At 71.0% G+C, this 54,797-nt stretch carries 58 protein-coding genes and 1 pseudogene (2 of these 59 cut by a window edge); 21 read left to right on the forward strand and 38 right to left on the reverse strand.

Translation table 11 applies throughout. The annotated features are described in order from the left end of the window. Positions 1 to 369 carry the 5' portion of a tellurite resistance TerB family protein gene (locus ACIREI_RS28330; protein ID WP_403338437.1) on the reverse strand. Its footprint begins 189 nt before the window's first position, so only the first 369 of its 558 coding nucleotides appear in the window; the start codon lies at positions 367 to 369; its stop codon lies off the left edge, out of view. Between the two features lie 286 nt (positions 370 to 655). Here ACIREI_RS28330 and ACIREI_RS28335 point away from each other — a divergent pair, with 286 nt between their 5' ends. Beyond that, the gene (locus tag ACIREI_RS28335; RefSeq protein ID WP_403338439.1) at positions 656 to 2,167 is read left to right on the forward strand and encodes an SDR family oxidoreductase; all 1,512 of its coding nucleotides are present in this window, start codon (positions 656 to 658) and stop codon (positions 2,165 to 2,167) included. Positions 2,168 to 2,245: 78 nt separating this feature from the next. Beyond that, positions 2,246 to 2,827: pseudogene (locus ACIREI_RS28340) on the forward strand (FAD-binding domain-containing protein); the annotation flags it as partial. A 9-nt stretch (positions 2,828 to 2,836) separates the two neighbouring features. Here the strand turns inward: ACIREI_RS28340 and ACIREI_RS28345 are convergent. Next, complete coding sequence (locus ACIREI_RS28345) at positions 2,837 to 3,829, reverse strand: LacI family DNA-binding transcriptional regulator (RefSeq protein WP_403338752.1); 993 nt, start codon at positions 3,827 to 3,829, stop codon at positions 2,837 to 2,839. A gap of 247 nt (positions 3,830 to 4,076) precedes the next feature. On the opposite strand from ACIREI_RS28345, the gene ACIREI_RS28350 reads away from it, so the two are divergent. Further along, positions 4,077 to 6,116, forward strand: coding sequence for a glycoside hydrolase (locus ACIREI_RS28350; RefSeq protein WP_403338442.1), 2,040 nt, complete (start codon positions 4,077 to 4,079; stop codon positions 6,114 to 6,116). A 92-nt stretch (positions 6,117 to 6,208) separates the two neighbouring features. Here the strand turns inward: ACIREI_RS28350 and ACIREI_RS28355 are convergent, their stop codons facing one another. From ACIREI_RS28355 to ACIREI_RS28395, 9 genes are all read right to left on the reverse strand, one after another. Continuing rightward, on the reverse strand, positions 6,209 to 6,589 hold the full coding sequence (locus ACIREI_RS28355) for a hypothetical protein (protein WP_403338444.1): 381 nt from the start codon (positions 6,587 to 6,589) through the stop codon (positions 6,209 to 6,211). Between the two features lie 54 nt (positions 6,590 to 6,643). Further along, on the reverse strand, positions 6,644 to 6,931 hold the full coding sequence (locus tag ACIREI_RS28360; RefSeq protein WP_403338446.1) for an SCO5918 family protein: 288 nt from the start codon (positions 6,929 to 6,931) through the stop codon (positions 6,644 to 6,646). A gap of 57 nt (positions 6,932 to 6,988) precedes the next feature. After that, positions 6,989 to 7,324 (reverse strand): CBS domain-containing protein, encoded by a 336-nt coding sequence (locus tag ACIREI_RS28365; RefSeq protein ID WP_403338755.1) that lies wholly within the window; start codon positions 7,322 to 7,324, stop codon positions 6,989 to 6,991. A 152-nt stretch (positions 7,325 to 7,476) separates the two neighbouring features. Then, positions 7,477 to 9,009, reverse strand: a complete 1,533-nt coding sequence (locus ACIREI_RS28370; RefSeq protein WP_403338449.1) for a DEAD/DEAH box helicase — start codon at positions 9,007 to 9,009, stop codon at positions 7,477 to 7,479. Positions 9,010 to 9,264: 255 nt separating this feature from the next. Beyond that, complete coding sequence (locus tag ACIREI_RS28375) at positions 9,265 to 9,468, reverse strand: cold-shock protein (protein ID WP_007383480.1); 204 nt, start codon at positions 9,466 to 9,468, stop codon at positions 9,265 to 9,267. 232 nt (positions 9,469 to 9,700) lie between these two features. After that, complete coding sequence (locus ACIREI_RS28380; protein ID WP_403338451.1) at positions 9,701 to 10,039, reverse strand: MerR family transcriptional regulator; 339 nt, start codon at positions 10,037 to 10,039, stop codon at positions 9,701 to 9,703. A gap of 107 nt (positions 10,040 to 10,146) precedes the next feature. Beyond that, the gene (locus ACIREI_RS28385; protein ID WP_403338454.1) at positions 10,147 to 10,320 is read right to left on the reverse strand and encodes a hypothetical protein; all 174 of its coding nucleotides are present in this window, start codon (positions 10,318 to 10,320) and stop codon (positions 10,147 to 10,149) included. A gap of 21 nt (positions 10,321 to 10,341) precedes the next feature. After that, entirely contained in the window at positions 10,342 to 10,698 is a 357-nt protein-coding gene (locus ACIREI_RS28390) for a PRC-barrel domain-containing protein (protein ID WP_403338456.1), read from the reverse strand. Beyond that, the gene (locus tag ACIREI_RS28395) at positions 10,695 to 11,204 is read right to left on the reverse strand and encodes a DUF5994 family protein (RefSeq protein WP_403338758.1); all 510 of its coding nucleotides are present in this window, start codon (positions 11,202 to 11,204) and stop codon (positions 10,695 to 10,697) included. The genes ACIREI_RS28390 and ACIREI_RS28395 overlap by 4 nt, the downstream gene beginning before the upstream one ends. Positions 11,205 to 11,387: 183 nt before the next feature. Here ACIREI_RS28395 and ACIREI_RS28400 point away from each other — a divergent pair, with 183 nt between their 5' ends. Then, positions 11,388 to 12,020, forward strand: a complete 633-nt coding sequence (locus ACIREI_RS28400; protein ID WP_403338459.1) for a hypothetical protein — start codon at positions 11,388 to 11,390, stop codon at positions 12,018 to 12,020. A gap of 129 nt (positions 12,021 to 12,149) precedes the next feature. Next, on the forward strand, positions 12,150 to 13,691 hold the full coding sequence (locus ACIREI_RS28405; protein WP_403338462.1) for a serine/threonine-protein kinase: 1,542 nt from the start codon (positions 12,150 to 12,152) through the stop codon (positions 13,689 to 13,691). A gap of 21 nt (positions 13,692 to 13,712) precedes the next feature. Here ACIREI_RS28405 and ACIREI_RS28410 read toward each other — a convergent pair whose 3' ends face one another. The 6 genes from ACIREI_RS28410 to ACIREI_RS28435 all read right to left on the reverse strand — a co-directional run bounded on the left by ACIREI_RS28410 (position 13,713) and on the right by ACIREI_RS28435 (position 22,262). Beyond that, positions 13,713 to 14,630: a peptidoglycan-binding protein gene (locus tag ACIREI_RS28410; RefSeq protein ID WP_403338465.1), complete on the reverse strand. Its 918-nt coding sequence runs from the start codon at positions 14,628 to 14,630 to the stop codon at positions 13,713 to 13,715. After that, on the reverse strand, positions 14,630 to 16,654 hold the full coding sequence (locus tag ACIREI_RS28415; RefSeq protein ID WP_403338467.1) for a BTAD domain-containing putative transcriptional regulator: 2,025 nt from the start codon (positions 16,652 to 16,654) through the stop codon (positions 14,630 to 14,632). The genes ACIREI_RS28410 and ACIREI_RS28415 overlap by 1 nt, the downstream gene beginning before the upstream one ends. Positions 16,655 to 16,830: 176 nt before the next feature. After that, positions 16,831 to 19,344, reverse strand: a complete 2,514-nt coding sequence (locus tag ACIREI_RS28420) for an FtsX-like permease family protein (protein ID WP_403338470.1) — start codon at positions 19,342 to 19,344, stop codon at positions 16,831 to 16,833. Continuing rightward, entirely contained in the window at positions 19,341 to 20,114 is a 774-nt protein-coding gene (locus ACIREI_RS28425) for an ABC transporter ATP-binding protein (RefSeq protein ID WP_403338472.1), read from the reverse strand. Before ACIREI_RS28425 ends, ACIREI_RS28420 begins: the two co-directional genes overlap by 4 nt. A gap of 241 nt (positions 20,115 to 20,355) precedes the next feature. Further along, positions 20,356 to 21,030, reverse strand: a complete 675-nt coding sequence (locus ACIREI_RS28430; RefSeq protein WP_403338475.1) for a response regulator — start codon at positions 21,028 to 21,030, stop codon at positions 20,356 to 20,358. Continuing rightward, on the reverse strand, positions 21,027 to 22,262 hold the full coding sequence (locus ACIREI_RS28435) for a sensor histidine kinase (protein ID WP_403338478.1): 1,236 nt from the start codon (positions 22,260 to 22,262) through the stop codon (positions 21,027 to 21,029). Before ACIREI_RS28435 ends, ACIREI_RS28430 begins: the two co-directional genes overlap by 4 nt. Positions 22,263 to 22,413: 151 nt before the next feature. Here ACIREI_RS28435 and ACIREI_RS28440 point away from each other — a divergent pair, with 151 nt between their 5' ends. Further along, positions 22,414 to 23,220 (forward strand): SGNH/GDSL hydrolase family protein, encoded by an 807-nt coding sequence (locus ACIREI_RS28440; protein WP_403338481.1) that lies wholly within the window; start codon positions 22,414 to 22,416, stop codon positions 23,218 to 23,220. 34 nt (positions 23,221 to 23,254) lie between these two features. Here ACIREI_RS28440 and ACIREI_RS28445 read toward each other — a convergent pair whose 3' ends face one another. From ACIREI_RS28445 to ACIREI_RS28455, 3 genes are all read right to left on the reverse strand, one after another. Then, complete coding sequence (locus tag ACIREI_RS28445) at positions 23,255 to 24,121, reverse strand: GNAT family N-acetyltransferase (protein ID WP_403338484.1); 867 nt, start codon at positions 24,119 to 24,121, stop codon at positions 23,255 to 23,257. Between the two features lie 76 nt (positions 24,122 to 24,197). Continuing rightward, positions 24,198 to 24,752, reverse strand: coding sequence for a cysteine hydrolase family protein (locus ACIREI_RS28450; RefSeq protein WP_403338761.1), 555 nt, complete (start codon positions 24,750 to 24,752; stop codon positions 24,198 to 24,200). Between the two features lie 25 nt (positions 24,753 to 24,777). After that, the gene (locus ACIREI_RS28455) at positions 24,778 to 25,734 is read right to left on the reverse strand and encodes an LLM class F420-dependent oxidoreductase (protein ID WP_403338487.1); all 957 of its coding nucleotides are present in this window, start codon (positions 25,732 to 25,734) and stop codon (positions 24,778 to 24,780) included. 220 nt (positions 25,735 to 25,954) lie between these two features. On the opposite strand from ACIREI_RS28455, the gene ACIREI_RS28460 reads away from it, so the two are divergent. Then, on the forward strand, positions 25,955 to 26,551 hold the full coding sequence (locus ACIREI_RS28460) for a diguanylate cyclase (protein ID WP_403338489.1): 597 nt from the start codon (positions 25,955 to 25,957) through the stop codon (positions 26,549 to 26,551). A 54-nt stretch (positions 26,552 to 26,605) separates the two neighbouring features. Here the strand turns inward: ACIREI_RS28460 and ACIREI_RS28465 are convergent, their stop codons facing one another. Further along, a complete protein-coding gene (locus ACIREI_RS28465) occupies positions 26,606 to 28,078 on the reverse strand; it encodes an aminotransferase class I/II-fold pyridoxal phosphate-dependent enzyme (RefSeq protein WP_403338492.1) in 1,473 nt (490 codons plus the stop codon). 110 nt (positions 28,079 to 28,188) lie between these two features. Between ACIREI_RS28465 and ACIREI_RS28470 the strand changes: the two genes are divergently transcribed. Together ACIREI_RS28470 and ACIREI_RS28475 are read left to right on the forward strand one after the other, a co-directional pair. After that, a complete protein-coding gene (locus ACIREI_RS28470) occupies positions 28,189 to 28,380 on the forward strand; it encodes a hypothetical protein (protein WP_403338494.1) in 192 nt (63 codons plus the stop codon). Positions 28,381 to 28,556: 176 nt separating this feature from the next. Further along, entirely contained in the window at positions 28,557 to 29,033 is a 477-nt protein-coding gene (locus tag ACIREI_RS28475) for an SRPBCC family protein (RefSeq protein WP_403338497.1), read from the forward strand. Positions 29,034 to 29,116: 83 nt separating this feature from the next. Here the strand turns inward: ACIREI_RS28475 and ACIREI_RS28480 are convergent, their stop codons facing one another. The 12 genes from ACIREI_RS28480 to ACIREI_RS28535 all read right to left on the reverse strand — a co-directional run bounded on the left by ACIREI_RS28480 (position 29,117) and on the right by ACIREI_RS28535 (position 39,226). Further along, positions 29,117 to 30,223: a substrate-binding domain-containing protein gene (locus ACIREI_RS28480; protein WP_403338504.1), complete on the reverse strand. Its 1,107-nt coding sequence runs from the start codon at positions 30,221 to 30,223 to the stop codon at positions 29,117 to 29,119. A 228-nt stretch (positions 30,224 to 30,451) separates the two neighbouring features. Next, the gene (locus ACIREI_RS28485) at positions 30,452 to 30,925 is read right to left on the reverse strand and encodes a hypothetical protein (RefSeq protein ID WP_403338507.1); all 474 of its coding nucleotides are present in this window, start codon (positions 30,923 to 30,925) and stop codon (positions 30,452 to 30,454) included. Positions 30,926 to 30,948: 23 nt separating this feature from the next. Next, positions 30,949 to 31,299 (reverse strand): helix-turn-helix domain-containing protein, encoded by a 351-nt coding sequence (locus ACIREI_RS28490; RefSeq protein ID WP_274241274.1) that lies wholly within the window; start codon positions 31,297 to 31,299, stop codon positions 30,949 to 30,951. A 684-nt stretch (positions 31,300 to 31,983) separates the two neighbouring features. After that, positions 31,984 to 32,298 carry an SCO5918 family protein gene (locus ACIREI_RS28495; RefSeq protein ID WP_403338510.1) on the reverse strand — a complete coding sequence of 105 codons (315 nt, stop codon included), beginning with the start codon at positions 32,296 to 32,298 and terminating at the stop codon, positions 31,984 to 31,986. A gap of 82 nt (positions 32,299 to 32,380) precedes the next feature. Further along, positions 32,381 to 32,728, reverse strand: coding sequence for a CBS domain-containing protein (locus ACIREI_RS28500; protein WP_403338513.1), 348 nt, complete (start codon positions 32,726 to 32,728; stop codon positions 32,381 to 32,383). A 79-nt stretch (positions 32,729 to 32,807) separates the two neighbouring features. Further along, positions 32,808 to 34,319 carry a DEAD/DEAH box helicase gene (locus ACIREI_RS28505; RefSeq protein ID WP_403338516.1) on the reverse strand — a complete coding sequence of 504 codons (1,512 nt, stop codon included), beginning with the start codon at positions 34,317 to 34,319 and terminating at the stop codon, positions 32,808 to 32,810. Between the two features lie 187 nt (positions 34,320 to 34,506). After that, entirely contained in the window at positions 34,507 to 34,710 is a 204-nt protein-coding gene (locus ACIREI_RS28510) for a cold-shock protein (RefSeq protein ID WP_030648194.1), read from the reverse strand. A 400-nt stretch (positions 34,711 to 35,110) separates the two neighbouring features. Continuing rightward, positions 35,111 to 35,884, reverse strand: a complete 774-nt coding sequence (locus ACIREI_RS28515; RefSeq protein WP_403338763.1) for a polysaccharide deacetylase family protein — start codon at positions 35,882 to 35,884, stop codon at positions 35,111 to 35,113. A gap of 165 nt (positions 35,885 to 36,049) precedes the next feature. Beyond that, positions 36,050 to 36,649, reverse strand: a complete 600-nt coding sequence (locus ACIREI_RS28520) for a hypothetical protein (RefSeq protein ID WP_403338519.1) — start codon at positions 36,647 to 36,649, stop codon at positions 36,050 to 36,052. A 26-nt stretch (positions 36,650 to 36,675) separates the two neighbouring features. Continuing rightward, positions 36,676 to 37,389, reverse strand: coding sequence for a hypothetical protein (locus ACIREI_RS28525; RefSeq protein WP_403338522.1), 714 nt, complete (start codon positions 37,387 to 37,389; stop codon positions 36,676 to 36,678). Then, on the reverse strand, positions 37,386 to 38,669 hold the full coding sequence (locus tag ACIREI_RS28530; protein WP_403338525.1) for a putative T7SS-secreted protein: 1,284 nt from the start codon (positions 38,667 to 38,669) through the stop codon (positions 37,386 to 37,388). The genes ACIREI_RS28525 and ACIREI_RS28530 overlap by 4 nt, the downstream gene beginning before the upstream one ends. Further along, entirely contained in the window at positions 38,669 to 39,226 is a 558-nt protein-coding gene (locus ACIREI_RS28535) for a WXG100 family type VII secretion target (RefSeq protein ID WP_403338528.1), read from the reverse strand. Before ACIREI_RS28535 ends, ACIREI_RS28530 begins: the two co-directional genes overlap by 1 nt. Positions 39,227 to 39,343: 117 nt before the next feature. Between ACIREI_RS28535 and ACIREI_RS28540 the strand changes: the two genes are divergently transcribed. Further along, the gene (locus tag ACIREI_RS28540) at positions 39,344 to 39,790 is read left to right on the forward strand and encodes a hypothetical protein (RefSeq protein ID WP_403338531.1); all 447 of its coding nucleotides are present in this window, start codon (positions 39,344 to 39,346) and stop codon (positions 39,788 to 39,790) included. Between the two features lie 166 nt (positions 39,791 to 39,956). After that, on the forward strand, positions 39,957 to 40,550 hold the full coding sequence (locus ACIREI_RS28545; RefSeq protein WP_403338534.1) for a hypothetical protein: 594 nt from the start codon (positions 39,957 to 39,959) through the stop codon (positions 40,548 to 40,550). A 38-nt stretch (positions 40,551 to 40,588) separates the two neighbouring features. On the opposite strand, the gene ACIREI_RS28550 is transcribed toward ACIREI_RS28545, so the two are convergent. Continuing rightward, entirely contained in the window at positions 40,589 to 41,632 is a 1,044-nt protein-coding gene (locus ACIREI_RS28550; RefSeq protein WP_403338536.1) for an asparaginase, read from the reverse strand. Between the two features lie 233 nt (positions 41,633 to 41,865). Here ACIREI_RS28550 and ACIREI_RS28555 point away from each other — a divergent pair, with 233 nt between their 5' ends. From ACIREI_RS28555 to ACIREI_RS28565, 3 genes are all read left to right on the forward strand, one after another. Continuing rightward, positions 41,866 to 42,588 (forward strand): aspartate/glutamate racemase family protein, encoded by a 723-nt coding sequence (locus ACIREI_RS28555; RefSeq protein WP_403338539.1) that lies wholly within the window; start codon positions 41,866 to 41,868, stop codon positions 42,586 to 42,588. A 99-nt stretch (positions 42,589 to 42,687) separates the two neighbouring features. Beyond that, the gene (locus ACIREI_RS28560; RefSeq protein ID WP_403338542.1) at positions 42,688 to 43,365 is read left to right on the forward strand and encodes a GntR family transcriptional regulator; all 678 of its coding nucleotides are present in this window, start codon (positions 42,688 to 42,690) and stop codon (positions 43,363 to 43,365) included. Positions 43,366 to 43,561: 196 nt separating this feature from the next. Further along, positions 43,562 to 44,338: an Fpg/Nei family DNA glycosylase gene (locus tag ACIREI_RS28565; protein WP_403338545.1), complete on the forward strand. Its 777-nt coding sequence runs from the start codon at positions 43,562 to 43,564 to the stop codon at positions 44,336 to 44,338. An 82-nt stretch (positions 44,339 to 44,420) separates the two neighbouring features. On the opposite strand, the gene ACIREI_RS28570 is transcribed toward ACIREI_RS28565, so the two are convergent. Both ACIREI_RS28570 and ACIREI_RS28575 read right to left on the reverse strand, forming a co-directional pair. Beyond that, entirely contained in the window at positions 44,421 to 45,230 is an 810-nt protein-coding gene (locus tag ACIREI_RS28570) for a hypothetical protein (protein WP_403338548.1), read from the reverse strand. Between the two features lie 176 nt (positions 45,231 to 45,406). Continuing rightward, positions 45,407 to 45,976 carry a hypothetical protein gene (locus ACIREI_RS28575; protein ID WP_403338551.1) on the reverse strand — a complete coding sequence of 190 codons (570 nt, stop codon included), beginning with the start codon at positions 45,974 to 45,976 and terminating at the stop codon, positions 45,407 to 45,409. Positions 45,977 to 46,274: 298 nt separating this feature from the next. Here ACIREI_RS28575 and ACIREI_RS28580 point away from each other — a divergent pair, with 298 nt between their 5' ends. The 3 genes from ACIREI_RS28580 (at position 46,275) to ACIREI_RS28590 (ending at position 48,335) form a co-directional block, all read left to right on the forward strand. Further along, positions 46,275 to 47,024, forward strand: a complete 750-nt coding sequence (locus ACIREI_RS28580) for a DUF4232 domain-containing protein (RefSeq protein ID WP_403338554.1) — start codon at positions 46,275 to 46,277, stop codon at positions 47,022 to 47,024. A gap of 59 nt (positions 47,025 to 47,083) precedes the next feature. Further along, positions 47,084 to 47,221 carry a hypothetical protein gene (locus ACIREI_RS28585; protein ID WP_403338557.1) on the forward strand — a complete coding sequence of 46 codons (138 nt, stop codon included), beginning with the start codon at positions 47,084 to 47,086 and terminating at the stop codon, positions 47,219 to 47,221. 193 nt (positions 47,222 to 47,414) lie between these two features. After that, positions 47,415 to 48,335, forward strand: coding sequence for an SGNH/GDSL hydrolase family protein (locus tag ACIREI_RS28590; RefSeq protein WP_403338560.1), 921 nt, complete (start codon positions 47,415 to 47,417; stop codon positions 48,333 to 48,335). 23 nt (positions 48,336 to 48,358) lie between these two features. Here ACIREI_RS28590 and ACIREI_RS28595 read toward each other — a convergent pair whose 3' ends face one another. Continuing rightward, entirely contained in the window at positions 48,359 to 49,726 is a 1,368-nt protein-coding gene (locus ACIREI_RS28595) for a helix-turn-helix domain-containing protein (protein ID WP_403338563.1), read from the reverse strand. A 416-nt stretch (positions 49,727 to 50,142) separates the two neighbouring features. Between ACIREI_RS28595 and ACIREI_RS28600 the strand changes: the two genes are divergently transcribed. Next, entirely contained in the window at positions 50,143 to 51,435 is a 1,293-nt protein-coding gene (locus ACIREI_RS28600) for a hypothetical protein (protein WP_403338566.1), read from the forward strand. 75 nt (positions 51,436 to 51,510) lie between these two features. After that, positions 51,511 to 52,299 carry a calcium-binding protein gene (locus ACIREI_RS28605; protein ID WP_403338569.1) on the forward strand — a complete coding sequence of 263 codons (789 nt, stop codon included), beginning with the start codon at positions 51,511 to 51,513 and terminating at the stop codon, positions 52,297 to 52,299. 58 nt (positions 52,300 to 52,357) lie between these two features. On the opposite strand, the gene ACIREI_RS28610 is transcribed toward ACIREI_RS28605, so the two are convergent. Next, positions 52,358 to 53,251 carry a LysR family transcriptional regulator gene (locus ACIREI_RS28610; RefSeq protein ID WP_403338766.1) on the reverse strand — a complete coding sequence of 298 codons (894 nt, stop codon included), beginning with the start codon at positions 53,249 to 53,251 and terminating at the stop codon, positions 52,358 to 52,360. A 199-nt stretch (positions 53,252 to 53,450) separates the two neighbouring features. Here ACIREI_RS28610 and ACIREI_RS28615 point away from each other — a divergent pair, with 199 nt between their 5' ends. Next, complete coding sequence (locus ACIREI_RS28615; RefSeq protein WP_403338572.1) at positions 53,451 to 54,134, forward strand: type 1 glutamine amidotransferase domain-containing protein; 684 nt, start codon at positions 53,451 to 53,453, stop codon at positions 54,132 to 54,134. Positions 54,135 to 54,158: 24 nt separating this feature from the next. Further along, on the forward strand, positions 54,159 to 54,797 hold the 5' portion of the coding sequence (locus ACIREI_RS28620; protein ID WP_403338575.1) for a type 1 glutamine amidotransferase domain-containing protein. 57 nt of this gene lie beyond the right edge of the window; the window shows 639 of its 696 coding nt (coding positions 1-639); it begins with the start codon at positions 54,159 to 54,161; its stop codon lies beyond the right edge, outside the window.

Below are 54,797 nucleotides of genomic sequence, written 5' to 3' on the forward strand. Positions count from 1 at the left end.
GAAGTTGAACCCCATCTGGTCGACGTGCTTGTTGAAGCGCTGCCGCAGCTGTTCGGACGGGAAGTTCTGCAGGACGTCGTTGTTCAGGATCAGCGACTCCACATGCTGGCGCTCAGCCGGGTCGACCTGCCCGTCGGCCGCGGCGACCAGGGCGCACATGGCCATGCTGGCGTCCCGGTAGGCGCCGCTCTTCAGCTCCGTCTTCAGCGAGGTGAGCTGGGACTTGAGCGCGCTCACCAGCTGAGCCTTCGATCCCCCGGAGGACCCCGAACCCGGCCGGCCGTGTCCACCGGCGGACGCGCCCCGCGCCCCCTGTGCCTGCTGCTGCAGACCCTTCGCCTGGTCCTTGATCCGATCCCACATCGCCATTCCGTGCCACCTCGGCTTCAGCCCGTGTCGTTCCGGTCGTCCGCGTGAGTTCCGCGCGTCCTCCTGCCAACTCCCACGAGCCCGCCGAAGTTCCAGCCACCGATCACAATCACCGATCTCACCGATCACCGATCTCACCGATCACCGATCCCCGAGCAGACGATCCCCGATCGACGAGCGCCGGGCGGTGCGGTTGCGGTGATCGTGCCCCGAGCCAAGCATGGGGAGAGGACAGGTGAACGCGACAGAGCCATCGGGCGGGGCACGTCCCGGGGAGCAACGAGGCATGACCGACGACGACCGGCCGCTGCGTTGTCTGGTCACCGGCGCCACCGGCTACCTGGGCGGCAGACTGGTGCCGGAGCTGCTGGCCGCCGGGCATGCCGTGCGCTGTCTGGCCCGCTCGCCCGGCAGGCTGCGCGACCATCCGTGGGCCGGGCAGGCGCAGGCCGTACGCGGGGACGTCACGGACGAGGGGTCCGTGCGCGCGGCGATGGAGGGCATGGACGTCGCCTACTACCTGGTGCACGCGCTGGGCACGGGGCGGGACTTCGAGGAGACCGACCGGCGCGCGGCCAGGATCTTCGGTGAACAGGCGCGCGCCGCCGGGGTACGCCGGATCGTCTACCTCGGCGGGCTGACCCCGTACGGCGTACCCGAGCACGCGCTCTCGCCCCACCTGCGCTCCCGCGCCGAAGTGGGCCGCATCCTGCTGGCCTCGGGCGTGCCGACCGCCGTCCTGCGCGCGGCGGTGATCATCGGTTCGGGTTCGGCGTCCTTCGAGATGCTGCGGTACCTGACCGAGCGGCTGCCCGTGATGGTGACGCCCAGCTGGGTGCGCACCCGCATCCAGCCGATCGCCGTCCGCGACGTGCTCCGCCTGCTCGTCGGGTGCGCGCGGCTGCCGTACGACGTGAACCGCGCCTTCGACATCGGCGGGCCGGACATCCTCACGTACGAGGACATGATGCGGCGGTACGCCGCCGTCGCCGGGCTGCCCCGGCGTGTGATCCTCCCCGTGCCGCTGCTCACGCCCCGGCTGTCCAGCCTCTGGGTCGGCCTGATCACCCCGGTGCCGGGTGCCCTCGCTCGCCCGCTGGTCGAGTCGCTGAAGCACGAGGTGGTCTGCGCCGAGCGGGACATCGTCCACCACGTGCCGGACCCGCCGGAGGGCCCGGTCGGCCTGGACCGGGCGATCCGGCTGGCCCTGCGGCGCGTGCAGGACGCGGACGTCGCCACCAGGTGGTCCTCGGCCTCGACACCCCGCGCCCCCAGCGATCCGCTGCCGACCGACCCCGACTGGGCCGGCGGAAGCCTCTACACCGATCACCGCGAGCGCACGGTCGCCGCGTCGCCGCAGGAGCTGTGGCGGGTGGTCGAGGCGATCGGCGGCGAGAACGGCTGGTACTCCTCGCCCCTGGCCTGGTCCCTGCGGGGCTGGCTGGACACCCTGGTGGGCGGGGTCGGCCTGCGCCGGGGCCGCCGGGACGCGACCCGGCTCCGGGTCGGCGACAGCCTGGACTTCTGGCGGGTGGAGGAGATCGAGCCGGGCCGGCTGCTGCGGCTGCGCGCGGAGATGCGGCTGCCGGGCCTGGCCTGGCTGGAGATGACCGTGGACCGGGATCAGCGGGGACGGACGGTGTACCGGCAGCGGGCCCTGTTCCATCCGCACGGACTGGCCGGACACGCCTACTGGTGGGGCGTGGCCCCCTTCCACGCCGCGGTCTTCGGCGGCATGACCCGCAACATCGCCGCCGCGGCCGAGTCGGCCGCCCGGGAACCCGCCCGTACACACTGAGGGGAGGTCGAGGAACCGTGCGCGTCTCGGTCGCCCTGTTCACGGCGGACCTGCGGGTGCACGACAACCCGGTCCTGATTCGTCCGCCAGCTCGCCTGGCGGGAGTTCCACCACCAGGTCCTGGCGGCCCGCCCCGACGCCGCCGCTCACGACTACCGCCCCCGGCACGACCGCTGGCGCCGCGCCCCGAAGGAGACCGAGGCCTGGAAGCAGGGCCGCACGGGCTACCCCGTCGTCGACGCGGCCCTGCGGCAACTGGGCCACGAGGGCTGGATGCCGGGCCGCGCCCGCATGCTCGCGGCGAGCTTCCTCACCAAGACGCTGTACGTGGATTGGCGGGTGGGGGCCCGGCACTTCCTGGACCTCCTCGTGGACGGCGACCTCGCCAACAACCAGCTCAACTGGCAGTGGGTGGCCGGTACCGGCACGGACACCCGCCCGAACCGGGTCCTCAACCCCCTCGTCCAGGCCCGCCGCTTCGACCCCCGGGGGGAGTACGTACGGCGCTGGCTCCCCGAACTCCGAGGCCTCGACGCCGCGACGATCCACCGCCTCCCGGCCCTCGACGACGCCACCCGCGCCGACCTGGACTACCCCGCCCCGATCGTGGACCTCACGGAGGGCGCCGCCCGCTTCAGGCAGGGGCGGGCGGGACTGTGACGACAGGACCTAAGGGCCTGTCCGGCGCGGTGCCGTGCTCCGGCGTGGCACGAGGCGGGTCGGGACGAGGGTGGTGCCGTGTGCGGTGCCGGTGTGCCGCATCTTGGCGATGACGCCCTCGACGCAGAGCCGGCCCACTTCCGCGAAGTCCTGGTGGATGGTGGTGAGCGGGGGCAGGAAGGACGCGGACTCGGGGATGTCGTCGAAGCCGATGACGCTGACGTCGTCGGGCACCCTCAGGCCGCGTTCGTGCAGGGCACGCAGCAGGCCCAGCGCCATCTGGTCGTTGGCGGCGAACACGGCCGTGCAGTCCGGCTGTTCGGCCAGTCGCAGACCGGCCCGGTAACCGGATTCGGCCGACCAGTCGCCGCGCACCAGGGGCGGCGGGACCGCGCCCGCCTCCGTGAGGGTGGTGCGCCAGGCGTTGGCACGGCGCTGGGCGGCGAAGGAGCCCTCCGGCCCTGCCAGGTGCCACACCGTGTCGTGGCCGAGGTCCAGCAGATGCCGTACGGCGTCGCGGGCGCCGCCCGCCTGGTCGGTGTCGACGACGGTGTAGCGGTCGCCGGCGTCCGAGTCGGCCACCACGACCTGCACGCCGGGCGGCAGGGAGACCGTCGCCGCGTCGAGCAGGTGGATCTCCATGATGACGATGACCGCGTCCACGGCGAGTTCCCCGAGCCGGGAGAAGGCGCCGTTCACCTCGTCCTGGGTGGGGACGGCCACGGGCAGCAGCGTGACGGCGTAACCGTGCTGGGCGGCGGAGGTCGCGATCGCCTCCAGCGTGCGGATGTTGCCCATGGTGGACAGGGAGAAGGTGATCACGCCGAGGGTGCGGAACTCGCCGCGCTTGAGCGCCCGCGCGGCGCTGTTGGGCCGGTAGCCCAGCTCCCGCATCGCGGCCATGACCTGCTGCCGGGTCTCCTCGGTCACGCCCGGGAAACCGTTGGAGACACGGGAGACGGTCTGCGAGGAGACGCCGGCGAGGCGGGCGACGTCGGCCATGGAGGCGCCCTGGCGGGGGCGGGTGGCGCGCTTTCGCGTACGTCCTCCCGCGGTGCGTGCGTCCATCGACTACTCCTTGACCGCTGAGATTCGCACAGTGTAGACATCCCGCCAGCGGATGTTTACGTAAACATTACGAGCCGAAACCACACGAGAACGCACCGAACCGCACCGAACCGCACCCTGCGGTCCCGATCTCTGTGTCCCGCCGGGACGCGCGGCGCACGGAAGAGCTGGAGTACTCGAGATGGCACACCGCACCCGTAAGAGAAGCCTCCTGGGGATCGGCGTCACGGCCCTCGCGACCGGGACCGTTCTGGCCGCCACCTCCCTGCCGGCCGCGCCCGCGGACACGACCGCCACCGCCGCGGTCACCGTCCGGCCCGACCCCTCGTACAAGCACGAGAAGTTCGAGGGCTGGGGCACCAGCCTGGTCTGGTTCGCCAATGCCACCGGCGACTACCCGCCCGCGATACGCGAGAAGCTCGCCCAGCTCCTCTTCGGGGACGACGGCCTCGCGCTGAACATCGCCCGCTACAACATCGGCGGCGGCAACGCCCCCGACGTCAAGGACTACCTGCGCGCCGGCGGCGCGGTCGAGGGCTGGTGGAAGGCCCCGGCGGGCACCACCCGCGAGGACGTCGACTGGTGGGACGCCGAGGACCCCGCCGACTGGAACAACAAGGCCGACAAGACGCAGCGCTGGTGGGTCGACCGCATCAAGAAGGACATCACCCACTGGGAGACCTTCAGCAACTCCCCGCCCTGGTTCATGACCGAGAGCGGCTACGTCTCCGGCAACTTCGACGCGGGCAAGGACCAGCTCAAGACCGAGTCCGTCGACGACTTCGCCAAGTACCTGGTGGGCGCCACCGAACGCCTGGAGAAGGCGCACGGCATCAAGGTCGACACCCTGGACCCGTTCAACGAGCCGAACACCAACTACTGGGGCACCAAGCTCGGTGCGGACGGCGAGCCCGTCGGCGGCCGCCAGGAGGGCGCCCACATGGGCCCGGAACTCCAGCAGAAGGTGCTGCGCGCGCTGGCCCCGACCCTGGAGCAGTCGAAGACCGGCGCGGAGATCTCCGCCATGGACGAGACGAACCCCGGCACGTTCGCCACCAACTGGAACTCCTACCCGCAGGAGGTCCGCGACCTCGTCGGCCAGATGAACGTCCACACCTACGGTACCGGCCAGCGCACCACCGTGCGCGACCTGGCCAAGGCCGCCGACAAGCCGCTGTGGATGAGCGAGGTCGAGGGCGACTGGGGCGACGGCCAGAGCTTCACCGACATGCGGCCCGGCCTCGGCCTGGCCCAGCGCATCGTCGACGACCTGCGTGAACTGGAGCCCAAGGCCTGGGTGTTCTGGCAGCCCGTCGAGGACTACGACAACATGAAGCCGGGCGGCGAGTCCGCGAAGGGCGGCAACTGGGGCGAGATCCAGCTGTCGTTCAGCTGCACGTCGAAGGACACCCTGGAGTCCTGCCCGATCTACACCAACACGAAGTTCGACACGGCCCGCAACTTCACCCACTACATCAAGCCCGGCGACCGGCTGATCAAGACGAACGACACCTCCAGCACCGCGGCGGTCGCCAAGAAGGGCGACGCGGCGACCGTCGTCCACGTCAACAGCACCACCGAGGCGCGCGAGGTCACCCTCGACCTGTCGAAGTTCGGCCGGATCTCCCCCCGCGCCACCGTCACCCCGGTGGTGACCAGCGCCGACGGCAAGCTGGAGCGGCAGCAGGCGGTCCGGGTCACCGGCAAGCAGGCCACGCTCACCGTGCCCGCCCAGTCCGTGACGTCGTTCCTCGTCAAGGGCGTGTCCGGCGTCGCCGCGGACGCGGCCGAGCTGCAGCAGGGCCACACCTACCGGCTGACCGGCGCCCAGAGCGGCAAGGACCTCACCATCGCCGACAACGGCACCGGCCTGGTCATCAAGAGCGCGAACGCCGCCGACCCCAGCGGTCAGCAGTGGCGCCTGGAGCAGATCAGCGGCACCGACAACCGCAAGCGGTACGTCTTCACCGAGGCGACCGCGGGCAAGCGCCTGGCCGTGCGCGACGGCGCCCTGGTGGCCGAGCCCGACGAGGGCACCCGCGACAGCGCCGCCCAGTGGATCATGTCGACGACCGGCGACGGCACCTGGACCCTCGTCAACGCCGCCACCGGCCGCCTCGCGGACGTCTCCGGCCAGTCCACGAGCGACGGCGCCTCCGTCGGCGTATGGCTCGCGAACTCCGGTGCCAACCAGCGCTGGACGGTGACCGACGTGACGTGAGGGGTGACGACGCCGTACGAACCGAGCGGCGCGTCAGCCCCCGGCCCCTCCCCGCACACGGAAGGAGGAGCCGCGGGCTTCCTCACGGGCTCTCACTGGTCCGAATAGCCGATGTCCCCGATGGTCCAGGCGCTCACGTCCTCCAGCGCGACGCGGTACATGCCACCCGTGTCGGGGATGCCGAAGCTGCCCTGGAGAATCCGGGCGACGTGGAAGTGCAGATGGGTGGGCCGCCTGCCGTGCTCCGGCGGGTGGTCGCCGCCGGCCAGGGCCGAGGTGAACGCCGCGGCGAACTGCCCCAGGTGCGCGGAGTCCCGCAGGACTTCGGCCACCCGCTCCTTCCACAGGGCTTCCGGGGCCAGCCGTCCCGTGATGACGGCTCCCGGGATCACCACGGTCAGGGACATCTGGCTGCTGTGCCGCGACTCCACCATCGCGGCGATCGCGACGAGCAGGTCGTCAGGGTGCGTCATGCCTCAGGAGCCTAGCCCGACGACGGGTCACGCGGCGGGTCGGGACCCGGGACGTCACCAGCCGAGCGCACCTTCGTCAGCCTGAGCGGCCTGGGCCGGCCTGGTGGGAGCCGCCTCGTGGCAGGTGAAGCCGAGGCGGGTCAGCGCGCGGCGCATCTCGCCCGTGGTGAAGTCGCGGCGGTTCTGCCGGGTGATCACTTCCCCGACCTGCATCACGGGGTAGACGCGCTGCTCGATGGTCACGGCCACGCCGGTGACGGGTTCGGGCGTGACGCCGCTCATCGAGTGCTCGACCTCGCGCTTGGTCAGGTCGAAGGGGAAACGGGCGATGACACAACGCATGGATGCCTCCACAGAGTTGGGCGAGAAACGCCGTAGGGGTCGACCGCGCGAGGGCGGTCAGCAGATCCGAGCGAGGACGCCCAGGGCGTAGCCGTGCTCGTCGATCACGGGTGACACATCCAGGGTCCGCACCCGCATGGCGGCTTCCGCCTCGCTGAGCACGGCCACGGACGAGGTGAACGGTCCGCGGTCGAGCGGGATGTCCCGCAGCCGCGTCCGGTCGCCGTACCACGAACCACTGCGGTGCGCGGCGAGCTGGGCCCGGGTGACCAGGCCCGCGCACCGCCCGTCCTCGTCCTGGAGGAGCAGGTGCGGGACCCGGGCGCTGATCAGCACGGACAGGGCCACGTCGACGGTCATGTGGTCGTCCACCTGGGGCCCGGGCGCGTGCATGGCGTCAACGGCGGTCAGGCCGGTGCCGTCGGCGGGGCGGGCCTGCCGTGTGCGCGCAGTGGTCGGCGTCAAGGGCTTCTCCTCTTCTTCGGGGCGGGCAGGACGGGCGAAGGCCCGCCCCGGCCGCCGGGAGTTGAGTCCCGGCGCCTGGGCTACGGGTTGTTCCTCGGCGTGGAGCGACGGGGCCGGCCGGAACCCCGCCCGCCACCGCCACGCCCGGCGCTCCGCCCGCCTTCACCGCGGCCGGCGGCCTGACCCCTGCGCGAGCGGCCGGCGGACTTGGTGCGCTCGCTCTGCTCCGGGACCTGTGCGGGCAGGGTGACGGGCACACCGGAGGGGGTACGGGCGCCGGTGATGCGCTGCAGTTCGGCCTCGCCCGGGCGGACCCGGGCGGACCGCGGGGTGATGCCGGCGTCGGCCATCAGACGGTCCATCGCGCGCCGCTGGTGCGGCAGGACGAGGGTGACGACGGTGCCGGACTCACCGGCGCGGGCGGTACGGCCGCCGCGGTGGAGGTAGTCCTTGTGGTCGCCGGGCGGGTCGACGTTCACGACGAGGTCGAGGTCGTCGACGTGGATCCCGCGGGCGGCGACGTTGGTGGCCACCAGGACCGTGACGTGGCCGTCCTTGAACCGGGCGAGCGTCCGGTTGCGCTGCGGCTGGGACTTGCCGCCGTGCAGGGCCGAGGCGCGCACACCGACGGACAGCAGGTGCTTGGCCAGCCGGTCGGCCGCGTGCTTGGTGTCCAGGAACATGATCACCCGCCCGTCGCGGGCGGCGATCTCGGTCGCGGTGGCGTGCTTGTCGTCGTCGTGCACGTGCAGCAGATGGTGCTCCATGGTGCTGACCGCGCCGGCGGACGGGTCGACCGAGTGGACCACGGGGTCGTGGAGGTAGCGGCGTACCAGGAGGTCGATGTTGCGGTCCAGGGTGGCCGAGAACAGCAACCGCTGGCCGTCGGGACCGACTTGGTCGAGCAGCGCGGTGACCTGCGGCATGAAGCCCATGTCGGCCATCTGGTCGGCTTCGTCCAGGACGGTGACGGCGACCTGGTCCAGCCGGCAGTCGCCCCGTTCGATGAGGTCCTTGAGGCGGCCGGGCGTCGCCACGACGACCTCGGCGCCGCCGCGCAGCGCACTCGCCTGGCGGCCGATCGCCATGCCGCCCACCACGGTGGCGAGGCGCAGGCGCAGGGCGCGGGCGTAGGGGGTGAGCGCGTCGGTGACCTGCTGGGCCAGTTCCCGGGTGGGCACGAGGACCAGGGCGAGCGGCTGCCGGGGCTGGGCCCGCTGCCCCTGGAGCCGGGCCAGCACGGGCAGGCCGAAGGCGAGCGTCTTGCCCGAACCGGTGCGCCCTCGGCCGAGCACGTCCCGTCCGGCGAGCGCGTTCGGCAGCGTGGCCGCCTGGATCGGGAAGGGCACGGTCACGCCCTCGCCGTCGAGCGCGGCCAGCAGACGGGCGGGCAGTTCCAGTTCGGCGAACGTCTCGACCGCCGGGAGTGGCTCGGTGAGAGTGACCGGCAGGGTGAACTCCTGCGGCCGTGCGGCGGAGCGCGCGCGAGGGCTCTGCCGGCCGGTCTCCTGCGCGCGCGAGCGGCTGCCGCGGGCGCCGCCGGCCGAGCGGGTGGAGTTTCTGCCGCTACGGAAGCGACCTGCGCTGCCGCCGGTGCTACGGGTGCGGTTCATGAAGGAACCTTCCTCGATACGGCGTATCGAGGAAGTCCGACCGAGCGATGACGAGCCGCGCGCGGATTCACAAGAATGAGCCGAGGGAATGCGAAAGGCCGCTCGGCGCTGAAGCCGGGGCCGTCAATAATCCGGGAACTCCGGGTGCTCCGGGAGCCCACCCAGGAAGTTCGGATACTCCGGGGACTCCGGGATAGCAATGAGCTGGGGCCCGCACCCCAAGAGCGCGGGCCCCAGCCACAAGTCGCGTCAGCGTCAGGCGGGAACGATGTTCTCGGCCTGCGGGCCCTTCTGGCCCTGCGTGACGTCGAAGGTAACCTTCTGGCCTTCCTGAAGCTCGCGGAAGCCGGAGGTGGCGATGTTCGAGTAGTGGGCGAACACGTCAGCGCCGCCGCCGTCCTGCTCGATGAAGCCGAAGCCCTTTTCCGCGTTGAACCACTTCACGGTGCCAGATGCCATATTGAATCTCCCTTGGGGGGCAGTGCCGGATTCCGCACTTTACGGATCCGAGTCGCCGCGATGATCACCCCTCCGGAAAGATCCGGAAAGCTCTGCAAAGAAACAAGTCTCTGGCAACCAAAACTGCAACTGCTATCACGCTAACACAGGTCGGGTGGCAGCCGCCCGTGCGTTTTCGGACCGGGTCGGGAATTCTCCTCCGGCCGGGTCCCCTAATTCTGTACCGGCGGGACTAGATATCCGTGCCGCGCTCGTCCAGCCTCCGGCGCATTTCCCGGTTGCGGTGCAGGGCGTCGTCGAGCTGGTCCTCCAGGGAGACGATGCGGCACGCGGCCTCGACGGGGGTGCCCTGGTCGACGAGCTCTCGGGCGCGGGCGGCGATCCGCAACTGGCGGCGGGAGTACCGGCGGTGGCCGCCCTCCGAACGCAGGGGGGTGATCAGCTCGGCTTCCCCGAGGGCCCGGAGGAAGGCGGGGGTGGCGCCGAGGACGTCGGCGGCCCGTCCCATGGTGTAGGCGGGGTAGTCGTCGTCGTCGAGGTTCCCGGCGACGGAGGCGTTCTCAGCGGGCATGGCACCTTCGTTTCGCGGACGCGGCACAACCCTAACTCCGGCGGGCGGAGAATATGGTCCAGCCGCGACAGACTTTCTCCCGCCGCGCGGGCCGGGCCGCTCAAGGGTCAGCGCACCGGGCGCCGGCGGGCGCGCCGGGATCCCACCACTGCGAAGAACGCCACATCGGCCACGAAGATCACGACCCCGATGGCCAGCAGATAGCCCAGTCCGTCCGCCGCCGCACCGATGATGCCCAGGATCACGGCCACCAGCAGGAGCAGCAGAAACGACGTCACCATCGCCCGGTCACCTCCTGGCGGTCAGCGGCGCGCGAGTTGACGTTCGCCGTGGACCCCCGGCCGGTAGGCGATGTCGTAGTAGCGGAAGATCGTCTCCTCCTGCTCGGCGGGCAGCACGTCGTCCGTCCCGATCGAAGGCGCCTTCCGTACCGTCCCCTTGGTATGCGGGACCTTGATGTAGCCGGGCCCCAGGACCGCCTCGTCGAGCGGGACGAACACCAGACGCTGACGGGTGGGCAGCCCCGTACGGACCGTCGCCATGGACGGTTCGTCCGTGGCCGTGTCGACGTAGACGGCTTCGAGGGTGCCGATCTTGTGCCCCTTGGGGTCGACCACGTCGTGTTCGCGCCATTCCCGGACATCTGCCGCGTGGATCATGGCTGCTCCGTGTCCGTGCCGCCGGAGTGGGCCGAGAGGGGCTCGGCACCGGTGTCGACGAGGATCTGCCCGGCCCCTTTGAGGTTGTCGGCGCGCACCGCCTGGGCCATCGCCGCCCGCGCCGCGCCGGGCGGGCTGTCCGGCGGCACGACGAGCAGGGAGAAGAGATCCTGATCGCCACGGGTGACCAGGACGGTGTCGTCGCCCACGGACGAGGCGTCGAGGTGCACGACCCGGCCGTCGACGACCATGCGCGTCGGCAGTCCGTCCCAGGCGGCGGAGTCCAGGCCGATCCGGGTGATCGGCCCGAGGTGTTCGGTCAGCGCGCCGACCAGACCGGGCAGTTCGACCGCGATGTCACGGGAGCGCGGCCACCACGCGCCGTCGAGGACGCCTTGGCGGTCGCGTGTCGTCTCCAACCGGAGAAGCGCCGTCCCGGGACGTACGGACTCGTGGACGCCGTCCGCGAGCAGTCCCGTGGCGGGCGGGGGATCGGTACCGGGCACTGTGCTCACCTTGTCCTGGTCTTCTCGTCCCACGCTACTCCTGCGCCCGGCACCCGGCCCGGTGCGCGGGAGTACGGTGAAAGTGCCGAGGGCTCTTCGTGCGCCCGCTGCCGGGCGGTGCCGTTCTCGGTGAGCCACGACGCCGGGCCGGCACCTGTCCGGGCCCGGGGCAGGATCCGCCTCATGGCCGTCAACGTGCCTGACCGCGGGGGCCGGCAAGCTCCGTCGCCCCTGGAAGGGGAACGGATCCGCCCGCTGTCCCGGGGGCAGATCGAGGACCGGCGCAAGGAACTCGGCGACCTGTACGCGCAGACCTCCGGGGGCGATCCGCGGGCGTGGAACCTGGAGCGCGAGCTGTTCCTGCGGCGGCTCGCCGCCGAGGTGCAGCGACCGGGTTTCGCCCTGCTGGTCGCGGAGCGGGAAGGCGTCGTACTGACGGGGTGCGCGTACGGCTTTCCGGTGTCCGCGCACGGGCCCTGGTGGCGAGGCCTGGACGGATATCTCCCCAAGGATCTGCTCGGACTCGCCGCCTGCGGGAGGCTCTTCGCCGTCTCCGGGCTCCTGGTCGACTCACGGGTGCGCACCCAGCATCCGGGCCGTGACTGGAACCTCGCCCGGCGCCTGCAGCGGCGGTTGCTCGCCGACCGCGCCGCCGGGCTCGCCGGCCATCCCGCCGTGCTCGGCGTCACGCTGGTCGACCGCGGCGACACCGCGACCCTGCGGGCCCTGCGGTCCTGGGGCTGGCGCTCGGTGCGGGCCGACGCCCGGGACACGCCCCTGACGGCGCCGTGCCGCGCCCTGGTCGTCGGCCCGTGACGGCGTTCGCAGGCGACGCCCCCGTCGAAGGCCTGCGCTGCCGGACCGGCCTTCGGTCTCCCAACCAGGTCGGTTACTGTGCAGGGCGAAGTGACATGAAGGGGGCAGAGCAAGGCGGAGGGCAGGGCTGTGGCGGACGAGGGGCGGCTGGTCGCCGGGCGTTACCGGCTCGTCGAGCCCGTCGGCAGTGGCGGTATGGGCACCGTGTGGCTGGCCGAGGACGAGGTGCTCGCACGCCGGGTCGCGCTCAAGCGACTGCACACGCAGCCGCATCTGTCCGACGCCGAGGTCGACACGCTCTACGAGCGCACCCGCCGCGAGGCACGCAGCGCCGCCCGGGTGGTCCACCCCAACGTGGTCGTCGTGCACGACGTCGTCGAGGACGACGGCCGGCCCTGCATCGTCATGGAGTACGTCCCCGCGCCCACCCTCGGCGACGTCCTCAAGGGCGGACACACCCTGCCGCCCGAGGAGGCCGCCCGCATCGGCCTCGGCATGATCGCCGCCGTGCGGGCCGCGCACGCCGCCGGCGTCCTGCACCGCGACATCAAGCCCGGCAACGTCCTGCTCGGCGCCGGCGGCCGGGTCGTCCTGACCGACTTCGGTATCGCGCAGACCGCCGGCACCTCGACGCTCACGCAGACCGGGGAGATGGTCGGCTCCATCGACTTCATGGCCCCGGAGCGGATCCGCGGCCACAAGCCCGGCCCCTCCTCCGACCTTTGGTCGCTGGGCGCGACGCTGTACCAGGCGGTCGAGGGGAGGCCGCCGTACCGCCGGGACACCGCCATGGAGACGGCGTACGCCATCGCCGTGGACCCGCTGCAGCCGATGCGGCAGGCCGGCCCGCTGGAACCGCTCATCGAGGTCCTGCTGTCGAAGGAACCCGAGGACCGGCCCACGGCGGAGCAGACGGAACGGGCCCTGCGGGCCACCTGGTCCGGCGGCCCGACGACCACGCTGTCGGCCGGGGCCGCCCACGACGGAACCGAAGACCCCGACGGCACCCAGGACACAGCCCCGGCGCCCGCGCCGCAGCCGACCCCGCCCGCGCCGCCGCACAAGGGCGGTCGCAAGCGAGGGCGGCGCGCCCTCGTGGCCGTCGTCGTCGCGCTGGCCGCGCTCGCCGCCGGCGGCACGCTCTACGTGTCCTCGCAGGGCGGCGGCGGTGACGCGGCCGACACGCGCAGGACCAGCAGCGCCCCCACCCCGTCGACCTCCCCCTCGCCCGTCCCCGACGGCTACCACCTGGTCCGCGAGAAACAGCTCGGCGTCTCCTTCCCCGTGCCGGACGGCTGGACGCGGAAGAAGGGCGCGGCCGACGAGGTCACCTACACCGATCCGACCGGCCTGGCCGGCATCACCATCGGCATGGTGGACCCGGCCGGCTCGCACCCCATCGAGCACTTCAAGGACATCGAGGCGAACACCAAGGTCAACTACCCCACCTCGTACCGCAGGCTGCGCATGCAGAAGACCACCTTCAAGGACAAGCCGGCCGCGGTGTGGGAGTTCACCTTCCACGGCCGCGCCCGCGCCTTCCGCGCCATCGACCTCGGATACGGCGAGGCGGGCGGCCGGGAGTACGACATCTACCTGTCGGCCCCGAACGCCGAATGGGACACCTACCGGCCCGTCTTCGACAAGGTGCGCGACGGGTTCGCCGACTAGGCCCTGTCGTGACGACAGGGATCAGGAGAACAGCAGGCGCCAGGTCAGCGGTCCGGGGCTGCCGTCGGCGTCGCCGCGCAGTTCCTTGCGGGACTTCTGGAAGTCGCGCACGTTGAGGCGGTCCGCCTCGCCCCAGGTCCTGCTCGGCCCGACCTTGTAGTGGTCGCCGAAGCCGCGCTCGACCAGCTGCTTGCCGAGCTGGAGGACGTACGCGTTCGAGGCCCCGGTCACGAAGTACTTGCGGCCGGGGAAGGCCGGGACCTTCGGCTTGGCGGGTGTGGTCGGCGTCGTGGTGTCGTCGTCGTCCACGTCCAGGTCGGCCTTCGCGTACTTGACGATCCTGGCGAAGTCGATCGCGCCGGGGTCGCCGTGCACGTTCTCGGGCACGTGCATGTGCCCGCAGACGCCCTTGAAGTCCGTCCACTGCGCGCCGGTCATCCGCCGGCCGCCGCTGCCGTACGAAGTGGGGTACGCGGGCCACGACTTCGGGCCGGACAGCGGTACGCCGTGTTCCTCGTGCATCCAGGCCAGGAAGCGGGCGACGCCCTGCAGCGCCCAGTCGGGCGCGTCCGGCCAGTAGACGTGCGCCCGGTCCGCGGCCTTCCACTTGGCGTGGGTCTTCGGATCGCAGGTGCCGACCAGCTCGACCTGGCACACGTTCATGGTGTTCGTCTCGACGCCGCCGCGCAGATTGACCAGCGCCCGGGAGGAGGTCTCGATGTCGAAGTGCTGGTACCACTTCAGCTTCTTGGCGGCGAGGTCGGGGACCGCGGTCAGGTTGGGTGCGGAGGAGCCGCCGCCGTAGCCGGGCAGGGTGGGGCCCTCGGTGGTGTGCAGGACGACGACGTTCACCTGCATCGGGTCGCCGCCGAAGTCGTCCTGGTACCAGTTGGCCCGGCTCGCGCCGGGGTATCTCTGGGGACCCGTCTTGGTGCTCATCACAGACTCCTGAGGTGAGTGGGGTTCGAGGTGGGGCCCGCCGCCGGGGCCATGGGGCCCGCCTCCCGCAGATGCCGGGCCAGGCGGGCAGGGTCGGTGTCATCACCGTCACGAGCCGCCAACTCGCGGGCGAGCGCGGCGTGCCGCAACTGGCGGGAGGACGGCGTCTGGGTGCTCAGCACCACGTCGCGGGGCAGCTCGGGCAGCCGGTAGCGGCAGGTGCCGGCCGCCTGGCCCCGGCCGTCCGGGTCGGCGTCCCAGACCAGGATCCGGGCGGTCACGGCGGCGTCGATCAGCGGCAGCAGCTCGTCCGGCGCCAGGCCCTGGGCGGCGGCGAGGAGAGAGACGTCCAGCCATGCGCCGTCGGCCGCGGCGTACGTGAGCATGGTCCGGGCCGCGTCGGACAGCTCGACCAGCCGTGCGTGGAGGATGTTGCGTACGGCGGCCGGTACTTGAGCCTGTGGCCCGGTGCGCCGGCCGGGCGGGAGTCCGAGCAGCTCGGCGAGGGCGAACGGCTGCCCCTCGGCACGCCGGTGCAGCGCCGCCGCCTCCTCGCCCGCGCCCTCCTCGCCGTGCGCCGCGAGCAGGTCGGCCACGTCGTCGACGGTCAGCGGCTCCAGGGTCAGCCAGGTCGCGCCGAGCAGGGCCAGATCCGCGAGCAGGACGCTGGAGACGGGCGCGTCGGGGTTGCGCAGGGTGCACACGAACACGACCGGGGCCTCCCGCAGTACCTTCGCGAGCCGCCGCAGCAGCCGGTGGAAGCCCTGCGGCGCCTGGTCGAGGTCGTCGACGACGCACAGCGTGGGTCCCTGGGTGAGCTCGTGGACGACCGTGCCGAGCGGGTCCTTCTGCGCCACCTCGTCCTCGGCGGAGTCCTCGCCGTCCTGCCGCAGCGCGTCCAGGAGCTGGACGGTCGGGCAGGTCTGGGAGATCCCGCGGTTCCCGCTGAGCGCCTGGCCGGCCCGGGTGCGGGCGACGGTGAACCCGGCCGCCGCGGCCCGGGCGGTCAGCTCCTCCACCAGCCGGGTCTTTCCGGACCCCTGCTCCCCGGCCACCACGGCCCACTGCGGGCGGCCCGCCGCCGCGGCCGACAGCAGCCCGGTCAGCCGCGCGCTCTCCTCGCTCCGCCCCACGAAGGGCACGACGGGGGCGGCGGCGGGTTCCGGGTACGGGCACGTACCCGCGGCGGTGAAGTCGGGGCCCGGGGTGAGCGAGGTGCTGCCGGGCGGGTACGGGGCGGTGCCGAGCACGGCGGCGTCGTGCCGCAGGATCGCGGTGTGCAGGTCCCTCAGCTGCGGACTGGGGTCCAGGCCGAGTTCCGTGGCCAGCATGTCGCGGAACCGCTCGTACTGCCGCAGCGCCTCGACCGGCCGCCCCGCCGAGTACAGCGCGCGCATCAGCAGCGCCCAGGACGTCTCACGCAGCGGGTCCTTGAGTACGAGGGTCTCGGCGACGTCGATCGCCGGTTCCGTCTCGCCCTGCTGGACGAGGATCGCGGCCCGCAGCTCCTTGGCGTCCTGGAAGGCGCCGTCCAGCCGGGTGCGCTCGCGTATCGCGAAGGCGTGCTCGGCGGCCTCGGCCAGCGCCTCGCCGCGCCACAGCCCGAGCGCCGCGTCGATCTCCTGCCGGGCGACGGGGAGCTGACGGTTCCTGAGGGCCTCGCGGGCCCTGCTCACCGACTCCTCGAAGAGCGTCGTGTCCCGTGCCTCGCGGGGCACCTTCAGGGCGTACCCGGCGGGCCCGCTGACCAGCATGGTGGACCGGCCCTGCCGTACCGGGTCGAGGACCGCGCGCAGCCGGCTGATGTGGGCGCGCACGGAGGAGGCGGCACCCGTCGGCCGGTCCGTCGGCCACAGGTCGCGGCACAGGGTGTGCTGGGAGACGGGGCGGCCGTCCTCGATGAGCAGCCGGACGAGCAGCAACCGGCGCTGCCGGGGGCCCAGATCGAGGCCGGCGCCGTCCTTCAGTACCTCGACGGGGCCGAGCACACCGAACCGCATGTCGTGTCCATGGGCTGAGTTCACCGGGTGGGCCCTCCTGGGCGGCGCTGGGTAGTACGAAGGGCCAGGTCGAACGCGGCATCGGGGCACGGCGGGGCACGCGATGGACCCTTGTGACGGTTCGTTCAAGCAGTCAACCAATTCTGCATTGCTCGGCTGTTGTCCGGATGTTGTTCGCGACGCTGCCGGTGTGCGATGTGTCATTCGGCGCCGCCCAGCGCCGTCATGGGCGTGATGCGGGTGGCCCGGCGGGCGGGCAGGAGACCCGCGAGTGCGGTCAGCGCGGCCAGCCCGGCGAAGACCAGCAGCAGTTGGGGCGCGGGAAGCCGTAGCGGGGCGTCCGTCACGACGGTGCGGACGACGAGCCAGGCGTAGGGGACACCGAGGGCCAGACCGAGTACACCGCCGAGGACGCCGTACAGCCCGGCTTCGAGGGCGATCGTCCGGCGCAGTGCGCCCCCGTCCAGGCCCAGGGCGCGCAGCAGCCCGAACTCACGGGTGCGTTCGATCGCGGTCAGGCTGGTGGTGGCGGTGACCCCGACGACGGCGATGAGGACGGTCAGGGCGACGAGCCCGAGCGCGATGGTGCCCATCGTCCGGACCGCGTCCTGGTTGCCGTCCCGGTCCTGAGCCAGGACGCTGACGCTCACGTCGTCGGGATCGGGGACGTGTTCACGGACCAGACTCTCCAGTGCGCGCTGTGCCTCGCCCCGGGCGCCGAGAGAGTCGTCGGCGGCGTCGGCGAGGACGCCGCTCGCGTTCTTCGAGGCGCCCATCCGGTCCAGGTCGGAGGGGACGACGAGGACGTCCGCCAGGCCCGGCCCCTCACCGGGCAGCGTGGCGGCCACGGTCAGCCGGATGTCGCCGTGCCGGGACGGGAGGGTGAGTGGGTCGCCCGCCCGCACGCCGAGGAGGTCGGCCATGTCGGCCGAGACGACCGCGCTGCCCGGCCCGAGCCCGGCCGTGTCGAGGTGCCTGCCGGTGGGCAGGGCGTCCGCGTCCAGGTCCGACACCTCGATCTCCCTCCCGTCGAGGGGGGTGGTGAGGGTGCGGTAGCCGGTGACATGGGCGAGCTGCGGCGCCGCGGCGATCTGCCGTACGACGGTGGCGTCCAGGCCCTTCTCGCCGGCCGCGACCCGGAAGTCGGCGGGGGCCTCGGCGGCGCCGGTGCGCTCCAGGTGGCCGGTGAGGCAGGCGACGGCGACCAGGGCGCCGGAGACCAGGGCGACGCCGAGGGCGACGACGACGGAGACGGCCGCGGCACGGCGGGGGGTGCCTCCGACGCCGCTGACGGCCAGTCGGCCGGTGGTGCCGAGCCGACGCAGCGGCCATCCGGCCACCGTCAGGACGGGCCGGACCAGGAGAGGGCCCAGGGCGATCAGCGCCAGGAAGGCGAAGCCGGCCGAGGCGACGGTCAGCGGCAGCCCAAGGTCCTGGTCCGGCCATGGCCCGGCGGCGAGGCCGACGGCCACGGCGGCGAGGACGAATCCGGCGATGCGGCGGCCGCGGCGGACACGGCGTTCGCCCGCGACGGTGTCGGCGGTGCGCAGTGCGTGCAGCGGGGACACCCGGGCCGCCGACAGGGCGGGGGCGAGGACCGCCGCGACCGTCACCAGCATGGTTCCCACGACGACCAGCACGGCGTACGTCACGGGGTAGCCCGGCGCGGAGAGTTCCTGCCCCGCCAGGCGGCGGGCGGCCGTCGGCGCGAGGTGCCCGGCGCCCAGCGCGAGCAGCACCCCGAGCGTGCCCGCGGCCGTGCCCACCAGGGCGCCCTCGACGGCGAGCGCGGTCACCAGCCGGCGCTGTGGGGCGCCGATGGCGCGCAGCAGCGCCAACTGCCGCAGCCGTTGCGCGAAGACGATTCGGAAGGCCGAGGTGGCGACCAGGGCCGCGGCGCCCACCGCGACGCCCAGGAACACGGCGAGGAGCAGGAAGACCTCCCGGAGGTCACCTCCCACGGCCTCGCGTGCCTCCCGGTCCCGTACGGCGCTGCCGGTATGGAGCGACGCGTCCGCGCCGAGCACGGCACGCACCCGACCGGCCAACTCCCCCTGCGGGGCACCGGCCTCGGCGCGGATGTCCACGCGGTCGAAGCCCGGCAGGTCGGCGAACGGCGCGATGAGGGCGTCGGTGGTGTAACCGCCGGCCTGCTGCCCCTCGGTCGCGGTGCTCTCGACGACGCCGGTGACGGTGACGGCCACCTTGACGGTCCTGTCCGCGTTCTCGGGGTCGGGGACCAGCAGGGTCGTACGCGTGCCGGGGGCGAGCCCGAATTCCTCGGCGGCCCGGCGGTTGACCGCGAGCCGTCCGGCGCGGTCGGGGTAGCCGCCCTCGACGAGGCGGACCTGGGACAGCGGCCCGGTGCCGGGGTCGGCGTGGAGCTCCAGCCAGCGCTCGGACAGACCGGCGAGCGAGGCACCGGAATCCACCCGGCCGACGGCCTCCGCCACCCCGGGCAGCGCGCGGATCCGCCGCACAGCGGCCGCGCTCACCCGGGAGCCGTCGGCGGTGGCGACCAGGCTCACCGCCTCGGGCGTGCCGCGGAAGCGGTCGACCGCGGTGTGCGTGGCGATCTGCTGGGCCAGGACCGAGGCGAAGACCACGAAGGCGGCCACCAGGACCGACATCCCGGTCGTCACCGACCGGCGGGGCCGCCTGAGGAGTTCGGCCAGCTGGGATCCCAGGACACTCGCGCGCCAAGGGGCGTTCACCGGGCGTGCCTCCCCACGGTCCGCAGGGCCCGCGTGACATCCGCGCCGGCCGCCGTGTCGACGTCGTCGACGACGCGTCCGTCGGCGAGGACGAGCACGCGGTCGGCGTAGGCCGCGGCGCGCGGGTCGTGCGTCACCATGACCACGGTCTGGTCGAGGTCGCGCACGGAGCGGCGCAGCAGGTCGAGGACCTCCGTGCCCGACCGTGAGTCCAGGTTGCCGGTGGGCTCGTCGGCGAAGACCACGACAGGCCGCGCCACCAGGGCCCGGGCCAGCGCCACGCGCTGCTGCTGGCCGCCGGAGAGTTCGGCGGGCCGGTGGGACAGCCGGTCGCCGATGCCGAGCACGCCGACGAGATGGTCGAGCAGGTCGTGATGCAGGTGCCGGCCGGACATGGTGACGGGCAGCACGATGTTCTCCAGAGCCGTCAGCTGGGGCAGCAGGTTGAACGACTGGAAGACGAAGCCGACCTTGTCCCGCCGGACCCGGGTCAGCGCCCGGTCGGACAGGCCGGTCAACTCCGTGTCGCCCAGGAGTACTTGGCCCGAGGTGGCCGAGTCCAGGCCGGCCAGGCAGTGCAGCAGTGTCGACTTGCCCGAACCCGACGGGCCCGCGACTGCCGTGAACCGCCCACGGGCGAAACCGACGGTCACCGCGTCCAGGGCCCGGATCCGCGCCTGCCCCTGCTGATGGACCTTGACCAGATCGACGGCGGCGGCGATGTGCGCACCGCCGTCCGCGTACAGGTCGGGTGCTGGAGACATGGTCATGACCACCAGCGGATGACGACGAGCGCGACCGCCGTGAAAAGCAGCAGTGCGATGGCGCCGAACAGAATCGCCCTGTTGTGACGCGGGGGATCGGAAACAGGCACGACGACCTCCGAGGAATTCCGTCCGACGCTTCTCGTCGTTCGGTACGGGTGAATTCTTGGAGGCCGGGCGTCGCGGCACATCGGCTCGGAACCAGATATCCGTGCCGGGGGTCTGCGACCGTGGTCGCAGACCGGGACTACGACCGCGGGCTGACGAGGCCCGTGTCGTAGGCGAGGATGACGGCCTGCACGCGGTCGCGCAGGTCCAGCTTGGTCAGGATCTTGCCGAAATGGGTCTTCACGGTCCCCTCCGCGATGAACAGCCGGGCGGCGATCTCACTGTTGGACAGGCCTTCGGCGACCAGACCGAGCACCTCGCGCTCGCGCACCGTGAGCAGGGCCAGCCGTTCGTCCAGGCGGTCCGAGGGTGCCAGCTTCCCCGCGAACCGGTCCAGGAGCCGGCGGGTGACGCGCGGGGCGACGACGGACTCGCCGGCCGACACGACACGGATCGCCGTCACGACCTCCTCGGGCGGGGTGTTCTTCAGCAGGAAGCCGCTCGCTCCGGCCTGCAGGGCGGCGAAGGCGTCCTCGTCGGTGTCGAAGGTGGTCAGCACCAGCACCCGCGGACCGTCGGGGAGCCGGGTCAGCCGCTCGGTCGCCTCGACCCCGTCCATGATGGGCATACGGATGTCCATGATGACGACATCCGCCTCGGTCCGGGCCAGCAACGCCAGGGCGTCCACGCCGTTCTCCGCCTCGCCCACGACCTCGATGTCGCTCTGCGCGGCCAGCACCATCGCGAACCCCGCCCGGATCAAAGGCTGGTCGTCCACCACTACCACTCGTATCGGCCCGCTCATCGCACTCATCCCGCCGTCCTCACCGGAAGTTCCCTCAGCGGCAGCCCCTTGAGGGGAATCTCCGCCTCGACCTGCCATCCCGCGCCCAGGCGCGGCCCGGCGGCGAACCTGCCGCCGGACACCTCCACACGCTCGCGCATGCCCACGAGGCCATTCCCGCCGCTGAGCCTCTGCGCCGCGGCCGTGGGCCCGGCCAGCTTGCCGGCCCCGTCGTCGAGCACACTGATCAGCACCGCGTCCCGGCCGAACCGCAAGGTGATCGCGACGTGCGCACCGGGGCCGGCGTGCCGCAGCACGTTGGTCAGGCTCTCCTGGACGATCCGCAGCACGGTCAGTTCGTCCGCCGTCGCGAGCCCGCCCCGCTCACCCTCGATGTCCAGGTCCACCTTCAGTCCCGCGGCACGGGCCCGCTCGGCCACGGTCTCCAGGTCGGCCGGCGAGATCCGGCGGCGCGCGTCCTCGACCTGCTCGGGGGAGCGCCCACCCCGCAGGACGCGCACGATCCGGTGCATGTCCTCCAGCGCGTCACGCCCCGTGTCGCCGATCGCCTTCATCGCCGAACCGGCCTTGTCCGGATCCGACTTGAGGGCGTACCCGGCGCCGTCGGCCTGCAGGATCATCACGGCCAGGCTGTGGGCCACCACGTCGTGCAGCTCCCGGGCGATCTCCGCGCGTTCCTCGGCGGCGGCCAGCTGCACCAGATGCTCCCGCTCCCGTTCGGCCGTGGCGGCCCGTTCCTCCAGGCTCGCCACGTACAGCCGCCGCGTCCTGAGCACCATGGAGGTCAGCCACAGGGCCGTGCACAGACCACCGACGGCCACGAACTCGACGAGGTCTCCGCCCACTTCGCGCCCGCCGACACGTGTGACGAGCCCGCCGAAAACCGCCGCCACGCCCGACAGTACGGCCGCCCCCGCCACGTAGGCGTGCCACATCGGCCGGGCATGGGCGACGACGGAGACCATCGCGATCAGCAAGGCGGCGTCGTAGGCGCCCGGGAAGCTGGCCAGCATCGGATCCGGAACCACCGACAGCAGGTACTGCACCAGCGCGAGCCCCGAGACCAGGCCCATCACCGTCAGCGGCCACCGCCGCCGCCACACCAGCGCCAGGGCCATCGCCCAGCCGATGAGCTGGTCGTACTCCTCGACGTAGCGCGCGGTCATGCAGACCACCAGCACCGCGAGCGCGACGTCGTACGCCGTGTGGATCCACGGCAGGGCCTGTATCCGGCGCAACATGCCCGACAGGCTACCGCCGGCTCGCCGCCCGCCATTCCTGAAATGAAGTCAATTCCCGGCAACGCGTTCTCGACAACACGCAGGCAATTCCCGCGCAACAAGCCTCAGTAGGGTTCAACCTCCGCTGTCCAGAAGGAAATCAAAGGAACTCATGCGTAAATTGACGTCGGTGGTCGTCAGTGCCGTGATGGCATTCGCCGGTATGGCAACCGTGGCCGGCACGCCCGCTCAGGCGGCGACGGGAGGAGCGGAATACGTAGCCCTGGGGGACTCCTACGCGTCCGGAGTCGGCGCCGGCGCTTACGACCCCGCCGGCGGTGACTGCAAGCACAGCCCGCTCAACTACCCCCACCAGTGGGCGGCCGCGAACCCCGAGTACACGCTGAAGGACGTCACCTGCAGCGGCGCGACCATCGCGGACGTGCGCGACAGGCAGCTCTCCGCGCTGTCGTCCACGACCAGCTTCGTCACCCTCACCGTGGGCGGCAACGACGCCCAGTTCGCGTCGGTGGTCGAGGCGTGCCTCACCCAGAGCGACGACTACTGCAAGACGGCCACGGGCTGGATGTCGCACTACGCGAGGAACCAGCTGGTGACGGAGCTGGCCGCGCTCTACAAGGACATCAAGGCCCGTTCCCCGAGGGCCCTGATCCTCGTCCTCGGCTACCCGAGGACGCTCGCCGCCACCGGTTCGTGCGGCGCGATCGACCTCAGCTCCGCCAAGCGCACCGCCATGAACGGCCTCGCCGACGCCCTGGCCGAGGGCACCAAGGCCGCCTCGCTCAAGGAGTCCGTCCACTTCCTCGACATGCGCGGCCAGTTCACCGGTCACGAGGCCTGCGGCTCCGACCCGTGGATCAACGGTGTCGACCTGACCGACCCGTCGGCGATCTTCCACCCCAACGCGTCCGGCCACACGAAGGGTTACGCCGCGAAGCTCAAGGCCACCTGGAGCTGACCTCGCCGCGGGCCGGCGCCGGCCGTGCGTCTGCTCAGTAGAGGATCGAGGGCAGATACACCCCGTCGGGCTCGTTGTAGAGCCCGACGGTCATCAGGCTCAGCAGCTGCACCACCCTGAGGCCGTTGGCGAGGCACCAGCGCAGGAGCAGGCTGTTGCTCGCGGGGACGAGGATGCCGGGGCCGCCGAAGGCGGGAGCCGCGCCGATCAGGGCCTCCAGGTCGCTGTTGGTCTCGCCCACGGCGTGCGCGAAGAACGCCAGATCCGTGGCGTAACCGGTGACGCGGCCCTGGTGCTCGACGACCCGGGCCGTACCTTGTTCGAGCGCGTCGACGACCTCGCCGCCCCGGTCGACGCCGTGGACCTGCCTGCACAGTTCGTTGCATGCCGCGAGGTCGGCGTCCGTGGCCTCCCGGACCGTGTGCCCGGGCACCGCACGCGAGAACGCGGGCCCCTGCACGCACGCCACCGTCTCCCGGAACGCGAACCCGAGGCTCGCGTACAGCGAGAACGATCTGTTGTGGTACCCGCTCTGCAACAGCCGGATCCCCGGCGCTCTGCGCTCGGCGGCCCGGCCCATCACGTCCAGCATCAGCCGGCGGCCCACACCCCGGTTCTGCACGGCGGGATCGATGGTGATGGGCCCCACCCCGACGACGGCCGAGCGCTCGTCGAGGAAGTTGCTGCCCACGATCCGCCCGTCGAGTTCGGCGACGACGCTGTAGAACCCCGGGTGGCTCAGGCCCGTCTCGGTCAGGGCGACACCTACCTCGAGGTTGGGAATATCGGGCGGGAAGGCATGCTCACGGGCGATGCCGGCGAAAGCCTCGAAGCAGATCCTGCCGCACTCCGCGGCGTCGTCCGTGGTGCCTGGGCGCAGTACGAGATCCACGACCGCCATCCCCTTCCTCGCCTCACCTCGACCGTCCATTCATCCGCTTCATCCAGTTTCCTCCCTCGGCTGCCCGCTGTCCGCCTCAGAAGGCGACCTCCTTCGCCGTGAGGATGCGGGCGCCCATGTTGCGCTCCATCATCTCCAGGGCGGCGGACGCCAGATGGGGGTGGATGGAGGCGACGGCGTCCCTGGGCACCGTGACCTCCAGGTGGCGGATGTGCGCGTCCAGCGCGGAGTACAGGACGCACTGCTCGGTGACCTGACCGGTCAGCACCACTCGTCCGACCCCCAGTCGCCACAGGAGGTAGGCCAGCGGCGTCTCGTAGAAGACGGAATGGCGGGCCTTCACCACGAACAGCGACGCGTCGTCGGGCCGTATCGGCTCGATCAGGTCGGCGTGCGGCCGGGCCAGCGCGGTCTCCACGAGTTCCCCGTGGTGGGAGCGCCACGAGCCGAAGTTGTCGTTCGCGTAGATCACCGGTACGTCCGCCTCGCGGGCCCGGTCGATCAGCTCCGCCAGGACGGGCACGACCCGCCGGACGGACGGCACGAGCAGCTCGGCGTCCTCGTGGTCGTAGGTGTTGATCATGTCGACCACGATGAGAGCGAGCCCCGTCGGGTCCGTCCGCCGCTCCATGACCTGAGCCGTCCGTCCGGTGCCGTCAGCCACGCAGCCGCGGGAGGATCTTCGTGCGGTAGAAGTCGAAGAAGCCGCGCTGCTCCTTGCCGATCTGGCTGACGTACACCGTGTCGAACCCCGCGTCGATGAACGCGCTCAGGGCCTCGATGTGCGCGTCCGGATCGTCACCGCACGCAACGGCCGACGCCACCTGCTCCTCCGTGACCAGCTCCGATGCCTGCTCGAAGTGGCGCGGGGTGGGGAGGACCTGGCCGAGTTCGCCGGGGAGCTGCTCGTTCGCCCACAGGCGGTGGGCGGTGCGCAGCGCCTCCTGCCGGTCCGTCCCCCAGCACACCTTGAGGCCGCCGTACACCGGCTTGGTGCCGCCGCCGGCGCGGCGGAAGCGCTCGATCAGGGCGGTGTCGGGCGTGGTCGTGATCAGCCCGTCGCCGATCCGTGCCGCCGTCTCGGCGGCCAGGGGACCGAAGGCGGAGACGTCGATGGGCACCGGCTCGTCGGGGAGGGTGTACAGGCGGGCGTTCTCCACGGTGTAGTGCTTGCCGTAGTGGCTCGTCTCCTCGCCGGTGAACAGCTGCCGCATGATCTGTACGGCCTCCGCCAGCATCTCCAGGCGTACCGGCGCCTCGGGCCAGTGGGTGCCCAGGATGTGCTCGTTGAGGGCCTCGCCGGTGCCGACCCCCAGCCGGAACCGGCCGCCCAGCTGTGCGGCGCTCGTGGCGGCCGCCTGGGCGATCACCGCGGGGTGGGTGCGCACGATGGGGCAGGTCACGGCCGTCTCCACGGGCAGCGAGACGGCCTGTGACAGCGCGCCGATCACCGTCCACACGAACGGACTCTGGCCCTGTTCGTCGTTCCACGGGTGGAAGTGGTCCGAGATCCACAGGGAGTCGAAGCCCGCCTGCTCGGCCATCCGCGCCTGATCGACGAGCTCTGCCGGGGTGTGTTCCTCGCACGACAGGAAGTATCCGAAGTCGGGCATCGCCTCTCCCGGGTGGAACGTGTGGTGCGGTACCGCAAACGCGCTGGCGAGTACCCGGCGGCCCGACGGGCGTAACAACGGCGTGCGGGTGTTCCGGGCGTGCGGGAGGGTACTGGGAGGCGGGCCCGGCGGGGCCGGGGATCCGGACCGTTCACAGGAACCGTTCACAGGAGGTGTCATGGGAGCAGCGCGGCTACTGCCCCGGAAGGTGTGGCGACAGATGCGGCGAGCCGCCGACGCGGGGCGGACCCGGCCGCACTCCCCCGAGGTGGAGGACGCCGCCCGCCGGTTCTTGTTCCTCGGGATTCTTCCCCTGTGGGTGGTGCCCGGCCTCGCGGACTGGTGGATGCACCGACGGACGGGCATCGAGCGCACCAGCGGGGCCAAGGAGTCCGCGGTCCACGCGCTGATGATGACCGAGGCGGGCGTACCGGTCGTCATGGGGTTGCTCGCCCGCGTCAATCCCCTGGTGCTCACCACGATGGGCGCGTCCGCCGTGGCGCACGGTGCCACCGCGCTGTACGACGTGTCGCTGGCCACCGGCGAGCGCGAGGTCCGCCCCGTCGAGCAGCACATTCACAGCTTCCTCGAAGTGCTGCCGCTCACCGCGCTGGCGTTCACCGCCTGCCTCCACCCCGAGCAGGTCCGCTCGACTCTGCGCGGCGGACCGCATCCGCAGGACTGGCGCCTGCTGCCCAAGGAACGTCCGCCGTCGGCCGCGTATCTCGCCGGGCTCGCCGCCGTGATCGGGCTGGGCGTCGTCGTGCCGTACGCCGAGGAGCTGCGCCGGTGCCTGCGGGCGCGGGCCCGGGCGTAGGGGTGGTGGCGTCCGGGGCGTCGGTGGCGTCGGGCCGGTGCTGCTCGCGAGGCGTCAGTGCTCCGCGACAACCCGTACGGTGTCCAGGCGGCGGTCGGCCGCGTCCGGGAGGAACATCCCCGCCGCCACCCCGGTGACCAGGTAGTCCAGTACCGGCTCGGTGAGGCGTTCGCCCGGCAGGACCACGGGGATGCCGGGCGGGTAGGGCGTGATCATCTCCGCGGCGATCCGGTCGACGGCTTCGGCCGCGGGGACCTTCGCGTGCGGCGAGAAATAGGCGTCCCGGGGCAGCAGGATCTGGTCCATCCGCAGACCGGCCGGAGAGGGGACGGTGACCTGCGGGGCGTGCCGCAGGTCGCCGGCGTGGTCGGCCAGCTCGCGCAGGGCGGTGAGCAGCCGCGCCGTGGTCTTCTCGTCGTCGGCGTGGGTGAGCTGCGCGCTGATGCGCCGGTGGTCGAAGAGGTGGGCGTCGAGGTGATGGTGGGTCCGCAGCCAGTCGGCCGCCCGGTAGCCGCTGGTGCCGAGGTCGCCGATGTCCATGACGACCGGCAGCGGGTCGAAGCCGACGGCCAGGCCCGGGCCGCAGAAGTCCTTCGCGTCGTTGACGTGGAAGCCGTCGATCGCCTCGATGGCCGTGCGCGTGCGTGCGGCCAGTTCCAGGGCCCCGCCGATGAGTCGGTGACCGTGCTGGACCATCTGCCGGCGCCAGGCGTCGATACCGGCGTAGATCAGGACGTTCGGGCTGGTCGTGCCGAGGAGGTCGGCCCGCGAGGCCAGTTCGGCGGGGTCGATGAGGTCGCCCTGGAGGTGGAAGACCGAGCCCTGCTCCAGTCCGCTGCCCATCTTGTGGATGCTGGTCACGCAGATGTCGGCGCCCGCGTCCATGGCCCACGCCGGCAGGTCGTCGTGGAAGGGAAGGTGCGCTCCCCACGCCTCGTCCACGATGAGCGGCCTTCCCCGCCGGTGACAGACCTCGGCCATGCCCTCGAGGTCGGCGGCGGCGCCGTACGGCGTGGGGCTGGTGACCAGGGCCCCGTCCGCGTCCGGATGCTCCGCGAACGCCTTGTCGTAGGCGGCCGTGGACGGGGGGTGGGCGAGGTGCCGGGCGGCGTCCCACTGCGGCTCCACCCACACCGGCTCGACGCCGGACAGGATGAGCCCGGCCACCACCGACTTGTGCGCGTCGCGCCCGACGAGGAGCCGGTGGCCGGGGCGGGTCACCGCCAGCATGGCGGCCTTCACGGACAGGGAACTGCCGCAGGTCGAGAAGAACGTGTGGTCCGCGTGCACCGCGTCGGCCATGAGGTGCTCGGCCCGCTCCAGCACCCCGCCCCGGGTGAGCCGGTCGTCCAGGCCGCCGTTGGCCAGGACGTCGCCGAGGAACACGGCATCGCCCAGCACGGCGCGGGCGCGTGGATCCGCGCCGCGTGCGTGCTTGTGGCCGGGGGGAGTGAACCCCAACTCGTCGACGTTCTGGTACCGGGCGAGTGTTTCGAGGATCGGGGCCTCGGCGTGGTTCGCACCCATGAGGGGCCGGGTGCCCCGCGGGCCGGTCGGTATGCCGGTGCTTCGGACGGACCCTCCGGGGAACCCGGGCGGTCCGAACGACGCCTACGACGCGAGCGAGGTGCCCGCACATGTCCAATCCACAGCAGCCGGAACAGCGGCGCAGCGCCAAGGGCGGCGCCACGCCCCAGGACAGCGCCGAACTCAAGGCCCGCCAGACTCGGGCCGAGGGCGGCCAGGCCCATGGCACGGACAAGGGCGACAAGGGCGGCGGCGAAGGCGGGGGCGTACCCCCGGATCAGCGGTCCGAGCACCCGGGATGACGGCTGACCGCCGGTCGCCTCGCGGTTTCGTGGTGAGGTCCGCCGACGGCGCCTCACCACGGTCCGTTCAGGTGAAGCGTCGGGTTTCCCGGGTACCCGGCGCTTCGCACACGCACAGGGAGGTCGGCCCGCCCGCCGCAGGTCGGCCTCGGTGAAGAGCGGACAAGGAGGCATCAATGAGCACGGTCAAGGAAACAGTCGACGTGGACGTCTCGCTCCGCAGGGCATACGACCAGTGGACGCAGTTCGAGGACTTCCCGAACTTCATGGAAGGCGTCGACGAGGTCACGCAGCTCGACGACCGGCACAACCACTGGACCACCAGCATCGGTGGCATCCGGCGAGAGTTCGACACGGAGATCGTCGACCAGATGGCGGACGACCGGATCACCTGGCGGTCCATCGGCGGTGACACCGAGCAGCGCGGCTCGGTCCGCTTCGAGCGCCTCGACGACACGCACACCCGGGTGGAGCTCACGATGGACGTCGAGCCCACCGGCGTCGCCGAGAAGGGCGCCGACGCCCTGGGCGTGATCGACCGGCGGGTCAAGGGCGACCTGCGTCGTTTCAAGGACTACGTCGAGAGCGGCGGCGGCCCGAGCGGCGGCTGGCGCGGCCGCATCCGCCCGGGGGACCCGGGCTCCACCCTCTGACCCACTCGTTCGGAGGACGTGGACACATCAGCCTCCGACCCACCGGGCCGGCCCCGCGCTCCAGCGGGGCCGCCCTTGTTCGCTCACTCGATGAGCCCGGCCCTCTCGCAAGCGGCCGCGAACCGCGGGGTGCAGATCTGCTCGGTCGTGTACACGCCGTCCTTGAGCACGGAGTCCTCGATGTCGTCGACGGTCACGGGGATGGGGTCGAGCAGGACGGCGGGGATGTCCTTGGTGGTGGCCGTGTCGACCGTGGTCTCGGCGATGTCGTCGAGGTTTTCGCCGCGCGCGAGGGCGACGGCCATCTCGGCGGCCGCGTCGGCCTCGGCCTTGAAGGGCTTGTAGACGCTCATGTACTGCTCGCCGCTGATGATGTGCTGCACGGCAGGGAGGTCGGCGTCCTGGCCGGTGACCGGGGGCAGCGGATCGATATTGGAAGCCTTGAGGGCGGAGATCACGCCGGAGGCGAGACCGTCGTTGGCGGCGTAGACGCCGTCGATGCCGTCGGCGCCCAGGGCGGCGACGGCCCGGACCATGTTGGCGTGGGCGCTCTCCTGCTTCCAGCCCTGGATGTCGTACGTCTTGCCGATCTCGACCTTGCCCTCCAGGGCGGACAGCGCGCCCCGCTTGAAGGCGATGTTGGTCGGGCTGGTCTGGGGGCCGTTCATCATGACGATCCGGCCGCCGTCCGCCTTGTCGCCCATGGCTTTCAGGAGCGCCTCGCCCTGGAGCTTGCCGACCCGTTCGTTGTCGAAGGAGACGTAGGCCGAGATCGGGCCCTCGACGAGGCCGTCGTAGGCGACGACCGGGATGCCCGCGTCGTGTGCCCGCTCGACCGCGGAACGCAGGGATCTGAAGTTCACGGCGCTGAGGATCAGGACCTCGACGTCCTTGTTGATCAGGGTGTCCACCAGCTGCTGCTGGGTGGCCACGTCGCCCTCGGCGTTGCCGTACTCCACCCGGCAGTCCGCGCACAGCTCCTTGAGCTTCTGCTCGATCAGGGGCTTGTCGAACTTCTCCCAGCGGGCCTGGACGATCTGGCTGAACAACAGCCCGACCGTGAAGCCGTCCTCGCCGGAGGCGGCCCCGCCCGAGCCGGCGGACTCCGCGCCCGTGCCGCAGGCAGCCAGGGACACGGCCAGCGACACCGCGGCCGCGGCGATGGCGGTACGACCCCGATACGCACTCACACGGGGACCTCCTGACGCGTCCGACCGGCACGTACGGGAAACCCCCTGACCGTCCACGCCGGCCACTCACTGCCAGGATAGGCCGGGCGCCGGAGCGGGGACCCGGGCGCGGCACATGAGCGACACCGTGGCCCTTGTCCCGGTAGGGGGAGCGGCTGACGTCCTCATCCGGAGGGATACGCGCCGAGCGCGCTCCGGCCCCCGCGGCGCTGCCGCGGCACGCCCCGCTCAGCCGACGAGGTCGTCGACCAGGTCGAGATCCGGCAGTTCCAGCGAGCAGATCCGCTCGGCCTCGTCGGCGGGGATGCCGAACTGCCGTAGCAGGCCGCGGGTGACCACGTCCGAGGAGTTCGCGTCGTCGCGGTCGGGCTGCGCGTGCAGCAGAGCGGCCAGTGCCGGCGCGGAGCCCGCCGTCACCGCCGGCGCCAGGTCCGGGTCCTCCACCTCGAACCGCCCCGCGTCCATCGCGGCGCGGATGTCGTGGAGCGCCCGGGGCACGAGTCCCCGGTCGGAGTGGGCCAGTTCGGTGCCGTGGTTCAGGAGGATCCGGCTCAGCTCGGGGTGGCGGCGGTGCAGGCGGCCGGTCATGCGGAAGCTCTGCGCGTAACGCGGGCCGATGGTGCGGTGACGAACGACTCCGCCGCCGCGGCACGGACGGCCAAGGGCTCTACGGCTCGGATCTTCACCGGAGCGATACCCCACCGGCCCGGCTCGTGTCTGCGTGGTCAGCTCGAACCGGGACCGGAACTGTCGGACGCCGCCTTCGCGGCCCGGCGGTACTCCGCGTTGATGCGCTGAGCTTCCTCGAGCTGGTCCTCGAGGATGACGATGCGGCAGGCCGCCTCGATGGGGGTTCCCCTGTCGACGAGCTCGCGGGCGCGAGCGGCGATCCGCAACTGGTAGCGGGAGTACCGGCGGTGTCCGCCCTCCGAACGCAGCGGAGTGATCAGACGAGCCTCACCGATGGCGCGGAGGAAGGCGGGGGTGGTGCCGAGCATTTCGGCGGCCCGGCCCATGGTGTACGCGGGGTAGTCGTCGTCGTCCAGACGATCGCTGAGTGGGTTATCTGCTGCCATGTCACCTCGTTGTGCAACGCGTCGAGGGGCCCTGATGCCGTACGGCACCAGGGCCCCGAAGGGAATTCAACACCATCTGTCGGCCCTCATGCTGTGCCGACCTTCTGTTTCCGCTACCCGGCCCGACGAGGGGAGGGGTGCGGGGATCGCGGCTGCGTGACCGGGGACCACCATCCATTCCGGGGTCTTGCGGTACCCGGACCGAGCGCTTGCCGGGCCGGGCGATCCTGATGGCGTCTGCTCCTCCGTTTCTTCCTCTGAACCAACCACTTCGGTGAAGGGGTACTGCGGTACTGCTGTCGGCAGCCCCTCGACCTGCGGGCTGCCCAGTGCGGCTCCCAGCCCCGTCGCCGTTCTGCGTACACCGTGGCTTCGGAACTCCAGAGCCGCACTGACCTGCGAACTTCAGGTACTGCTACCCGCCAGTTCGTCTCTGCCGGGTCTCACTTGACCGTGTCAACGACAAAAAGCGTAACCGTGCCAGGGGGCAATGTCTACTCTGGCAAGAGCAGATTTTGGCATTCGGGTGGCACAGGCATCCTGGAGCCTGCGGCAGCGGGTGGAAGAAGTCCTGGTGGGCGGCGGGAACGCGGCGGCGAGCGCGGGCATACGACGGTGAGGGCCCTGCCGACGCGCGTCGGCAGGGCCCTCACCGGGTCTCTGGTGGCGGTTCTCCGCCGGTCCTCACCTCTCCGCGGTGACGGTGCCCCCGAGCAGTGCGGATGCGGTCCGGAGCGGAGTGGAGACGCCCGCCGGCGCGGTCCCGGGCTGCTCGTGGCAGGTGAAGCCTAGGCGGGTCATGGCCCGGACGATCTCGCCGCTGGTGAAGTCGCGGCGGTCCTGTCGGGTGATGACCTGGCCCACTTGCTTGACCGGGTAGCGGCGGCGGCCGACGGTCACGGACTCACCCGTGACGAGCTCGGGCGTGACGCCCTTCATCGAGGCCAGCACCCCGTTCTTGGTCAGCTCGAACGGGTACCGGGCGATGACACAGCGCATGATGCCTCACAGGGGAGAGGGAGGACGGGCTGACCGGGCGGGGCGGGATCGGTGAGCGAGGGGGATCAGCGAACGACGGGGATCAGCGGGCCAGGGTGAGGGCGTCCGGTGTCCGGGGACGCTCGCCGGCGGTGCCGGACCGGGCGCCGGGCGAGGTGAACGGACCGTCGAGGACGTCCCGTAGGCGGAGTCGGTCCGTGTAGGTGGGGCTGCCGCGGAGTACGGCGAGCCCGGCCAGGGTGATCAGGCCCGTGCTCTGCTCGTCCCCGTCGCAGAGGACGAGGTGATCGACCCGGGCGCCGGCCATGAGGGACAGAGCCACCTCGACCGTCATGTCGTCACAGACCCGAGGTCCGGAGGCGTCCCTGTCGTCGGCCACGGCCTGTGCGGAGGAATCCACTCGGTGGTGCTGCATCTGAGCCGGCGTCATAGGTGCCTCCTACTGGAAAGCGATGGGCCTGTGATGGGCGGGAAGGTCGGGGAGGGGCCGGCTGGTGAGCACGGCGGCTCTACGCGGCCGACCCGGAGCCGGTCCGCCGCGGTGCCCTGCGGCGCGCCGCTTCCCCGACGGGCCGGCCCTGGCCGGCCTGGCCCCGGCGCCCCCGACGGCCCCGGGACGGGGACGAGGAAGACGCGCCGCGGGGACGTTCGACCACCGGCGCGGTGATGACGACCGGTACGCCGGAAGGGGCCTGCGCACCTGTGATGCGGCTCAACTCCGCCTCGCCCGACCGCACCTGGGCGATCCGGGGGGTGATACCCGCCGACGCCATCAGCCGGCTCACCTCGCGACGCTGGTCACGGGTCACCAGGGTGACGACGCTGCCGGACTCGCCGGCGCGGGCCGTACGGCCGCCGCGGTGCAGGTAGTCCTTGTGGTCCGTGGGCGGATCCACATTGACGACCAGGTCGAGATTGTCGACGTGGATGCCGCGCGCCGCGACGTTGGTCGCCACCAGTACCGTCACATGCCCGCTCTTGAACTGGGCCAGCGTCCGCGTGCGCTGCGGCTGGGACTTGCCACCGTGCAGGGCCGCGGCGCGGACACCGCTGCTCAGCAGGTGCTTGGTCAGCCGGTCCACGGCGTGCTTGGTGTCGAGGAACATGATCACTCGGCCGTCCCGTGCCGCGATCTCGGTGGTCGTCCGGTGCTTGTCCGCGTCGTGCACATGGAGCACGTGGTGCTCCATCGTGGTGACCGCGCCGGCGGAGGGGTCGACCGAGTGGACGACGGGGTCGTGCAGGTAGGTGCGCACCAGCCGGTCGACGTTGCGGTCCAGGGTGGCCGAGAAGAGCATCCGCTGCCCGTCGGGACGCACCTGGTCGAGCAGGGCGGTGACCTGGGGCATGAAGCCCATGTCGGCCATCTGGTCGGCCTCGTCGAGGACCGTGATGCCGACATCGTCCAGCCGGCAGTCACCCCGGTCGATGAGGTCCTTGAGCCGCCCGGGCGTCGCGACGACCACTTCGGCCCCGGCGCGCAGCGCACCGGCCTGCCTGCCGATGGACATGCCTCCGACGACGGTGGCCAGCCGCAGGCTCACGGAGCGGGCGTACGGAGTGAGCGCGTCGGTGACCTGCTGGGCGAGCTCGCGGGTGGGAACGAGGACGAGGGCGAGCGGCCGCCGTGGCTCGGCACGCCGCCCCGCCGTACGGGCCAGTGCGGCGAGTCCGAAGGCGAGGGTCTTGCCCGAGCCGGTGCGGCCACGGCCGAGTACGTCACGGCCGGCCAGGGAGTTCGGCAGGGTCGCCGCCTGGATCGGGAACGGCACGGTCACGCCTTCATGGCCGAGGGCGGCCAACAGCGGTGCGGGCATGGCGAGTTCGGCGAACGACTCGACGGCGGGCAGCGCGGGCGTGACTGTCTTCGGCGGTGCGAACTCGCCCTGTACGGACGGTCGGTTGCCGTGGCTCTTGGAACGGCGCGGCGCGCCGGAGCGGTTGGCGGCAGCTCCTCCGCCGGAGCGGCCACGGGTGGTGCGGGTTGTGTCGGTGGTACGGGGTGTGCGCGTGCGATTCATGCGGAACCTTCCTTGATGCGGCGCGTATCAAGGAATTCCCGCAGCAGGTGAGCGGCGCAGAGAATTGCGAGAACGAGCCAAATGCGATGTGTGATGCGCCCTGAAATGCGGCGAGCTGGGGCCCGCACCCCAAGGTGCGGGCCCCAGCTGCGAAGTATGCGCGTCGGCGTTCAGGCCGACGTCGGCGTCAGGCGGGAACGATGTTCTCGGCCGTCGGGCCCTTCTGGCCCTGCGCGATGTCGAACGACACCTTCTGGCCTTCCAGCAGCTCGCGGAAGCCCTGGGTGGCGATGTTCGAGTAGTGGGCGAAGACGTCGGGGCCGCCGCCGTCCTGCTCGATGAAGCCGAAGCCCTTTTCCGCGTTGAACCACTTCACGGTGCCAGTAGCCATGTCATTTCTCCTTCGGAGGCGGTTTCAGGAATTCACCGTGTGCGAATTCCGTGTCGCCGTGCTGATTAACCCGTCGGAAATGAACCTTCTGGCAACCACACCTGCAACTGAGATCGACAGTAGCACGGTGCGATCGGCCCTGCACGGTCCATAATTTCGGCCTGGCCGACGGTCGAGGAATACTCGCCGTGCCCCGCGTCAATTTCTCATTTCACGGGAACAGATATTGCTCTGCGCGGGCGCGCCCTTCCTGCCACGCCCGTCCGTCCACAGCCCTGTGACCTCAGGCGATGGGAGACGAGCCGCTGCCACCGCCGTCAGCGGATGAGACGGCGGCGAACACCCGGAAGCTCCCCTTCCGCGATGAAGGTCACATCTCCCGCGAAGGGCGCGCCGGGGCTCAGCGCACCGGGAAGCCGAAGGAGTGGCCCTGCTCCTTCAGCCGGGGGAGGAGCAGACGCAGGGCCTCGACGGTCTGGGAGCGGTCGCCTCCGGCGTCGTGGAAGAGGAGCGTCGGCCCGTTGGGCAGTTCCCGCTCGACGGTGGTGACGATGGCGTCCGTGCCCGGTCGCTCGAAGTCCTTGGTGTCCACGTTCCAGCCGAGCGGGCGCATGCCCCGGGAGGCGGCGAGCTTGCGGCTGTAGGGGGTGAAGGCGCCGCCCGGGGCCCGGTAGTACATCGGCCGTACGCCCCCGGACGCCTCGGTGATCATGCGTTCGGCGTCGAGGATCTGCTGCGACTGGTAGGCCTGGGACTGCTTGTCCATGGTGGTGTCGTGCGACACCGAGTGGTCGCACAGCCGGTGCCCGGCCGCGACCACCTTCTTCACGAGGTCCGGGTGGGCCTGCGCCTGCGTCCCCACCATGCAGAACGTGGCCTTCACCCCGTACTCCCGCAGCACGTCGAGGACTTGAGGCGTCCACACGGGGTCGGGGCCGTCGTCGATGGTGATGTTGAGGCCGCGTGCCCCCTTGTCCGAGGCGTGCACGATGGTCACCGCGACCGGCTTGACGGCACTGCCCGGCCTGGGCGACGCGGTCGCCTTCGGCGACGTTCCGCCCACGGCACCGGCCTGCGCGGTCCACACCGCGGCACCGGCGGCGAGCACCGTCACACCGAGCGCCGCCCCGATCACCTTGCCGTACCAGCCCCGCCCGCCGCCGTGCCGTGCCATGTCCGCCCCGCTCTCGCGCAGTCCCTCGCCGAATCCCCGGTCGCCTCGCGACCACCTGGCAGGACGAGGGGCGGCGGCCACGGGATGCGTCCGTTACCGATCACGGACAATTCCGGGGGAGATCGCGGACAACTGTGCGCAGCGGACCTCTGAAACGGCCCGACCTCAGGCGGAGCGAAGAGAGACGTACCCCTTGGTGCCGGCCTGTTTCGCCTTCGCGATGCGGTCCGCCGGGGCGTTTGCCCGCTGTGCGGATGTCAGTGGCCAGTCGTGGGGCTGCATGAACAGCAGTTCGCCGGTGACCGGGACGAGGGCGGCGCCGCCGAAGAGATCGTCGCCGGCGAACCAGACGCCTGCGGAGCCGCTCGCCGGCCATCCCCTGCCCGACAGGTTCGCGCCCGCCATCGTGGGAGAGTCCGAGCCTTCCGTTCCGATCCTGACGGTGAAGCAGTTGTTCCTCTCCACGCTCGTCTGCCGGACCGGGCCGCGGAAGACAACCGGGTAGGTGCGGAAGAGGCGGGAGCACCGCCGGGCCCAGGTGAGGGAGCTCGACAGGCGGATCACCGAGACGAGGAGACCGAGGAACCCCACTATGGCGATGGGGAGCAGATACTCGGTGCGTGTCAGGAAGATCTGCAACCACATGACCCCGAAGATCGCCGCCCGTTTCGCGAAACGCTTCAGTGCCGTGGTGCGGTGATGCTGCAAAGCGCCCTGGAAATCGGTTCCGTCGGTCGCGTAGGGCGCGCGCGTCTCCTCCTGCACGGCGATCCTTCCCGCCTTCCCTTTGATCATCCGAAGTCGGACTGCATGGCCTGCGCCGCGGAACCGGGAGCCACCGGCCCGGGCTCCTGGTCCGCCGCGGCCGTCGGATTCGTGAAGGTCAGCGTGCGGGCAGTGCCGAGCAGCACCGAGCGGTAGTCGTCGGCGAGTTCGACCGCCGAGGTCACCAGTTGCACGGTGATGATCGACGACGTACGGGGCTCCGGTACCGCCACGGTTCCCTGCCAGACCGAACCCTCCAAGGGCCCCTCCTGACCTTCGGGCGGGACGCCGGGGGCCACCGTCTTACGCACCTGCTCGGTCAGGAACCCGACACCCACGGGCAGTTCGATGGGCTGCAATCCGTTGTTCGCGTTCCCTCCCGCGTTGCCGCCCACCATGCCGGCGAGGACGCGGATGGGGTTCGCTCCTCCGGAGGGGAAGGCCGAAATCGTGAGGACCGACAGCGAAGCCTCCCCGTTGTCGTCGGGGTGCATGCCGAGCGCGCAGACAGCCACCGGCTGCTTCTGCAGGAGCATCGAGGTCATGGCGTACAGCCGGAATGCCTGATCGGCCCGGTCGCGGGCCTCCTCGGGAAGTCCGTTGATCTGCCGGGCCAGTTCCGCGACTCCCTCCTCCGTCGGATGGAAGTCCAGTTCCAGATACCCGTGGGGGAGCCCGTACCAGAAATTCGGCTTCGGCGTGGTGTCCGTCGCCGCCGTGCCGCCGAGTCGGTTGTTCACAGCCGGATGCTCCCCGCGAGTTCAACGATGTCCGTGCCGAAGGTCCCGAGCGTGCCCGCCGCGCCGGACAGGGCCACGCCCGCCTTGGTGGCCTCGGTGGAGTCATGGCCGATGCCGTCTTCCGGCAGCAGTCCGGCGGTCTCCGCCGAGGAGACCACGTTCGCGGTCGCGTTGACGCCGTTGAGGGCCCAGTCGCGCAGCTTGCTGGGGGCGGTGGCGACATCCACGGCCCTGTCCCAGTTGACGGCCTTCACTTCACTGGCGAAGGAAGTGACCTTCGAACCCAGCGACATGGCTTCACCGCTCTCCCTGGCGACCGCCGCCGCCAAGCCCACCTCGCTTCCCGCCCGGGCCAGGATGCCGACGCCAGGTACGACGCCCAGCGTGTCGCCGACGACGGAACCCCATGCGGTCAGGCCCGCTTTCCACCCGTGCTCACCCATGAGCGAGTCCCTGAAGTCCTCGCTCGCGAGGTTCTTGCTCAGCGCAGCCGCGCTGGCCACGATGGCGATGGCGGCGAAGGCGGGCGCGAGGGGGGTGGGGAAGAGGGCGAGGAGGCCGGCGATGGCGCCGATGGTTCCGGCGTGGTCCAGCAGGAACTTTCCCACCGCCTTGAGGCCCTCGCCGATGGCCTCAAGAGTCTTGCCGAACCACCCCGGTTCCTTGGGCGCCAGCTTGTCGTCCGCCTCGTCGAGCTTCTTGGCGACGGCTTCGGCCTTCTCCTTGTTCTCGCTCTCAAGGGTGCGGGCCTTGGACAGGACGTCCTCGTACGCCTGGTTGGCGTTGTTGAGCTGGGTGGTCGCCTCGTTCAGCGAGCGCTCGGCCGCACGCAGGCGCGCTGTCGCGGCGTCGGCCTCCTGCTGGCTGGGGTACTGCTTCCCGGCGAGTTGGAGGTCGGGGTGCTTGGCGGCCTCGTCGTGGTGCTGTTTGGCCTTCGCGGCGGCGGACTTCTTCTCGCCCGCCTCCTCGTCGTACTTCTTCGCCAGGTCGCGGTGGGAGGAGAGGTCGCCGCTCCAGCCGTCCAGCGATGCCGCGGCCTTGTTGAGTGAATGCGCCGCGTTCTTCATGTACTTCGGCAGTTCGCCGTCGAGGGCGTCACGGAAGGCGTCCGCCGCGTCACCTTCCCAGTGCGCGCTCTCCCCCAGCAGTTTTTCGATCTGGCGGTGGGAGCTGTCCAGCGCGTTCGCCGCGGCCTTCACCTTCTGCTGCAGCGCGGTGACCTCCGCGGGGATGCCCGGGACCGGGTTCCAGCCGAGATTCGGATACGGGTTCGTGGTCATCAGTTCTTCCCTCCGCCACCCGAAGTAGCCGAATCCGCCATCTGCTTCAGGGTTTTCTCGAGGTTCTCCTCGAATTCCTGATAGCTCAGCTTGTTGGACTTCACGCCCTCGCTGATGCTGCCGATGAGTTCGCTCAACTGCTCGGACCCGTACTTCCATCTCTCCTGGAACGTGTCGCAGGCCTCGTCCAGCCGGGCAGTGCCGATCTCGGCGCTGCGGACGTGTGAAAGCGCCTTACGAGCCTCGTCGAGGTCCTTCGTAGCCTGCTGGAGCGATTTGACGAATTGGTCCAACTGATCGATGTCGACCTTGAAGTGGTCCCCCACCTGGTACCCCCATAGCGGCGGAAGAAGGGAATTACGGGCAATGTGGACAGCCGGGCTTCCCTTGCGCTGCCCGACCGGGCGGCAGCTTATATACCAGTAGAGTGGTGTGTCGATCGCGGTCTCCTGGGCTTTCGAATCCACATACGAGGAGAAATTGTGAAAGACAGCGGTGCGGGTCTTCCCTTCGACAAGCCCGGCGCGCAGGCCGATCGAGGCCCTGCCGATGCGCACGCCCCTCTGCATAAATGTGCTTTCGATCACCCTGAGACCCGGGCGGCATGGGAGCAGGCTCGAAGCAAAGCGAAGAGAGGGGGCTGGATCTGGCACTCCTTGTATGCCCTCTCCTGGGTGGCGTACTTCGTGCTCTTCGGGAATCTCTCCGGCGAAAATGCCAAGGAGCGGGCTGCCGGCGGAATTGTCCTGGTGAGCTTTGGCTATCTGATTGTTCTCTATCTGCGCCGCGACGTAATGGGTTCCCTGAAGCGCATCCGGCGGGTGCTCGAACAGCACCCGTGGCAGCTCATCCCCGCGGCGCACCGGCCCGACGGCGTCAAGGACGTCATGGGCGTGCCCGTCCAACTGCGGTACCGCGAAGGCGAGGAACTGACCGGCCTCATGTCCGCGCGGAATCCGCTTCGCCGACGTCACTGGCCCGAGGCGCTGGAGCACGGCGCCTGGTACGCCGGTCAGGCCTGGCAGGAGGGAGGCGCCAGGACGCGTGGCTTCGGTGTCCTCACCGTCCCGGGTGGCGGCGAGCTCCTGGAGGTGTCGCGCGAGACCGCGGTGCGGCGGTGACTCACGCGTTGCCCACCATGGGCGCGTTGAACCGGGTGTGACGGAGCACTCGATGATGTGGGACGAGAGGGGCCTTTCCGGTCTGCAGGCGCAGTTGGCACACGAGATGCTGAGTCGTGTCACGGCGTTCGTGCCAGGGCAGGAGGTCCGGCTCGTCCGTGGGGTGATGGCTTCCCCGGATCGACGCGGCGTCGGTCGCGTCGTGGTGTGGGACGGGCAACGACTGGACAGCTCGGTCGCGTTCGACATGCCGCTCACGGACCAGTACGGCGGAAACATCCCGTCAGGGGACCTCGCGGCAGCCCTGCGCGGCGCATTGGCCGACTGCTCCGGACGCGACATCGAGGAGGCGCCACGCGACGTCTTCGGAATCCCGGTGATCGACGCTTCCGCCGCTGTCCACGCCTTCATCGCCCAGCCGCGGTTCCAGGTGTCGGATGCATTGCACGCGGCTGCGGCAGCGTTCTCGGTCGCCCCCGAGCCGGACGAGCCCGCGGAACCGCGCCTGCGTGGGTTCTTCCTTCTCGACCGGGCGACATACCGCCTCTACCTGGACACCCCCACCTCGGAGGACGCCCCGCCATTCGGCATCGACCTTCCCCTCCGAGACGAAGAAGGCTCGGTCGTCGTCGGCGTGACGGGAGTGCACGCCGCCCTTCCGGCCCTCGTGCCGGGAGAGTTGGAACGCGTGCGGAAGGACATCGACGACCCGTACTGCCGTGCCGTCTACGACTTGGCGGACTGGCTCACGGGCCGCTGACCGGGCACGCCGGTGAGGTGAGTCCGGCCGAGGTCGGCTCAGGCACGGTCCGAGCTGTGCGCCGCGAAGGCATCGGCGATCAGCCCCCGCTCCGTGCGGCCGGTGGCGAGCAAGTGGCGCAGGAGCAGACGGGCCTTGTACGGGTCGAGGTCGCCCGCGGGGATCAGGCCGGCGGCGAGCAGGTCCTGTTCGGAGCCGGGGTAGCCGTAGGTGCGGGTGAGAACGGGGCCGCAGCCGGTGCGGGAGGCGAGGACCACCGGGATGCGCTCGGCCAGACGGCGCAGGCGGGGGACCGTCCACTCGGGGACGTGACCGCCGCCGAGGGCCGCGAGGACCAGGCCGTCGCAGGCTCCGTCGAGGAGGTCGAGCAGGGTGGCGTCGTCGTCGAGCGTGACGGTGTGCAACGCGATACGCGGGGACCGCCGAGGTGCAGCCGTCGCCGCTGTGTGCGCCCGGTCGGGTCCGGCGGGCAGCGCGGTCCGGCGGGGCTGTCCGTGCAGCATCCTGACCCGCCCCTCGGCCACCAGGGCGATCGGCCCTGAGCCGGGGGAGACGAATGCCGCGGTGCTGGTGGTGTGGCTCTTACGGACGGTGCGTGCGGCGTGTACCTCGTCGTTGAGGGCGACGACGCAGCCCGCGCCCCGCAGCCATGGCCCGGCCGCGGCGAGGACGGCCGCGTACAGATTGGCGGGACCGTCCGCGCCGGGCAGGGTCGGGTTGCGCATCGCTCCGGTGAACACGATCGGAGCGTCGCCGTGGTGCAGCAGGTCGAAGTGGAACGAGGTCTCCTCGATCGTGTCGGTTCCTTGGACGACCACCACGCCGTCCACGTCCCCGCCGTCGAGTTCCTGGGCGATCCGCCGGTAGAGCTCGTCGAGGTCGGCGAAGCGGAGAGAGGCGCTCGGCAGCCGGCGTACGTCGTGGACACGGAGTTCGACGCCGAGTGCCGTCAACCCCGGTACGGCGTCCAGGAGTTCCGCGGCGGTCAGCGCCGGGACGACAGCGCCGGTGGCCGGGTCGGTGGTGGTGGCGATGGTGCCGCCCAGGGCGAAGACGGCTACGGTGCGGCCGTTCAGGGCCATGGTGTTTCCTTCCTTGTTCCGTGAGCCGCCGCGCTCACCTCAGTAATGGCCGTCCTCGGTGCCGGACTTTGCGGCGATTGTCCGTGGTTCCCTCATGCTGCGCCTCTCCCGGTCCTCCAATATACTGCATTCGATGTATCGGTAAGAGGCTGGCGGTCAGGGGCATGGGCGTGCGACGCAAGCCCGTATCAAGAGTCCGGAATTCGCCCATGAACAAGGGAGGGACGCGCCCTGTGAACGGCTCCACCGACGCCCCGCAGATCATCGGCATCCTCGGCGGCATGGGACCGGCGGCGACCGCCGACTTCTACGCCAAGCTGGTGTCGCTGACGCCTGGCCGCAGCGACCAGGAGCACCTGAAGGCGGTCATCTGGTCCGACCCCACGGTCCCCGACCGCACCGAGGCCCTGCTCGGCGACGGCCCCGACCCCACCCCCTGGCTCCTCAACGGCAGCCGAGTGCTGCGCGAGGCCGGCGCCACGCTGATCGCCATCCCGTGCAATACCGCGCACGCCTTCGTCCCCCGGATCGCCGGCCACGTCGGCCTGCCGATCGTCCACATGATCGGTGAGGTCGCCGAGCACCTGACCGCGCTGCGACCGGCCGTCCGCGCGGCGGGGCTCCTCGCCACCACCGGCACGGTCCGCGCGGGCCTGTATCAGGAGTGGCTCGACCGGGCCGGCGTCGATCTCGTCCTGCCCGACCGGTCCAGCCAGGACAGTGAAGTCATGGCCGCGATCAGAGCCGTCAAGGCCGGGGCGAGGGACACCACCGCGACCGCGCCACTGGCCCACGCCGCACAGCGGCTGGTCGAGCGCGGCGCACAGGCGATCATCGCGGGCTGCACCGAAATCCCCCTCGGCCTGCCGCCGGAAGCGGTGTCGGTCCCCCTCGTCGATCCGGCGGTGGTCCTCGCCCGGGCGCTGGTCCGCCGCGGATTTCGGCGCGTCCCCTGACCTTGCGTCCCTGTCCTCGGACGGAACGTACGAGGCCGCCCGAGGGGTCGAAGTGCCGAAGTGCCGGGGTGCCCACGTGCCCGATGTACCGTACGCAGTATGTCGCTCGACACCCCCGTCTCCCGCCGTCTCCTCAGTGACGAGGTGTTCCACCGCCTGCGCGACTCCATCGTGCGCGGCGAGTTGGCACCCGGGGAGAAGGTCAAGGACAGTGAGCTCGCCGAGCGTCTGGGACTCAGCCGCACCCCCGTGCGCGAGGCGCTCGCCCGGCTCGCCGACATCGGTCTGGTCGAGGCCAAGCCCGGCGTCTACACCCGTATCACCCCCCTCGACCGCCGCCACGTCGCAAAGACCCTCGCCGTCCTGCGCTCCCTGGACCAACTGGCCGTCGAAACCGCCGTACCCCTCATGACCGAGCAGGACCTGCGGCACATGCGCGAAGCCAACCGGGACTTCGAACGGGCCGTCGCCGCCAACGACACCACCGCCGCCCTCGCGGCCGACGACCGCTTCCACGCGATCCCCATCGCGGCCGCGGACAACCCCGTACTGACCCGCATCGTCGAACAGCTGCACCCCCAGATCCACCGGATCCTCTACCGCAAGTTCTCCACCCTGCTCGGCGGCCGCAACACCATCGAGCACCACGACCGACTCATCGAGGTCTGCGGCAGCGGCGACGCGGAGGCCGCGTCCCAGCTCTCGGCACAGCACTGGTCGGAACTCGGCGGGCACATCAACGAGCTCTTCGACACCGATCAGTTCGCCGACGAGTGATCGGATCAACCCCAGCCTGAGGTGACTCAGTACGAGCCGGCCCGACTGGCTGCTCTTCCCCACCCGCTTCGGTGTCCCCGGTGTTCTCGGGGGCGTGCGGTGCTGCGCCGTTACCCGCCCGGAGAGACGATGTTCCGAGGGAGGTCGCGGCCCACGCGCCGAGCAGGTGAATCGGCGCGTGAGAGAGGACGTACCGATGCCTGAGCTGCCGGACGTCGAGGGATTCCGGAGGGTGCTGGAGTCCTGCGCGAAGGGCAGGATCATCCAGCGCGTCGACGTGCGCGACACCGGCGTACTGCACGGAGTGAGCACGAGGCAGCTGCGTGACGCCGTGGAAGGCCGGCGTTTCACCGAGCCGGAGCGGCACGGGAAGTGGCTGCTCGCCCGCACCGGCGGCCCCACCCTCATGCTGCACTTCGGCATGACCGGCGAACTGCTCTGCGGTCATCCCGACGACACGGTCGAGCCGCACGACCGCGTCCTCTTCACCCTGGCCCGGGACCGTCAGCTCCGCTACCGCGACCAGCGCAAGCTGCAGGGCCTCTGGCTGGCCCACGACGAGTCCGAGGTCGCACAGCTCCTGGAGCGCCAGGGTCCCGACGCGATGGCGGTGAGCCGTAAGGAGTTCGAGGACGCGCTCTCCACGCGTCGCGGCAGCCTCAAAACGACCCTCACCGACCAGTCCGTCCTCGCCGGACTCGGCAACCTACTGGCCGACGAGATCCTGTGGCGGGCGGGACTGCACCCCACGAGCCGGGCGAACGACCTCACCGAGGCCGACTCCCGCCGCCTGTACACACACATGCGCCGCACCCTGCGCTCCGCGGTCGCCGCCGGCCGCGTCCCCCCACGCGACTCCTGGCTCACCGGCCACCGCGACGACCCCGACCCGGCCTGCCCCCGCTGTGGCCACGCCCTACGCCGGTCCCGTATGGCGGGGCGCGGCACGGTGTGGTGTCCGCACTGCCAGTAGCGCGGGGCTGCGAGGAGGCCCCTGCCCGCCGATGTCGCGGTCAGGGGACGGGGCACCTCACGGTCACTTCACCGGTCCGGGCTCACTTGACATCGACGAAGTCGGCCCGGCCGGACCTGGCTTGAGTAAGGGACGTGCCCGCGAAATCGAAGCGGTACTCGCCGTCCACCGTCGCGTTCACGGTGGCCGTGGCCCAGCCGTTCCGGTCGGTCTTGACCTTCTTCAGCGTGGTGAAGGCGCCGCTCGTGCCCTTGCGGAACTGGAGCAGCACCTGATGCCCGATGAGCGGCACGTCCTTGTGCTTCTCCCAGCTGGCGACGATCATCCGGGCCTTGACCGTGAGGGCCTCGCCCTTCTTCACCGGCTCCGGGGTGGCGTCGGCCTGGGACAGGTGGGTCTGGCGCTTGATGCGTGCCAGCCATGGGTTGTCGTACTCGCGGGTGACGTTGCCCGCGCCGTCGACGGCCACGGCGCCCACGGTCCAGACACCGGCGAGGGCATTGCTGCGGAGGTTGTCGTACGGGTCGGCGACCACGACGGCCTCGCACTTGGACTCGATGTCGTTGATCTTCACGCAGCGGTCGAACCCGACCTGCTCCATCCACCCGTCGGCGTCCGCCCGGCTCGCTCCGTGCCACAGCTCGAACGAGACGCTCTGGACGCCGGACGGGTCACTGACGATCGCGGAGACCAGGAACGCGACCTTCCGTGCGGCCGGGACGACAACGGTGTAGTCGCGGTTCTGGTTGACCTGGATGTCCCTGAACGTCGTGGGTGTGTCGTCCTGTTCGGCCGCGGCGGCCGGGACGGTGAGAGAGGTGACGGCCAGGGCGGCGCTGAGGGTGGCGGCGGTGGCGGCGGTGGCGGCGGCGACAGTGGCGCGTATGCGCATGGTGTGGTTTCCCCCCACGTCTGATGCATCGGGTGGTGACTTCACCTGCAACAGACAGAGGGGGCGGGTGGGGGGTTGTGCATTGTCGCCGACCCGGTCCATTACTTCACCCCGGCTTCTCCGCGGGTTGGTGGAATCATCGGCTGCCGGCCAACTTCCGGGCCGGGCCGCGGTGTCTACTCCGCGACAGCTCGTTCCACCTTCAAGCCGTGATGGGTGAGATGGGTCGTAAGGAGCTCGACCAGGACGCAGGACACGTCGTTGACTTCCAGGAGACGGTCGGCCTCCGTATCCCCTGAGGGGAAGGCGAAGTGCCCGGGGTGAACGACGGCCCGGGTGAAGAAGTCGCTCAGGACGTCGAGGAACTCTTGATCCGGGCGATCGGGGGCGGTCTTGCCCAGCGCCGCCAGGCCTTCTTCCACGATGGTGTTGATGTATCGCCGGCGCGCGTTCCTCTGGTGCCGGGCTTCGCTGGAGGCGCTCTCCTCGGTGGCCTCCACGACTCGGAATCCGCTGGGGTCGCTGCCGGGTCCGCTACTCGGCCAATGGTCGGTCTCGCGGACCTTTACCAGCGCCTCCTCCATCGAGCCCGCGTGGACGTGTTCCACCCGCCGGATTCCCTCATCGGGGCTCTCCAGTTCGACCCGGTAGCGCGGCAAGTCGCTTTCCGGCGCCGCGAGCGATTCCTCCGGTGTCTGCTGTGGTGCAAGCCCGTTGGCGTGCTGGTTCGATGCCGCCTTACTCATTCACTCTCCTTGGATGACCACTCAGGCGGACGACTCTACACGGGGTGTATACGTGGAGTGTATAGAGGTGATGTGCAGATGAGGTGCGTTTGGACGATCACGGCTTCGGGCCGTTCCCTCACAGCTCCCGCATCCCATTCGCCCGTTCCAGGGTGCCTGCGTTCCCCCTGGTCAGAGCCCGTTTCGACGTTCCAGCGTCCCCAAAACCCCGCTGGGCGTGGCGGTTGGGACGGATCGCCTCACAAGCTTCGGTCATCCGATCAGCACCACCACCCGAACGCCGAAGGGGCACCGCGACATGTCCGATCTCCGTACCTCCCGCACCCGTCTCGCAGCCGCCGCCGCGACCGCCGTCCTCGCCGCGCTCTCCCTGACCGCATGCGACGACGGAATGGGCGCCCACGACGAGGGCGCAGCGGCGACCACCTCCGCGAGCACTTCGACGGGGGCGGCCTCGTCGGGCGCGGACTCCACCTCCACGGGTTCGACAGGATCCACGGGTTCGACGGACTCCACGGGTTCGACGGGCTCCACCGGCGGCACGTCCGCCAGCGGGTCCGCCACCGGTTCGAAGCCCGCCGCCGGCGCCTCCGCGTCGAAGGCGCCCGCCTCGGCAGGCAAGCCGGTCACCTGTGAGGGGTCCAACACCAAGACGGTCGCGGCCCCGCTGAACCGCCCCGTGAACCACATGCTGCTCACGGTGACCAACACCGGCAGCAAGGCCTGCTTCCTCTACGGCTACCCGAGCGTCCAGTTCACCGACGCCCAGTCCGAGCCGCCGGTCATCGAGGAATCGCAGCCGCAGGCAGTCGTCACGCTCGAGCCGGGCCAGTCCGGATACGCGGCCGTCAGCCTGTCCGCCACCGACGGCAGCAGCGACAGCGGCTACACCGCGAAGTCCCTGACCGTCTACTTCTACGGTCGCTCCATGAGCGGGAACGTCGGCGCCGCCGCCCACCCGTCGCTGCCCGCGAAGGGCGTCTACATCGACGACTCGATCAAGGTCACGTACTGGCAGCAGTCGATGGACGACGCCATCAACTGGTGACACCTGAGCGCCCGTTCGACGAACTGCACCTCACGGACCCGGAAGGCAGGTAGCCCACCATGCGCAGCAGCACTCGCAGGATCTTCCGCTTCGTCACCGCCTACATCGGCGCGGCCTTCCAGGTCGTCGTCCTGGGCACCACGGGCCACGCGGCGGCGGAGGCGGGGGTCCTCCGCCGTCGCCACGCTTCGGTCTGAACTCGCCAAGGCCAACGGTGAGTTGCGCACGCGTGGGACGTCGAAGCGGGCGTCCACCAGCCCTCCGGATGTCCTGGTCCTGTCACGCGACAGCCATGACGTGGTCTCACCAGTAACCACATCGCGGCACTGCGGCTCTCCTCCCACAGCACCGGAGCGGACCACATCCATGAATCACGAACAGGAGCAACTCGTGGCAGCTGACACCCGACGAAACGCCCTGATGGCCTGTGCGGCCCTGGTGGTCGGTGCCCTCACCCTCACGGCGTGCGGCGGCAGCCCCGCGGCGGACGCCGCCGGCCGGACATCGAACGCACAACTGGCCCTGGCCGCCGACTCGGCCGACTCCACCTCCGCCTCGACCACGGCGGCCGGACTCGACTACGTCGCGATGGGCAGTTCGTTCGCAGCGGGCCCGAGCATCCCGCCGGTGCAGTCGAGCAACGGGGCGGAGGCGTGCGCGCGGTCGGACAACAACTACGCCAGTCTCGTGGCCCGTGACATCGGAGCGAACCTGACGGACGTCACCTGCAGCGGCGCCACGACGGCCAACATCCTCACCACCAACCAGGGTTCGCACCCGCCGCAGATCAACGCGGTGACCAGCGGGACCGACCTGGTCACGGTCACCATCGGCGGCAACGACGTCAACTACCTGGGCAGCATGGTCACGTACTCCTGCCAGAACAGCGGCGGCACGAACTGCGGCACCGTGGACCGGGCCGCGATCGACACCGCCCTCGGCGCGATGAGCGGGCGGATCGCGAACGTCGTGAACGCCGTCCACGCCAGGGCCCCGCAGGCACGCGTCCTCCTGGTGAGCTACTCCACCCTCCTGCCCGATACCGGTGGGTGCACCGGTGTACCGCTCACCGCCGACCAGCGGACGTTCGAGCGCACCGTCGCCCAGCGTCTGGCGCAGGCGACCATCACCGCGGCGAACGACACGGGGGCGACCCTGGTCCGCCTCGCCACCGCCAGCCATGGCCACGACGCCTGTGCGGCCGACCCGTGGGTGGAGAAGTACAAGCCGGCCTCGGGACGGACCTCGTACCACCCGAACGAGGCCGGCATGAGGGCCGCGGCCTCCTTGGTGAAGTCCGCGCTGGGGTGAGTCCGCGCTGGGGCGCTCCGTCGCTACTGTTCCGGCGTCTCGATCCATTCGCTGCCGCCCAGCGGGTAGATGTAGGCCGTGCCGCCGACCTTGGCGCTGGTGTGGAACGGGGTGCCATCGTTGTCGATGCGGACGGTGCCGCTGCGGCTGCCGCTGGACCAGTCGAGACTGAGGTCCCAGCGGACGTCGTACGCCTTGGTGTGGACGGTGACGTAGTAGACCTCGGGGTCGGACTCGCTGACCTTGTACGGGAAGTCGCGCTGGCCGTTCGCGACGGTCAGCGTGGGGCTGCCCTTGTCCAGGTCGGCGTCGAACGACCTGGTCTGGACGCCACCGCCGCAGCCGGAGCCCATCGCGTACTCGTTCCAGCCGGGCGGCGCGCCCTTCGAGATCACGCGTAGGTGCAACGCCTCCAGGACGACGGTCTCCTTACCGGTGCCCTGGACGGTGAGGGCGATCCGCTGCTCGTTCGAGGAGATCGCCCCGTACGCCTCGGACCAGCGCTGGGCGTCCTGCTCGCCCGCCGGCGGACCGACGTGCTCGGGTTCGCTGTCGACGAGGAAGTGCTGACTGCACGGGCTGTCGTAGACATAGGGACGGACGCCGACCGTCAGCGGGACGGCGGCGCTGTCGCCGGTGGGCTCGGCCGAGTTCTGCCCGCCGCCGGCCGAGGTGCCGGCTCCGGCGCTCGCGGAGACAGTGGGGGAAGCGGAGGCCGGTGAGGACGGCTTCTTCGTCTTTTCGCTCGCGGACGGGTCGGCGGAGGGCTTCCCGGTGCCGGACGCGTCGGCCGTCACCTCCGTCGCGGTGCCCTCCTGCCCCACCAGCCGGTCGTCCCCGTCGTCGCCGAACGGCACCTGCACGGCGAGCACCACGGCTCCCAGTACGGCGGCGGCCGCGACAGAGGCGATCAGTGCGGTACGGCGACGAAGGGGGCGGCGCGGCTGCGTGCCCGTGCCCGTGCCCGTGCCCGGCAGGCCGACGACGACCGGATCGCCGTTGTCGTCCTCGCCCTCGCCCTCGCCCTTGTCCGCGTCCGCGTTCTCGTCCTTGTTCTTGTCCTGGACCTCGCCCTGTCCATGGGGCACGGCCGACGAGGCGGGGGCCGCCGCTGCCTGATCCGTCCCGCGCCTGCGTGCCGCGTCCGCCAGGATCCAGCGCCGGTGCAGCTCCACCAGCTCCTCCGGTGTCGCCCGGCAGACCCTCGCGAGGCGCTCCACCGGTGCGTACTCGGTCGGCACGGCGGTGCCGTTGCAGTAACGGTGCAGCGTCGACGTACTCATGTGCAGACGCTTGGCGAGCGCCCCGTAGCTCAGTCCCGAGCGGTCCTTGAGGTCCCGCAACAGCCGCGCGAACGCCTCCGATTCCTCCGTGTCCCTTGCCCCTGGCACCCGTTCCCCTTATCCCCGCATTTCCATTCACGCGTTCCAGAGCGCTTGCATTGCCCCTGGTCAGAGTGCGTTACGGCGTTCCTGCGCCCCCAACTCCCCGCCATCGGTGGCGGTTGGGAGGGATCACCTCACAAGCTTCGGTCATCCAACCATCACCGCAACCCGAACACCGAAGGGGCGCAGCAAACATGTCCGGCATTCGTACGCCGCGTCACGGCGGCGCCAAGCGCGCGTATGTCGTGCGCCGAGCCCGGGCCGATCACGTCGAGGGTGAGTCGTCGACGTCCGGGGTGACGTTTGAGCATGCAGGTGCGCTGGATACTGCGGGCCGGTATGTGTGACGGCTGTGCCTGAGCCATGTCAATGTGAACTGGGGGATCAGAGTGGCAGCGCGTGCAGCACGTCATCGGCGTTCGTTGAAGCGTCGTCTCCTTGCCGGGGCCTCTGTCGCTGCGGCGGCCGGGCTCGCCGTCACCGCGACGTTGGCGATCAACGCCGAGGCGGCGTGGACGTCGGCATGGAACGTGTCGGCGTCCGGCTGGTTCGCCGCCGACTCGCCCCAGGTCTCCGTCGACCGCCAGGGCGACGCCCTGCTGGCCTGGACGGCCGGCGACCTGTCGACGACGTACTCCTACCAGCGGGTCCAGACCAGGGTGAAGTTCGCGAGCGGCACCACGGGAGGGATCCGCACCCTGTCGCCGGACGGCGCCGCCGTGTCCTGGCCGGAGATCGCCTCCGACGACACCGGGGACTCCGCGGTGGTCTGGCAACAGGACAGCCAGGTCGTGGGCCGGCGCGTCGCAGCCTCCGGCAGCCTCGTCGGACCACTCCAGAAGCTCTCCACGTCGGCGCCCGCCACCACCCCGGTCGTCGCCGTGACGCCGGGCGGCACCGCGATGGCGGCGTGGACGGAGATCCGCGACGGAAGCTGGTACGCGGTCGCCCGCCGCCTGGGACTCGACGGCACGCTCGGCGCGGCCATCACCCTCGGCTCCGGATCGGCCGAGAAGCCGGCCATCGGCGTCGACCGGGGTGGCCGGTTCGTCGTCGCCTGGGCGCGCGCCTCGGACGTCGTGGCCAAGCGGATCACCTCGACGTCCGTCTCCTCGACGAAGGTGCTCACCTCGCCGATCGCGTCGTACGGCGGTTTCGGCATGGTCCGTGTCGGTGTCGACCGGGACGGCGACGCGGTCATCAGCTACCACTCCGGCGGCGGCTCCGTCGCCCAGGTATGGGCCTCGCGCTGGAGCCGCACCGACACCCTGGCGGCCCCGCTGCGCATCTCGGCCGCCACGGACAACGTGGGCTTCCACCACGCCCTCGCGACGGACCTCGACGGCGACTCGATGATCGTGTGGACCCGCTACACCAACGGCAAGCTGGAGTTGCTCGGCCGCCGGCTGTCCGCGGGCGGCACCCGCGGCAGCGTCACCGCCCTCGGCCTCGGCGACCGGCCCGACCTGGCCCTCGACGACGACGGCGACGGCATGCTGGTCTTCCACACGGTCGTCCCCAAGTCGACGCCGCCGTACAGCTACACGAAGACCAGCGCCCGCCTGATCAGCCGCTCAGGTGCGTTCGGCACCACGAAGACGCTCACGTCGGACGGCAGGGTGCCCCAGGTCGACGCCCGCCCGAGCGCCGTCTTCACGGTGATCTGGCAGCAGGAGACCTTCCCGTACACGATCAAGTCCGTCACGGGCCCCTGACCGACCGGCATCAACCGCCCCGCCGTGCCTCGCCCGGCGGTTTCCACTCACAGCTCAGCTCCGTGAAGGAGATACATGCGCAAGCGCGCTGCCTTTGCCGTACTCACCGCCGTCACCGCAGTGGCAGGCTTCGCCGCCCCCGGTGCCTACGCGGACGACAACGTGGGCGACATCCAGGTCGACAGCGTCGTCGTCAACGCCGGTAAGAACATCGTGGTCGACACGGCCGACAAGACGGTCACCGTCTCGGTGACGGCCACCGACCCGTCGGGCATCTGGGACGCGGACTTCAACCTGTGGCGCGGCCCGGACGGCACCGACCCCTACTACAGCGCCGACGGCCTCATCGATCCCGACGAGAACACCACCCCGGCGGACTGCGTCGCCTCCAGCGGTACGACGTCGACCTGCTCGAAGACCTTCACCTTCGAACCGGACTGGTGGCTCACGAACGCCGACGCCGGCACCTGGAAGGTCCAAGTCCAGGTGTCGGCCAACGACGGCAGCTACACCGACCGTTGGGCCTACACCACCACCCGCCTCCAGCGGCACTCGAAGCTGACCGTCAACGCGGGTCCCGAGCCGATCGCCAAGGGCAAAACCCTCACCGTCACCGGCAAGCTCACCCGGGCCAACTGGGACACGCTCGATCACCGAGGCTACGCCAACCAGCCGGCCAAGCTCCAGTTCCGCAAGGCCGGCACCACGACCTACACCACCGTCAAGACCGTGTACACCTCCAGCACCGGCACCCTGACGACCACGGCCCCCGCGTCCGAAGACGGCTACTGGCGCTGGAACTTCGCAGGCACCTCCACCACCCCGGCCGTCAACGCGACCGGCGACTTCGTCGACGTGCAATAACCGGGCGCCGCTCCCGGCCGTTCACGCCCGCCCAGCGACCCGGCGCCGCTGGGCCGGCTCACCAGGTCTTAGCGGCGGCCAGCAGGTGCTCGCGGACGAGTGTCACGTGCGGGTTGGTGGAGCTGCCCGGGCGTTGGACGAGGTAGGAGGTGTTGATCGGCGGGTCCTCCGGCTGGTGCAGCAGACGGAGGACGCCGGAGGAGAGTTCGGTGCGGCACAGATAGCTGGGCAGGACGCTCCAGCCGGCGCCGACGGTGACGGCGGTGAGGACGCTACGCAGGTCGGGGACGGTGATCGCGGCCTCGGCATGCAGACGGCGGTCGAAGACGTGGCGCCAGTAGCGGCGGGCGATGGGCAGATCCTCGGCGTAGGCGATCAGCGGGAGGCTCTCCAGGGCAGTGGGCAGCTCCTGCCCGTCGAGCCGCTCTGCCCATACCGGTGCGGCGACCAGGACGAACTCCTCGTCGCCGAGGAGTTCGGCGTGCAGCGTCCGGCCACGGGGCCGCCGGGTGGCGACGACGAGGTCGTGGCGCCCGGCCCGCAGTTCTTCGAGCAGTGACTCGGTCAGCCCGGTGGCCACCCGCAGCCGGACGCCCTGCGCGACCAGCTGGGCCAGCACCGTGAGGCCGAGCGTGCCCAGGAACTCCGCGGGTCCCGCCAGATGGACCGGCGCCACGGTGCTGCTCGGTTCCTCGCCGCTGATGACGGCCAACTGGTCGAGGGGCGCCGACAGCCGGGCGGCGAGTTCGTCCGCGTGGGGCAGCGCAGTGACGCCTTGCGCCCGGCGTTCGAACAGCTCGCGGCCCAGGCGTCTCTCCAGTGCCCGGATGTGCGTGGTGACGGTGGACTGCGACAGGCTCAGCCGGCGCGCCGCGGCGGTGAAGGAGCCCAGGCGGTGCACCGCGAGGAAGGTGCGCAGCAGGTTCAGGTCCAGCGGACCGGACCCGTGCATGTCGTGATCGCTCACGGCTTCGAGCCTACGAGGTGGGCAGGCCGACCGGGTGCCGTATGCCCCCGGGCCAGGCATCGGTTCTTCGATACCCGCCATCGGTCTCTTCATTGGCGCCGATACATCAACGGCTTTAGCTTCGAAAGCACGGGCCGCCCCGGGAGGCGAGGGAAAAGTGAGACAGAAGAAGATTCTTGCGGTCGTGACCAATCAAGCCACCTACGGGGCGAGCGAGCACCGGACCGGACTGTGGCTGGGCGAGCTCGTCCATTTCTACGACAAGGCCGTGAAGGCCGGTCACACGGTGGACGTGGTGAGCCCGGCGGGCGGCGAGGTGCCGCTCGACCCCCGTAGCCTCGGTCGCCTGTTCGTCGACCGGACGGTTCGCGGCTATCTCGACGACCCGGCCTTCATGGACGCCCTGAAAGCCACCCGTTCCGTCGCCGAGACAGATCCGGACGACTACTCCACGATCTTCTTCACGGGTGGTCACGGCACCATGTGGGACTTCCCCGACAGTGCCGGTCTGCAGCGGACGGCCCAGGCCATCTACGCCGACGGCGGCATCGTCTCCTCGGTGTGCCACGGCGCCTGCGCCCTCATCAACCTCAGCGACACCGACGGAAACCCCCTGGTAAGGAACCGCACCGTCACCGGCTTCGCGACGGTCGAGGAACGACTGGCCGGCGTGAAGAGCAGGGTGCCGTTCCTCCTGGAGGACGAACTGCGCGCGAAGGGCGCCAAGTACGTGCGCGCCACTGTCCCGATGACGCCGCACGCCGTGCGCGACGGCCGCCTGATCACAGGACAGAACCCGGTGTCCACCAAGGCCGTCAGCGACTTGATCCTCGCTGCCCTGGCCGGCACCGAACAACGACCCAGCTGACCCCGTTTTCTAGGAGACCGCACCATGTCGAAGATCCTTTTCGTGATGACCGGCGCCGACCACTGGACGCTCGCCGACGGCACCAAGCACCCGACCGGCTTCTGGGCCGAGGAGGCCGTGGCCCCGTACCAGGCGTTCACCGCCGCCGGACACGAGATCGTCGTCGCCACGCCGGGCGGCGTCGTGCCGCCCCTGGACCAGGGAAGCCTGGCGCCGCAGTTCAACGGCGGCGAGGAGGGCGCGCAGAAGATGGCGGACGCCCTGGCCTCGATCAGCGAGATCCAGCACCCCGTCAAGCTGGAGGACGTCGACCTGAACGACTACGCCGCCGTCTTCTACCCCGGCGGCCACGGCCCGATGGAGGACCTGGCCGTCGACGCCACCTCCGGCAAGCTCCTCGTCGACGCCCTCACCTCGGGCAAGCCGCTCGGCGTGGTCTGCCACGCCCCGGCCGCGCTGCTGGCCGCCACCGAGGCGGGCGGCGGCAACGCCTTCGCCGGCTACCGGCTCACCGGCTTCAGCAACACCGAGGAGATCCAGGGGGGCCTGGCGGCAGGCGCCAAGTGGCTGCTCCAGGACCGCCTGGTCGAGATCGGTGCGGACTACCAGGAGGGCGAGCCGTGGGCCCCGAACGTGGTCGTCGACCGCAACCTGGTCACCGGT

The sequence above is a fragment of the Streptomyces sp. NPDC093591 genome (assembly GCF_044764885.1).
Taxonomy (GTDB): Bacteria; Actinomycetota; Actinomycetes; order Streptomycetales; family Streptomycetaceae; genus Streptomyces.

Excerpts from the sequence above, each read along its gene's own strand:
- ACIREI_RS28335 (WP_403338439.1), top strand. The coding sequence starts at position 656 with ATGACCGACGACGACCGGCCGCTGCGTTGTCTGGTCACCGGCGCCACC.
- ACIREI_RS28345 (WP_403338752.1), bottom strand. The coding sequence starts at position 3,829 with ATGGCCGACGTCGCCCGCCTCGCCGGCGTCTCCTCGCAGACCGTCTCC.
- ACIREI_RS28350 (WP_403338442.1), top strand. The coding sequence starts at position 4,077 with ATGGCACACCGCACCCGTAAGAGAAGCCTCCTGGGGATCGGCGTCACG.
- ACIREI_RS28355 (WP_403338444.1), bottom strand. The coding sequence starts at position 6,589 with ATGACGCACCCTGACGACCTGCTCGTCGCGATCGCCGCGATGGTGGAG.
- ACIREI_RS28360 (WP_403338446.1), bottom strand. The coding sequence starts at position 6,931 with ATGCGTTGTGTCATCGCCCGTTTCCCCTTCGACCTGACCAAGCGCGAG.
- ACIREI_RS28365 (WP_403338755.1), bottom strand. The coding sequence starts at position 7,324 with ATGCACGCGCCCGGGCCCCAGGTGGACGACCACATGACCGTCGACGTG.
- ACIREI_RS28370 (WP_403338449.1), bottom strand. The coding sequence starts at position 9,009 with ATGAACCGCACCCGTAGCACCGGCGGCAGCGCAGGTCGCTTCCGTAGC.
- ACIREI_RS28375 (WP_007383480.1), bottom strand. The coding sequence starts at position 9,468 with ATGGCATCTGGCACCGTGAAGTGGTTCAACGCGGAAAAGGGCTTCGGC.
- ACIREI_RS28380 (WP_403338451.1), bottom strand. The coding sequence starts at position 10,039 with ATGCCCGCTGAGAACGCCTCCGTCGCCGGGAACCTCGACGACGACGAC.
- ACIREI_RS28385 (WP_403338454.1), bottom strand. The coding sequence starts at position 10,320 with ATGGTGACGTCGTTTCTGCTGCTCCTGCTGGTGGCCGTGATCCTGGGC.
- ACIREI_RS28390 (WP_403338456.1), bottom strand. The coding sequence starts at position 10,698 with ATGATCCACGCGGCAGATGTCCGGGAATGGCGCGAACACGACGTGGTC.
- ACIREI_RS28400 (WP_403338459.1), top strand. The coding sequence starts at position 11,388 with ATGGCCGTCAACGTGCCTGACCGCGGGGGCCGGCAAGCTCCGTCGCCC.
- ACIREI_RS28410 (WP_403338465.1), bottom strand. The coding sequence starts at position 14,630 with ATGAGCACCAAGACGGGTCCCCAGAGATACCCCGGCGCGAGCCGGGCC.
- ACIREI_RS28425 (WP_403338472.1), bottom strand. The coding sequence starts at position 20,114 with ATGACCATGTCTCCAGCACCCGACCTGTACGCGGACGGCGGTGCGCAC.
- ACIREI_RS28430 (WP_403338475.1), bottom strand. The coding sequence starts at position 21,030 with ATGAGTGCGATGAGCGGGCCGATACGAGTGGTAGTGGTGGACGACCAG.
- ACIREI_RS28435 (WP_403338478.1), bottom strand. The coding sequence starts at position 22,262 with ATGTTGCGCCGGATACAGGCCCTGCCGTGGATCCACACGGCGTACGAC.
- ACIREI_RS28440 (WP_403338481.1), top strand. The coding sequence starts at position 22,414 with ATGCGTAAATTGACGTCGGTGGTCGTCAGTGCCGTGATGGCATTCGCC.
- ACIREI_RS28445 (WP_403338484.1), bottom strand. The coding sequence starts at position 24,121 with ATGGCGGTCGTGGATCTCGTACTGCGCCCAGGCACCACGGACGACGCC.
- ACIREI_RS28450 (WP_403338761.1), bottom strand. The coding sequence starts at position 24,752 with ATGGAGCGGCGGACGGACCCGACGGGGCTCGCTCTCATCGTGGTCGAC.
- ACIREI_RS28455 (WP_403338487.1), bottom strand. The coding sequence starts at position 25,734 with ATGCCCGACTTCGGATACTTCCTGTCGTGCGAGGAACACACCCCGGCA.
- ACIREI_RS28460 (WP_403338489.1), top strand. The coding sequence starts at position 25,955 with ATGCGGCGAGCCGCCGACGCGGGGCGGACCCGGCCGCACTCCCCCGAG.
- ACIREI_RS28465 (WP_403338492.1), bottom strand. The coding sequence starts at position 28,078 with ATGGGTGCGAACCACGCCGAGGCCCCGATCCTCGAAACACTCGCCCGG.
- ACIREI_RS28470 (WP_403338494.1), top strand. The coding sequence starts at position 28,189 with ATGTCCAATCCACAGCAGCCGGAACAGCGGCGCAGCGCCAAGGGCGGC.
- ACIREI_RS28475 (WP_403338497.1), top strand. The coding sequence starts at position 28,557 with ATGAGCACGGTCAAGGAAACAGTCGACGTGGACGTCTCGCTCCGCAGG.
- ACIREI_RS28490 (WP_274241274.1), bottom strand. The coding sequence starts at position 31,299 with ATGGCAGCAGATAACCCACTCAGCGATCGTCTGGACGACGACGACTAC.
- ACIREI_RS28495 (WP_403338510.1), bottom strand. The coding sequence starts at position 32,298 with ATGCGCTGTGTCATCGCCCGGTACCCGTTCGAGCTGACCAAGAACGGG.
- ACIREI_RS28500 (WP_403338513.1), bottom strand. The coding sequence starts at position 32,728 with ATGACGCCGGCTCAGATGCAGCACCACCGAGTGGATTCCTCCGCACAG.
- ACIREI_RS28505 (WP_403338516.1), bottom strand. The coding sequence starts at position 34,319 with ATGAATCGCACGCGCACACCCCGTACCACCGACACAACCCGCACCACC.
- ACIREI_RS28510 (WP_030648194.1), bottom strand. The coding sequence starts at position 34,710 with ATGGCTACTGGCACCGTGAAGTGGTTCAACGCGGAAAAGGGCTTCGGC.
- ACIREI_RS28515 (WP_403338763.1), bottom strand. The coding sequence starts at position 35,884 with ATGGCACGGCACGGCGGCGGGCGGGGCTGGTACGGCAAGGTGATCGGG.
- ACIREI_RS28530 (WP_403338525.1), bottom strand. The coding sequence starts at position 38,669 with ATGACCACGAACCCGTATCCGAATCTCGGCTGGAACCCGGTCCCGGGC.
- ACIREI_RS28545 (WP_403338534.1), top strand. The coding sequence starts at position 39,957 with ATGGCTTCCCCGGATCGACGCGGCGTCGGTCGCGTCGTGGTGTGGGAC.
- ACIREI_RS28550 (WP_403338536.1), bottom strand. The coding sequence starts at position 41,632 with ATGGCCCTGAACGGCCGCACCGTAGCCGTCTTCGCCCTGGGCGGCACC.
- ACIREI_RS28560 (WP_403338542.1), top strand. The coding sequence starts at position 42,688 with ATGTCGCTCGACACCCCCGTCTCCCGCCGTCTCCTCAGTGACGAGGTG.
- ACIREI_RS28565 (WP_403338545.1), top strand. The coding sequence starts at position 43,562 with ATGCCTGAGCTGCCGGACGTCGAGGGATTCCGGAGGGTGCTGGAGTCC.
- ACIREI_RS28570 (WP_403338548.1), bottom strand. The coding sequence starts at position 45,230 with ATGCGCATACGCGCCACTGTCGCCGCCGCCACCGCCGCCACCGCCGCC.
- ACIREI_RS28575 (WP_403338551.1), bottom strand. The coding sequence starts at position 45,976 with ATGAGTAAGGCGGCATCGAACCAGCACGCCAACGGGCTTGCACCACAG.
- ACIREI_RS28580 (WP_403338554.1), top strand. The coding sequence starts at position 46,275 with ATGTCCGATCTCCGTACCTCCCGCACCCGTCTCGCAGCCGCCGCCGCG.
- ACIREI_RS28585 (WP_403338557.1), top strand. The coding sequence starts at position 47,084 with ATGCGCAGCAGCACTCGCAGGATCTTCCGCTTCGTCACCGCCTACATC.
- ACIREI_RS28605 (WP_403338569.1), top strand. The coding sequence starts at position 51,511 with ATGCGCAAGCGCGCTGCCTTTGCCGTACTCACCGCCGTCACCGCAGTG.
- ACIREI_RS28610 (WP_403338766.1), bottom strand. The coding sequence starts at position 53,251 with ATGCACGGGTCCGGTCCGCTGGACCTGAACCTGCTGCGCACCTTCCTC.